We start from the raw sequence: 57671 nt of genomic DNA, 5'->3' as shown, positions 1-57671 counted from the left end.
TATAAAAGCTTTCCGGATAATGAATTTGAGTATCGGCATATTGCACAGCTGACAAGTGAACTGGAGCAGCAAGGGCTGGGTTACTCGGCTGTGCGTTTACGCGTTCTCGAACAGCAATCTTCCCATACGCGAAACAAAGTGAATATCGTCAAATTGGCGGATTTGAACGAACTTGCTGCTTCATTCGGCAAAGATTCTATCCGGTTATCGCAAGGGCACGCCTTATTCCTGCCTTCCAGTTCTTCCGCTGCGGAGATGTTGCAGAATAAATCGGTACGAACGAAACTATCGGATAGTAATGTAACATTAGAGGTAGAAGGGGTCTATCCGTATAAGTTGTTCCCGCCGAATGCGATTGGCCTCAATACGATCGTTCTGAATCATTTGGATTTCGATCGGGTGGAAGAACAGATATCCGCCGATTCATTGGCGTTTACGTATTATGCGTTCAATATAGAGGATTGGCAGAAGACGAAGGACATCGGGTTATCGATCAATGCGCAAGTGCTGGCCGGTCTCATGCTGGACGATCGACAGCCGGTTCGCTTTGAATTCGAGAACCCGGGACTGAATTATTCTCATATCCGCATGACGTTCTCGTTGTTGTTGTTTATCGGCTTGTTGCTGGCGGGCGTGTTTTTCCTGGCGTCGGGCAGTTTTATTTATTTCAGGCTCTACACGTCGCTCAATCATGATCGAAGGCAATATGCTGTGCTGCAACGGATTGGGATGACGGATCGGGAGTTTAAGAAAATCGTCAATCGCCAATTAATCCCGCAGTTCTTCTTCCCATGGGGCGTGTCATTCATCCACAGCGCGTTCGCGTTCCTGTCGCTGCAGGTGATTTGGGATGCGCTCGCTGAAATTTCAATTGTCAAAGAACTGACACTCGTGTTACTGGGCTTTGCGGTCATGCAAGTGTTCTATTTCTACCTGATCCGCTGGCGGTATATTTCGCATATTAAGGCACCTACTTCTTGAAGTGGGTGCTTTTTTAGAGTCGAAATTTAAAATACAGCCAGTAAGCGGTCCAGGATTTCCGCTCCAGACGGTACGCTTTCCGGGGGGCGTGGCCTTGAGCCTCCTCGTTCGCTGCGCTTCCTGCGGGGTCTCAAGGCGCACGCTAATCCCCCAGGAAAAGCCGTCACGAAGAACGGCTTTTGCGACTAAAAGCGAAGCGTTAGGAGCACATTTTTGCCTTTCGACCGTCTTCCACTCCAATCCTTAGTTAGCGTGTTAGAGGCACATAGCAAGCTCATTGTAGTCTTTTTATAATCTAAGAAGTGCTCCCGCAGTCAGAGTATAAAACTGGCATTTTTCATTGACCTAGTTAAAGGGCGAAAGTGATTTTAACATCAACAAGCCCACGAGCAATGCCCCATGCCATTAAGCTTTTGAAATTTGATGGCTCTTGTAAGGAATCATCGCTTTGTCACTTATAAATTACGATGGACAAGCCACTATAATTCCTATAAAAAAGTAGGGATTGGAGCGGCGGGTGGCGACTCCTGCGGGATTAGCGCGACAGGTGAGACCCTGGACTGAGCGAAGCGAAGGAAGCGGCTCACCGCGCGCCCCGCGGAAAGCGTCCACCCAGAGCGCAAATCCCCGGGCTACATGCTCGGTACCTTTTATCTTTAGTAGGTACTTTTTGAATTGCACAATAAATCCAACACTCAGTGACAAAATCTATAAAACTTTCAGTAAACGGTTGCGGATTAATTATTCTATCGATATAATGAATGAAATACTGAATGGTTACTCATTCATTTATTAGGGAGATGAAAGTATGAATTTAGTTTCAAGCGTTCACCAGACAGCCCAGACAAAACCCGACAAAGTTGCTTATCGTTTTATGGAGAAAGACACTACATATGCAGAATTTGATCTATCCGTATCGATGTTTGCCTCTGCATTGAAAGAGCTAGGAGTCAATAAAGGAGATAAAGTTGCGTTTTTATTAGGCAATACACCGCATTATTTAATCTCCCTTTATGCCACGATGCGTCTCGGTGCAACAGCCGTGCCGATCAATCCACTCTATACGCCGGACGAAATTTCATTCATTTTGGAAAACAGCGATGCGAAAGCTGTCATTGCGATCGACCAGTTGCTGCCGCTTGTGGAAGTCGCGAGCCATTCATTCCCAACGATTGAAAACTATATTATTTGTGAATTGAGCCCCGACACGCCTGAAAAAATGGCGGGACTTGCGGACTCTGTGAAAACAAAAGTACATGCGTTCATGGCATTGATGAAACAATCGCAACCGCTCTCAGAAATGGTGAAGGTTGATGAGGGTGAAAGCGCTATCATACTCTATACATCCGGTACAACAGGACATCCGAAAGGTGCGATGCTGACACATAAGAATATTTATTCCAACGCGCGTGATGTCGGGAACTATTTGGACTTCTCTGAAGATGATCGAATTGTTGCGACGTTGCCGTTATTCCATGTGTTTGCTTTGACGGTTGTGGCGAACGCACCATTGCTTAAAGGAGCAACCATTTTGCTGGAGCCGCGCTTTAGTCCAAGCGAAATCTTTTCATTGATCCGCAAACAGAAAGCGACCGTTTTTGCAGGTGTGCCAACGATGTATAACTTCCTTTATCAGTATCCTGACGGTAAAACAGAAGACTTTGAAACGGTCCGACTTGCTATTTCGGGAGGCTCTTCATTGCCAGTTTCCCTGCTGCATGATTTTGAAGAGAAATTCCAGGTCAGAGTCTCTGAAGGCTACGGATTATCGGAGGCATCACCTGTCACATGTTTCAATCCACTAGATAGGGAGCGGGTACCCGGTTCAATTGGTACGACGATTATGAATGTGGAAAACAAGGTCGTCAATGAGCTAGGCGAAGAAGTGGCAGACAATGAAGTGGGCGAGTTGATCGTCCGCGGACCGAATGTCATGAAAGGTTATTATAAGTTGCCGGAGGAAACAGCTGCAGTACTGCGTGACGGCTGGCTCTATACGGGCGACCTTGCACGGCGCGATGAAAACGGTTACTTTTATATCGTTGACCGCAAGAAAGATATGATTATCGTCGGTGGATTCAATGTGTATCCGCGTGAAGTGGAAGAAGTGTTGTTCAGCCACCGCGATATTATCGAAGCCGCTGTAGTCGGCGTGCCGGATGTCAATTTAGGTGAAGAAGTTCAGGCGTATGTGGTGCTGAAGGAAGAATCGAAGGCGACGGAACAAACGATTCTGGATTTCTGTGCGAAGCGCCTGGCGAAGTATAAAGTACCGAAACATATCGAGTTCCTTGATGAATTGCCGAAAAATACGACGGGAAAAATCTTGCGTCGTTCTTTGAAAGATCAAGTGAGAAACTGAATTGTCAACTGCGAAAGGACCTTCCTGCTTATGGGAAGGTTTTTTTGTTGCGTGGATCGTCTTCTATAGAATGAATGGTTGCCAAAGTTCGCGTAAACTTGTTATGGTTTAATGAAACGACAACAAAATAGGAGGGATTGGGTGGAAAAACGGCCAGTAGGAATCAATGATTTATTCGAAACGAAGTCAGTGACGAATCCAGTACTGTCACCGAACGATGAGGAAGCAGTCGTCGTTGTGACGGAAATGAATAAAGAGGATAATGAATACTATTCAACGATTCACCATATCGATTTGGGGACGCAGGACGTGACCCAATGGACGTTTGGCAAGCAAAAAGTGAGTATGCCGAAATGGTCTGCGGACGGTAAGATGCTTGCGTTTTTGTCAAATCGTACGGAGAAAAACCAGCTGTATGTCCTGCAGACTGCCGGCGGAGAAGCGAGACAGCTGACGGAGTGCAAAAATGGCGTGGATTCATTTGAATGGGCACCTTCCGGACAGAAGATTTGGTTTAGCGGCCGTGTGAAAACGGGCGAGACATTTGCTTCGAAAGAGGAAGCGAAGAAAGAGTTTCCGCAGCCTGTGCGCGTTACGAAAATGAAATATAAAGCGGACGGAGCAGGCATTTTACAGCAAGACGAGTTTGCGCAGATCGGTTGTATAGATCTTGCGACGTGCAGCATGACGAATTTTACTTCAGAGCCGTGTAATCATTCATTAGAAGCGGTGTCAAATGACGGTAAGCAGCTGGTCATTGGTGTGAAGAGAATGGAAAACGATGATCAGGACTTCAGCTTGCCTTTGATTCTCGTTGATACGGAAACGAAGGAAGAGACTGTGCTCGTTGATGAACAAGGCTATTTTGGCAACGTCCATTTTTCAAAAGACGACCGCTATATCGCTTATGTCGGAGCAGACTTGACGTTTAAAAACGCAACGCAAGCGGATGTTTTCGTCTATGATCAAGCGAACGGGCTGACGATGAACTTGACAGCGGGGATCGACGCGCCAGTCGGTGATGACAGTATTTCGGATCATTTACAGCAAGCCGCTGCGCCGGGAGTGGTCTGGACAGAAGACGAACAGCTCTACTTCCAGCTGTCCGTCATGGGCGACGTGCGATTGTATGCGGCCACGCTGGACGGGGCGATTTATCCCGCGACAGGCGAAGAAGAACATGTCTATGGATATGACGTTTCGTCGAATGGAGAATTCGCACTTCTAACGGTCAGTACAGCGACTAATCCTGGAGAGCTGTATCATCAGTCCATAGCAACAGGAGAGCGGACTGCACTCACTACATTCAATGAAAATTGGTTGAAAAAAGTACAGCCTGTTGCGCCACGAGCTGTTCAGTATATGAGTGGCGCCACGGAAGTGCATGGATGGCTGCTAAAACCGGCAGACTATGAAGAAGGTAAACAGTATCCGCTGATCGTCGAAATCCATGGCGGACCACATGCGATGTACGGTAATACGTATTTTCATGAGCTTCAGATTCTTGCTGCTAACGGCTACGGTGTATTATATGTCAATCCTCGAGGTAGCCATGGCTATAGTCAGGTGTTTGTCGACGGAGTGCGAGGAGACTATGGCGTAGGTGATTACGAGGATATCATGGCAGGTCTCGACGAAGTCTTAGCGCAAGAATCTTGGATTGATTCGGATCGGCTGGGTGTTACGGGTGGAAGCTATGGCGGGTTCATGACGAACTGGATTGTTGGTCATACGAATCGCTTCAAAGCAGCCGTAACACAACGCTCGATCAGCAACTGGATCAGCTTTTTCGGTGTCTCGGATATCGGTTATTATTTCAGTGACTGGCAGTTGAATGCGGATATGCGAGATGCGGATACATTATGGAAGCACTCGCCGTTGAAATACGCCAAGCAGATTGACACGCCGTTATTGATTTTGCATTCGGAAAATGATTTCCGTTGTCCGATCGAGCAAGCGGAGCAATTGTTCATCACGTTGAAGGATTTAGGGAAAGTGGCGGAATTCGTTCGTTTCCCGCAGTCGGATCATAATTTATCGAGAACCGGCAAGCCGAATTTACGCGTTGCGAGGCTAAAAGAAATTATTGGCTGGTTCGAACGCTATCTATGAGGTAAGATTAGATAGTAAAAAACCTGTCGAAATTACACTATACATCGCGAAAAGTGTATACGTATAATTGGGATGAATATGTAAATACAGGAAAAATATTTGAGAAGAGGTTCTGCATGATGGTAGAGGAATTGTTGTACAGAATAGAGAAGGATTTCATCGGAGAAAAGAAAGTGCCACAAGATGCTTATTATGGCATTCAGACACTGAGAGCAGCAGAGAATTTCCCAATCACTGGCTACCGGGTCAACCGCGATTTGATTCGTGCGATCGCGATCGTCAAGAAGTCTGCTGCACAAGCGAACCGCGACATCGGCCAATTGGATGAAGAGCTTGCAAAAGCAATTATTCAAGCGTCGGACGAAGTCATGAACGGCGCATTGCGCGATCAGTTTTTGGTCGATCCGATCCAAGGCGGCGCGGGTACATCCGTCAATATGAATGCCAATGAAGTCATAGCCAACCGAGCGCTTGAAATCCTTGGTCATGATAAAGGTTCATATGATGTAATCAGCCCGAACTCCCATGTCAATATGGCGCAATCGACAAATGATGCGTTCCCGACAGCGATCCATATTGCGACACTTGTCAAAGTCGATAAATTGCTCGAGGTCATGGAGGCGCTTCATAAAACATTCCTGAAAAAATCGATCGAGTTCCAATCCGTTCTGAAAATGGGACGCACGCACTTGCAAGATGCTGTACCGATTCGTCTTGGTCAAGAATTCGAAGCATACGCGATGGTGCTGCGCCGTGATATCGAACGCGTCCGTGTCTCTCGTGTCTATTTGTATGAAATCAATATGGGTGCAACAGCTGTCGGAACAGGTTTGAACGCCGATCCACTCTATATCGAAAAAGTAGCAAACTATCTATCAGAAAACAGCGGCTTCGAATTAAAGTCCTCCACGCATTTAGTGGACGCAACTCAAAATACAGATTCATATGTACAAGTCTCCGCAGCGTTGCGCGGCACCATGTTGAATATGTCCAAAATCTGTAACGACTTGCGTTTGATGGCGTCAGGCCCACGCACAGGCTTGTCTGAAATTTCATTGCCTGCAAGACAGCCGGGCTCTTCGATCATGCCAGGAAAAGTGAACCCAGTCATGGCAGAAGTCATGAACCAAGTCGCGTTCCAAGTTGCCGGCAACGACATGACGATCGCGCTCGCTTCAGAAGCGGGACAATTCGAATTAAACGTTATGGAACCAGTTCTAGTGTTCAACTTATTGCAGTCACTGAAGATCATGACAAACGTCTTCGAAGTGTTCCGTGATTACTGTTTAGACGGCATCACAGCAAACGTCGAGCATTTGGAAGAATACGTGGAGAAGAGTATCGGCGTCATCACAGCGATCAATCCACACGTCGGCTATGAAGTAGCGTCACAGATTGCGAAAGAAGCGCTGCTGTCGAACAAATCGATCCGTGAGCTCTGCATTGAGAAGAAAGTACTGACAGAAGAGGAACTAGACCTGATCCTGCACCCGTTCGAAATGACGAAGCCTGGAATTTCAGGTAAAGATTTACTTAAGAACAAGATTGTTTTGTCGAAGTAAGTAGTGAGTGGTGGTTTAGCTTTTACGGAAGAGTGAGTGTTCTTTGCAGGAGTATGGGTCGGGTATCCGGGGATTTGCGCTTCAGGCGGGACGCTTTCCTGGGGGCGTGGCTTGAGCCTCCTCGTTCGCTTCGCTTCTGCGGGGTCTCAAGGCGCACGCTGATCCCCAAGGAGTCGCCCGCCTTACGCTCCAATCCCTACAAGGCGAGCTGAAGCACTTAGTAAATACTTTGAAATTATAAGGTGTTTGCTGTACCAGTGGAAGGTTCTTCAGCTTAAGAGCTAGAGAGACTAACGCTTAATAAATAAGCGTTAGTGTAGTGAATGCAATTGTTTTTTATCGAATTTAGTTGATTGTAGTGGAGGGCGGCGACTCCTGTGGGATTAGCGTGACAGGTGAGACCCTGGACTGAGCGAAGCGAAGGAAGCGGCTCACCGCACGCCCCACGGAAAGCGTCCGCCCGCAACGGAAATCAACGGTGCCTAGGACAAAATGTAGCCCGTATCCACTCAACGCAAGCAGAACACTAACTCCCTGTGCAGGTTGAAAAGGGGTATCAGAAAATGAAAGTGCAGAACGTTATGGAGATTGTCGTCAAAGATGTTATTGAGAAATACAAAAAAGAGCTAAACATGTCATGCACATGCGATCATTGCATGAACGACGTGTTGGCGATGACGTTGAATAATCTATCGCCTCAATACATCGTCGACGAAGCAAACAGCGCCTACATACGAGCCATTCATCAAGCCGATCGCCAAGGCGCCACCGCCATCTTGACAAAAGTGGCCTGGGCCGCAGGAGTTGTGGCAGAGAACCCACGCTGTGAAAACGTAAAAAACCCTTCCAACGAATAAAAGTTGGAAGGGTTTTTGCATTCACTTCAGAAGCGATAGAACATCCTGCAAATTACTATTCACAGTCTTGATCAGCAACTGATCGCCCTTTTGCCGAATATCCTGCTGGACGAAATTCATCATTTCCCCCGCCATATCGGTATCCGCCAGCAACGAAAGCGATTTGGTCAGATTGCCTTCGAACACGAGAGCATTTGTCAAATGGTGCTCGATCGATTCCATCTCAGAGCCGACTTTCGTTAAATGACCGCCGACAACGCCGATTGCTTTATCAATCTTCGAAATCAATTCCTCCGCGTCTTTCTGTGTCGCGATGGAAGCACCGTCAAGACCGAGTTTGTCCGTGCTGACGTTAATATTACCAATCGTCAATTGCTGTCCTGGATTCGCACCAACCTGTAAAATCAGCGCCTTATCTTCTCCAAGGATCTTCTTCGTATTGAACTCCAGTTTACCTGCAGTGTCATTAATGGACTCCATGATCTGGTCCAGTTCCAAAGAGCTTGCTTCTCGATCCTGGTCGGTCAATGTGCCGTTTGCCGCAGCAACTGCCATTTCACGCGCTCGCTGAAGCAAGTTGTTGACGTTATTCAGTCCTTCATTGGAAGATTCGAGAACGGAAAGTCCGTCTTGCATATTGCGCTGCGCCTGGGAGAGTCCCCGGATTTGAGCACGCATCGTTTCGGAAATGGCCAGGCCGGAAGCATTTTGACTTCCTTTTGCCACCTTCGATCCGCTGCCGAGCTTCAACAGCGTCTTTTCAATATCCGTCGCATTCCTTTGCGCACGATTCGTTGAAAACGCAATATGTTCTTGGCTGTGTATTCGCATCCTTTCACCTACTTTGATTATTCATTTGTGCATCAGATTTTATATCGGCCGATTTCATTCAAAATCAAACGAAACAGACGATAATAAAAGAAAAACATTTGGAGTGAGCGGCATGTACATAAAACGTGCGATCGAAGTCTATCAAACGACAGCGAGCACGACGACCCCGACGATTGACTCCATTATTCAACTGCTAAATGAAATGAGCAGTTTGCTTTCAGAAACACAAGCCACTACAGAACGAGTAGCGAATCCTGACGTAACCGAACCGCTGAAAAAGCTTCAGTATGTGCTGTTCGAGCTGATGGGTGTGGTGGATCACCGAAGTGAAGAGGGCAAGCGGCTAGTGCTGCAGTATGTTGTGATCAATCAAAGTCTCTTGACTGTGCAATTACATAAATACTACGAATTGCTGCCGGAGATCCGGGAACAGATCGATCAGCTGGCGGAAGCGTGGAGTGAAGCGCGCCAAAACCAACGGCGTGAGCGATTTACGACGAATAGTTTGTAAATGAAGAAAGGCCATCTTAAAAGTCAGTGAAAAAGACTTTCTAAGATGGCTTTTTTCGTTTATTAAACTTTTTTTGAATAGCTGGCAACTGACTGTAGTCGTCGCCGCACCAATCTGCCTGCGCACCGAACCAAACAAGACCCCCACCGCGCCAAATTATCGGTGCACCGAACCAATCCCCGCTACCACCGCACCAAACTCTCATCGAACCGCGCCAAACGAAGTAAACGCAGCACCAAAAACAACTGACCATCTCTTTTTGATCATCAGCGCCCTTTAAACACAGGCTTCCGCTTTTCAGCAAATGCAGTCAACGCCTCAACCCGATCTTCCGTCGGCAACGTCATTTCATACGCCTTCCGCTCGATCGCAAGCCCCGTCTGCAAATCTGCGTTCATCCCTTGCTTGATGGCAAACTTCGCCTGCTGAATTGCAATCGGTCCATTTACGAGCAATGAAGCCACGAACGCTTCGGTGGTTTCCGCCAATTGATCGGCAGGCGCTTTTTGCGTCAAGATTCCATAGTCTAGTGCTTCATCCGCAGTCAATCGCTTCGCTGTCAAAATCAACTCGAGCGCTTTCGCTTCACCTATCAACCTAGGCAATCGCTGAGTACCGCCAGCGCCCGGGATAATCGCAAGTCCAGTCTCCGTCAGTCCCATGACCGCTTCATCCGCCGCAATCCGGAAGTCGCACGCCAAAGCAAGCTCCATCCCACCGCCAAACGCAAAGCCATTGATGACCGCAATCGTCGGCTGCGGCAGCTGGTCAATCATCGTAAAGACATCACCAATTTTATTCAGATTCCGTCGCACTTGAGCTTCCGTCAACAGTTTCCGCTCTTTTAAATCAGCCCCCACACTAAAAGCCCGATCCCCGCTGCCTGTGAAGACGACCGCACGAATGTCTGAATCAATCCGAATTGCCTCCACCACTTGTCCGAGTTCCATCAGAAGATTAAAGTTGAACGCATTCATCGCCTCTGGTCGATTTAGCGTCACATAAGCCACCGAGTTCCTTTGCTCGTAACGAATTTCATGCATCATGAAAACCCCTTTCAGTTTGGATAGTCTACTTACAAGATAGCATGAGTGGAAGGTTGTTGTCAGAAGATTGAAGAAAATCGAGGTGAGAAATTGTGAGCGGTCCGGGGATTTGCACTCTGGGTGGACGCGTTCCGCGGGGCGCGCGGTGAGTCTCCTCGTTCGCTGCGCTCCTGCGGGGTCTCACCTGTCGCGCTAATCCCGCAGGAGTCGCCACCCGCCGCTCCAATCCCTACCTCGAGAAGGTAAGAATAAAGTGTAGTTCATCGTAATTTTTAAGTGACAATGTATTGTTCTCCTATAATAGTTCAAAAGCTAAATGGCATGGAGCATTACCTGTGGTCTTGTTGATGCTAAATTCACTTAACGCTCTTAAACTAGTCAATGAATGATGCCAGTTTTGTACTCTGACTATGTGAGCACTTCTTAGACCTGAAAAATTACAATGAGCTCGCTATGTGTCTATCCACGCCCTCCGGAAAGCGCCCCGTCTGGAGCGTAAATCCCGGACCGCCCACAAAGTTAATCTCTTATATAGGCTTCAACTTCACAGATGCCATCTTAAACAATTTCAGGTAGAATAGGGGACAGGAGTTGATCATGTTGAAAACAGCGATTGTGACAGATAGTACGGCGTATTTGCCGGATGACATAAAAGAAGAACTTGGAATACACACCATCCCCTTAATGGTGACGATCGATGGGAAATCGTTTGCGGAAGACGTCGACCTGACGACAGAAGCATTCTATGAACTGGTACGCGGAAAAGGTCCGCTTCCCAAAACATCCCAACCTGCAATTGGAGACTTTGAAACGCTCTACACACAACTGGCGAAAGACTATGACGCCGTCATTTCAATTCATCTATCCAGTGGCATCAGCGGCACATATATGGGAGCGATGCAAGCAGGTGAAATTGTAGAAGATATTGAAGTCTTGCCGTTTGATTCGGAAATATCCGCGTATCCCCAAGGTTTTTACGCGGTGCGGGCAGCCCAACTGGCGAATGAAGGTGTCGAACCACGTGCGATTTTGGAAGAACTTCATGAAATGAAGAAAACGCTAAAAGCGTATTTCATGGTGGACGACCTATCCCATCTGCAACGTGGCGGCCGATTATCCGGCGCCCAGGCGATTGTCGGTGGACTTCTGCAAGTCAAACCTCTTCTGCATTTCGAAGATAAGGTCATCGTGCCATTCGAGAAAATCCGTACGACGAAAAAAGCGATGAAGCGAATCGCGGATTTATTGGCGGAAGATGCGAAAGATCAGTTGCTTGACGCAGCGATCATTCATGCAAACCGCTATGAACAAGCAGAGGAATGGAAAGAAATTTTAGAGAAAAAACATCCGAACGTCGATTTCACGATCAGCCATTTTGGTCCGGTCATCGGCACCCATCTCGGAGAAGGGGCGATGGGACTCGGCTGGGTGAAGCGGCGCGGAACATAAAGGAGGATTTCTTCTATAGCAAATTACGATGAGCTACAAAAGTTCCTGGCAGGCCGCATTTGGCTGCGCCACGTCATGCCATTTTCACCCGAATCGATTGCCGAATTAATTGGACAAGGAGCAATTCAAACTATGGCAGGCGTTACAGCCAAAATGACTTGGCACGGTACACACTTTATGTGCCGCCGTTGCCTCAATGAAGACCAATCAAAGTTTACGAGTTTCCAATGTGCGCAGTGTGAAACGACTTGTGCTTACTGCCGCAACTGCTTAAAAATGGGACGCGTCTCCCGGTGTTCGGAATTGCTCATTTGGACTGGACAAGCTCCGATATATCCAACAGAGCATCGAATGAACTGGCAGGGAAACTTGACGCCAGCCCAGCAAAAGGCAACAAACGAGTTACTGGACAGTACGAAACAAAGTATCTCCCATCTACTTTATGCAGTCTGTGGTTCTGGTAAGACGGAAATGCTTTTTAAGCCTATTCACCACTTGCTGAATGAAGGCAAACGCGTTTGTCTTGCGGCGCCGCGAGTGGACGTCATCCTCGAACTGCTGCCGCGACTGAAAATCGCATTTCCGGACACCGTCATTGAAGCACTTTATGGCGGGGCAGAAGTGGAGCGCTTTGATGCACAGTTAATTCTTGCGACAACCCATCAGCTGTACCGATTCCAAGAAGCGTTTGACGCGGTCTTCGTTGACGAAGCAGATGCATTTCCTTATACTGCCGACGAAACACTGCAACAAGCAGTGCGAAAAGCAGCAAAGGCAAACGCACCGATTCATTTCGTCACTGCCACACCTTCAGCACAATTGCTTGCCATGAATAAAAAAAACGGCAATATTTCCATCCTCGCGAGGCGCTATCATGGCAAACCATTGCCTGAGCCGCGCAATGAAACATTATGGAATTATGAAAAACAGATAAAGAAGAAACGCATCCCCAAAAAACTGCTGAATTGGACGAAAGAACGCCTGGATAAACAACAGCCGTTTCTCATCTTCTTTCATCAAATTGAATTAATGGAACTTGCGGAGCCGCTTTTTCAGCAACTCGACGACAGGATATGTGCTGTCCACGCGGAGCATGCGGATCGAAAAGAACGCGTACAATTGTTAAGGAAAAAAGAAGTACCCGGCCTTTTGACCACAACCATACTTGAACGCGGCATTACGATTCCGAACGTGCAAGTGGCGGTCATCGGCGCGGAACAGAAGATTTTCAATAAAGGGGCACTCATCCAAATCGGCGGCCGAGTCGGGCGTTCCGTTCCGAATACATCCGGCGATTTTGTGCTGTTTCATCAAGGCATCACGAACGCAATGGACGAAGCAAAGCAGGAAATCCGCAAGCTTAACAAACAAGGAGATCCCTTGCTATGAACAGCTGCCTATTATGCGAAAAGCCGCTCGACGACCAGCCGACGTGGCAACAATTTCTTGGTATCGAAAAGCAAACCTCAACCTGTCCAGTGTGTTTAGCGAAATTCGAACGGATCGACAGTATCACAAAAAACGATCAGTTGGGCTCTATTTATTCGCTCTATGCATACAATGAGCAAGCGCGCGAATACCTGCACCAATTCAAATTTCTGCAAGATATCGCACTGGCGTATGTATTTGCGAGTGACCTGCGAAGCGTGTTGATTGATCCGAAAAAAATTATTGTGCCGATTCCGATGCACCCGGCGAGTAAAAAGAGGCGAACTTTCGCGCAAGTCGATGCGTTGCTCGAAGCTGCTGGCATTCCATTTCAAGAACTTTTGCAAAAAACGACTGAGTCGGTGATGGGCGAAAAAACACGGAGTGAACGTCTGGCGATAATTGAACTATTCACCGCGTCAGCCGATATAATAAGTAATGAGAAGATCTATGTGCTCGTTGATGATATTTATACGACCGGTACCACTATGCACCACGCTGCGCATACGTTAAAGCAAGCGGGAGCTGAACGAGTGGAAGCGGTGACATTATTCAGAGCTACAGGAAAGAAGTGATGAGACATGGCAGAACTGAGGAATTGTCCGACATGCGGAGATTTTTTCAATTACACGGGTGTCCGGGATGTGTGTGCGAAGTGTGCAATGAATGAAGAGAAAATGTATGAAACGGTCTATCGGTTCTTACGCAAACGCGAAAACCGAGCGGCGAACATCGACCGGATCGTCGAAGCTACAGGCGTGACCGAAAGCTTACTGCATCGCTGGGTGCGCAAAGGAAGACTTCAGCCCGCATTGTTTCCGAATCTAGGCTATCCATGCGACAAATGCGGCTCGTTGACGACGACCGGTAAACTTTGCGTAAAATGCACTGACGAGATTAAACGCGAATTGAATACGATCGAAGCAGCAGAAGAACTGCGTGAAGCGATGAAAGAGCAAGACCGAGCGACGTATTACTCGCAAAAAGACAGCAAGTGACGAAAAAACGAGCAGTTCGTACTGTTCGTTTTTTCATCCCAAAGCCTCTAAACGTTTAAGGAATTCTGCCGAAGTAAAGAGTAGGACCTATCTGAAGGCTTAAAACGAAAGGAGCGAGAACTATGAAAATTGAAAGATTCAACACCCCAGCGGTCAATCCATACCGCAATCAGCAAATGAAAGTGGATCAAGCGAAACAGTCGAATCAATTGAAGACCGACAAACTGGAAATTTCATCGGAAGCAAAAAAGCTATCTACGGCAACACCTATTGAAACGGAACGTCAGCAACGCGTGCAACAGTTGAAAGCACAAGTGCAATCCGGCGACTATCAAGTGGATGCAAAAGAACTCGCTTCCAGCATGCTGTCTTATTACAATAAGCTGTAACAGAAAGTAGGGAACCACATGTCCATTGAACCGATCTTAACGACGCTCAATCACCTGGAAAAACTGCATACGAGCCTGCTCCGTCTGTCCAACGACAAGACCGCACTGCTGAAAAGCGGAGACATCAACGGGATTGACCAGCTGTTGAAGGAGGAGCAAGCCCATTTGGCGGCTATTGTGCAAATGGACCAACAGCGCGTGAACGCCGTGAAGCAGTATTTGACTGAACAAGGAAGTCCAGTCCCTGCCGAACCGACGATGACGCAACTGATCGAACTAGTGAACGAACCGGACAAAAAACCGTTAGCAGAGGCGAAGGACCGTCTCCTGCATGCGATTCATGAGTTGAAACAGCAAAACGAACTCAACCAACAAATGACCTACCAATCCCTTCAATTTGTGAATCTATCGCTGGACATGGTCCGTCCACGTCCGGAAACCGCCAACTATTCGAAAAACGAAGTACAAGGGCAGTCGCCAGGAGCCAAACCAAAACTCTCCTCATTCGACTCCCAAGCCTAAGGAGGACACAACATGCGATCAACATTCATGGGATTAGAAACAAGCAAACGCGGATTGTACACACAACAATCCGCTCTTTATACGACAGGACATAATATTAGTAATGCGAATACGCTGGGTTATTCGAGACAGCGTGTGAACATGCAGGCTACTTCCGGTTTTCCGGGAGTGGGGATGAATGCAGGGACGATGCCTGGGTTTTTAGGGACAGGTGTGGAGGCTGGGTCTATCCAAAGAATCAGAGATGGGTTTGTAGATAAGCAGTTTCGGGATGAGTCGAATAAACTCGGTTATTGGGAATCACAGACAAAGGCGATCGCGCAGATGGAGGATGTGCTGGCGGAGCCTTCTAAATATGGCTTGCAACAGTCATTAAGTGACTTTTGGCAATCATTGCAGACGCTTGCAGCGAATCCGGAGAATGGTGGAGCTAGGGCAGTAGTAGTGGAGCGTGGGGTGGCAGTTGCTGATTCTTTTAACTATATTCATAAATCGTTGGAAGAAATTCAAACAAACCTTGGGAAAGAGATTGGTGTATCTACGAAAGACATCAATTCCATTCTCACACAAATCGGTGAATTGAACCGTCAAATTGCAGAAGTTGAACCAAACGGATATTTGCCGAATGATTTATATGATGCCCGTGATGGATTACTTGATCAGCTATCAACATATTTGCCGATTGAAGTCAGTTATGAGAAGACTGGCGGACGTGCACCTGCGATAGCTGAGGGAACAGTGACTGTAAAGATCAAGACAGATGGTGACCCGATTACGGTAGTACAGAAAAAAGATGTCGCAAAGATATCTGTAGACGATGCCGACACAGAAGGAAACCCTACTGGTGCGATAACCGGTTTCACATTTACGGGGAATGGTCTAGCTACAGGTGGAGATCTAGATGTAAATGAAATGCAAGACGCAGGCTCTCTGAAATCATTGGTGAATTCATTTGGATACGTAGACGGCGATGTGAAAGGCTTATATCCAGATATGCTTGCAAAGTTAGATAAAATGGCAGATGCCTTTATGAAAGAATTTAATGCAGTACACAGTGGTGGTGAGCCGCTTCCTACACCTGACGGTCAACCTGCAAAACCTAAGGTGAATAATTTCTTTGAAGGAACAGGAGCAGCTGGAATTAAAGTAGTCGAAGCAATCCAAAAAGATCCTAGCAGAGTCAATGCTTCAGGTGCAGCGGGTGAAGTAGGGAATGCAGAGAATGCAAAGAAATTAGGGGATGTATTGTTTAAACCCTTAGGTGATTTGGGTGGCTCTAGCGTACAAACCTATTATTCAGGTGTAATCGGTGAACTCGGCGTAGAGGGACAACAAGCAGTCAAAATGACCCAAAACTCCATGACACTACTAGGCGCAGTATCTAACCGACGTGACTCGGTCAGCTCCGTCTCACTCGACGAAGAAATGACCGACATGATCCGTTTCCAACAGGCATACAATGCATCGGCCCGCATGGTCACCGTCATGGATGAAACACTTGATAAAATCATCAACGGCATGGGCGTTGTCGGTAGATAATAAGGAGGAATCATAGCAATGCGTGTTACACAATCAATGCTTTCCAATAATATGCTGCGTAACTTATCAACCAGCTATAATAAAATGGGCAAACTGCAAGAACAATTGAACACTGGTAAAAAAGTTAGCCGTCCATCCGATGATCCGGTTGTTGTTATGAAAAGTCTTGGTTATGGAATGACGGTAGACAAGGTGGCGCAGTATCAGAAGAACTTAGGAGAGGTCAATAACTGGCTGGATAGTTCGGATGATGCGTTGGATGGAGTAGGACAAGTATTACATCGCGCAAAAGAGCTAGCGACGAATGCTGCAAATACTGGAGCTATGACGCCAGAAGACCGAGATAAGATTAAAATTGAACTTGAACAAATGCAAAAACAGCTACAAGACTTGGCCAATACAAAAGTTGGAGACAAATACATTTTTAGCGGTACGATGACAGATAAACCATTATTCAATGGCACGGATTATGAAACTGGAGATGCGTATCAAAAAAATGTGGAGATTGAAGTTTTTGATGGTGTTAATTTAAGAGTCAATACAGTTGCAGGTGAAATGTTTAAAGAGATTGATGATTTGTTTGAACAGATTAAAACAGAAGGTGAAAACTTTGATTTCGGCGGAGCACTTACTTCAATTGAAGGGCAATTGGATAAAGTCCTAACAAACCGAGCTGACATCGGTGCCCGCTCTAATCGTGCTGAACTCATGGACAACCGTCTTCAAATGCAAGAAGGTGCAGCAAAAAAACAACGCTCTGAAAATGAAGACATCGATTATGAAGTAGTCATCACAGAACTCATTACATCCGAATCAATCCATCGCGCGGCACTATCCGTAGGCGCGCGGATCATCCAACCGTCACTAGTTGACTTCTTACGCTAATATCAGGAGACAGACACAGCAAAGAAGTGTCTGTCTCTTTTCTCTACATACGAATGGAGGTCACCCACAATGAACATCCCACAGTTACAAATCCAAACAACACCAGCTAAGCTAGGGCTGCAAATCGATAAACCGATACAGGAAATTGAACAACCTAAAGCGACACAAAATATCGAACAACCAGCCGCCATCCTAGAAATGTCTACGACGCGTCCGCGGCTATCATTGGATTCAACTGAAAACCGAGCGGATATCGATTTGAAAAGCACGCTAAGACGCAGTGCGGAAAATGCTCAATATGGTATGCAAAAAGCTTTGGAAGGAGCAGGAAGGCGCGCACAAGAAGGCCAGCAACTAATGAAAATCGAAAACGGGGCCAGCCTAGCGGACGTCATCAAACAAAGCACCGACCGACCACAAGCCGACATCAACGTCCGCTTTGTTGGTGACCGGACAAAACTACAAATGAGCTTCTCACCCGGCTCACTGGACACCAATGTAAGAACCCAAAAGCCGATAGTAGATGCACAAATAAACCGTCCGATCCATAACTACACCCAAGGAAAAGTATCCCGTGTAATGGAACAATACAACTCCATCGACATCGACTGGAAAGTCTAAAACTAGTATCCAAACAATGATAAAAGGAGCAACCAACATGCAAATCCAAACGAAATTCCACGGCTCTGTCCATATAGAACCCACCGAAACCTGGCACTTCCCAAAAGGTCTGCCAGGATTCGAAGAAGAAACCAAATTCGCCCTATTACCAATAGAAGGAAACACAGCATTCCAAGTACTCCAATCAACAAAAAATACAAATACAGCCTTCATCGTAGCCAATCCATACACCATAGTCGACAACTACTCATTCGAAATCGACGAACCGACTATTGACTTACTAGAAATTACAAAACCAGAAGACATCATGGTACTAGGCATCCTATCCATGAAACAACCATTTGAACAATCAACCATAAACCTTCAAGCACCATTAATTTTCCAACTGCACAACAAAACAGCAAAACAAATGATCCTGAACGATACCCATTTCGAAGTCAGACACTCAATCGGCAAAGGAGGAAATTAACATGCTCGTCCTTTCACGCAAGACAAACGACACCATTAAAATCTCAGACAACATCGAAATCCGCATTCTTGAAATAAAGGGTGACACAGTACGTATCGGGATTGAAGCACCAAAGTCAGTCGACATCCTACGTGGAGAGCTAGTCCAATCCATCACTGAAACCAACAGCGAAGCCATCACCCTGGACGCCAACCTGTTTACCACCCTACTCAAAAAAGACTAACCACCAACCAACAGCCCACCAGGCTTCCGTCACAATTCACCGTAATTCGTGAATTGTGACGGCACTTGGCATCCCGGCATCACAAGAATCCCCCACGTCTATCAACCAACCGCCATAACTCCTACACATTTAAAAACAATCGAAAAAAATTTCATAAACTACTAAACACTTCACCCGGCCATCCGATATTAGTAGTGTAAGCGGGAGAAAGAGTTCGGCCGGCTCCAGACACCGCCACAAAAACCCGGGTCACATGGACGTGAACCCAACAAACACTCAAGGAGGAAATTAAAATGATTATCAATCACAACATTGCAGCACTTAATACACACCGTCAACTAGGTTCAAACAACACGGCAGCTTCTAAAAACTTGGAGAAACTATCTTCTGGTTTGAAGATCAACCGTGCTGGAGATGATGCAGCTGGTCTAGCTATTTCTGAAAAAATGCGTGGTCAAATCCGCGGTTTGGACATGGCTCAAAAGAACTCACAAGATGCGATTTCTTTGATTCAAACAGCCGAAGGTGCTTTGAACGAAACACATGATATTCTTCAACGTATGCGTGAATTAGCAGTTCAGTCTTCGAACGATACAAATACAGATGGAGATAGAGGCGAGTTGCAAAAAGAGCTCAAGCAATTAACAGACGAAGTTGATCGTATTGCTAACACAACACAGTTTAACACTAAAACTTTAATGTCAGGAGGCCTATCAGGTACGGATAAAGGTCTGAAGTTCCAGGTTGGAGCTAATTCTGGACAAACTGTTTCCTTAGAGTTTGCTAACATGAAAGCTTCTGGTATTGGAGTCTCAGGTTTATCAATTGAAAAGCAATCAGGTGCAGAGAAGGCTATTACTAAGATTCAATCCGGCATTGACAAAGTTTCCGCAGAGCGTTCTAAGCTAGGTGCAATGCAAAACCGTTTAGAACACACAATTAACAACCTAGGAACTTCTTCCGAAAACTTAACAGCTGCAGAATCACGTATTAGAGACGTCGATATGGCGAAAGAGATGATGGACTTCACAAAGAACAACATCTTAACTCAAGCAGCACAAGCAATGTTGGCTCAAGCACAACAGTCATCTCAAGGAGTTTTACAACTTCTTCGATAATGTTGTACGGGCGTCTTATCTGGCAACGGATAAGATCATCACTGGGTGAATTGCTGGAACCTCCTGAGAGCTCTTCTTCCACAGCGGAACTGGAAACGGTAAACGCGACGGCCTGAAAAAGAAGAGATTGGACAATCAGCAGCGAAGCCCCTGTCGGGAAACCGTGGGGAACGTTCAACGACTAGGATATACCGTCTAAGGCAGCCGCTATGACGATGAAATCCGTAGGGTGTTACCAACTGTAACATTCGAAGTGCCCAGCCCCTTGTAGTATGAGGGTGAAGATATAGTCTATTCCATGATCGAAAGACATGGCGGCAAAGCAAGCCAACCAACAACCACAAGGCGTACTTCAATTGCTACGTTAATTTGGTTAAAAAGACACGATCTGATAACTCGGATCGTGTCTTTTGAAATTTATGGCAAGGAGGATTATAAATGAATGTTGAAAAGCAAATTTTAGTGGGACAGTTTAAACAATGGAATTACTCCGTCCACACAAAATATATAACTCCACGACGTTGCAGGCTAGATTTGAAATATATATTGAGTATTGAAGAGTTAGCGAGAGAAATAACTATAACAGCTGTAGATTCTGAAATAACAGAGGGGAAAGTGGAATCATTAATCAACAATTTAAATAATATTCTAGAGCTTGGCAATTGGATGATTGCCACTGAATTTGCTAGAAAAGTTATAAACAAAATTGATGTTTATTCCGTCGGCTCTACAAAATCAGATGTGATTTTGTAGCTTTGATTTACCAACAGATAACTAAAACTAGGTATTAACCTAGTTTCGTGTTATAATCTCCTGGACAGTAGGACGTGGACGTTTTTTTCATAGAGATTTAGAAGAGGTCGCTTTAGGTGGTAAAAAGGTGTTGGAGCATGAATCTTTAGCACCTATTCTCCCTTTATAAACATCTTTTTCGTCTTAGTTCCTTCAGTTTATACACAACCGACCAATAAGACCTGCCTAATTCATCTGCAATCATCTGGTCGGCAACTTTTGTATTCTTCAAGATAATCATTCGCTCGATTTCCTCCTTGGTATAAGCCTTAAATCTTCCAGATGAACTGATGACAATCTTTATAACCTTCCTGTATTTCACGTGTAATGACTCTGTCTTCAATGTTATATTTTCTTCCAAGTTGGTCTTGTATCTCATGCAGTCTATTTCTTTCACATACGAAGCAATCACATTAAACAAATACTGTACATCCTGTTCCTTATTCAGCTTTAATAGATATTGGTGGCCGTCCGGATGGCCTGACAATACATAGTTGGTCCCAAATGTTTTATTCACATGATCTGCAAGCAACTGACAAGCTGCCGTCATCCAGATAAAGTGCTGCCAAAAATACAGGGTGTGTACAGCGAGTGAGAAACGCTTGGTCCAGTGTCTTACGTCCGCTTGGGTATAGAATTTCACGCAGCTGTGATAATTTCCACTCACGATATCCCCGCTGGCCTTCTCCGAAATGTTCTTGATAATAACAGTTAACACTCCGAGCTGCCCCTATGCTTATATAACCGTCGCCGAGCAGGCTGCCGAACAGAAGCTGCTCCTGATAGTGCGACGGTTCGAATGGTGAGATGCTGTTTTCAAACCATTTAGATCTGTCAGTTAAAAGCTGCCGTTTCAATCCTTCCTTATATAAATCATATTTCTTGATGTGATGTTTTTTACCAGAGTACGAACTTGGCTGATAGTGAGATTGACAGCGTCAGCTATAATTTTGTAGGAGTAGTGGGAAAATGCTGTTTGATATAGGAAATGGTTTCATCACTTGGCATAGTGAGATCCTCCTTCTCAGATTAAAGTAAACCACATATAGGAACGTATGTTTTTTATCATAGCATTAGCATGGCAATTGACGTAATGATATCTATATCTTGCTGAATCAGTTATTCCAACAATACCATCTTCAAAGCTCTTCCTTCAAAATACTGATTTTCCGCCGATATATACTATATAAATATGTTACACTTTACATAAAACTATCAACTGGAGGCGTTCTCCGTGGAACTGATTTTTCAACAGCAGACGACCACTCTCGACAATGCAACTGCTGAAAATATTATTGAACAAATTAACAACTTATTGGCGAAAGATTATTATTTAAGTCATTTTATCGCAGACGGGGCAGAAGTCTATGAAGATCATGAAAACTATCTGAATGAACATGCTGAGAAAATTGAAAAGCTAGAAATTATTGCGAAGACAGTTAAGGAATTTGTAAATGATCTGCTTCTTTCTGCTGAAGAATATACACAGCGCGCAATCCCGGAACTGGCGCCGTTAGCAGAAGCTTTCTATGATAATCCACAACCTGAAACATGGACGACTCTTGATCAGCTGCTTGGCGGACTTCAATGGATCAATGAAATGCTGATGACCATCGGAAAAAGCATGGCGGTACCGTCGAATTGGCAAGGATATATTACTATTTCCAACAAATTGCAGGAAGATATTTTGAGTTTGGCCGAAGCTATAGAGAATGAAGATAATGTATTGATCGGGGATATCATTCAATATGAATTGTTGCCGAACTTTGAGGGATTAGAAAAAGAAATACAGTTGACTATGGACAATGAGGGTTTGCGCCATGATCTTAATTGATAATCGCAATGTGCTGCGTTTTAAAGACCGGGAACTATTGCAGCGTCTTTCTAAGTGGGATGACCAGCCGGCGAGCGGGACGGTGTTCTCTGAACCGGCAAGAACTGGGGCACTTACAATAAAAGTACTGCATGACGGTAAGCCTCTCTACTTGCAAAGTAAATACGACCCGCAGAAAGAAGCGCAGCGATTTGCCGGGAAATTTGATGGGGAAGTCATTAAACATGTACTCTTTGCGGGCATAGGCACCGGCGCGCATATCGAAGCGTTCATGGAAAAGCACCCTAATGCGAAGTTTTCTATTTATGAACCAAACGAAGAATTACTGCATATGTATTTATCGAACTTTCGTCTTGACGAACTGCCCATTCGGCAGTTAGAAAAGATTTTCACTGGAACTAAAGAAGAAACAGTAATGTTTGAGGTCCAGCAACTTCTGGCGGCATCTAATAATGTCCTAAAGATTATTACACTGCCTGTCTATGAAAAGATTTATGGAGAACAAATTCAAATCATCTTCCAAAAAGCCCTTGAATCAGTGAAAGACAGACACAGCGTTCTTGCAACTAATGTCGCTTTTCAAAAGCGATGGACCATTAACTCCATAAAGAACTTCCCTACTGTTTTACAAACGCCGAATATCTTGCGTGACATTAATCGGAGCGCTTTTGAAGGGAAGCCTGCAATCATTGTTGCTGCCGGGCCTTCGTTGAATGAAGAGTTTGAGAATCTGAGGTATATTAAGGAACATGGTTTAGCTTATATCTTTTCAGTTGGTTCTGCGATTAATGCGTTGATTGAGCAGGGGATTTATCCGGATGTGGCTTGTACGTATGACCCATCTGAGAGAAATCAGAAAGTATTTGAAAAATTAAAAGAAAAGAATATACCTGAAATACCTTTGATTTTCGGCAGTTCCGTGGGATTTGAAACATTAGAGAATTATCCAGGAAGCATGTTCCATATGATCACCAGTCAAGATTCAGTTTCACCTAAACTATTAGATACAGCTCAATCTATTGATATTGTTTTCGACGCTCCATCTATTGCAGTAGTAACATTGCAATTATTAGCCAAGCTAGGTGCAAACCCTGTTATTTTAGCGGGACAAAACTTAGGTTATCTTCAAAATCACCGGTATGCAAAAGGCATTCGCTATGATTTTGTGGAAAATGAACTTAACGAGGAAGAGCAGGAAAAATCTTTAAAAATTAAAGATGTGGAAGGAAATGAAATTGAGTCAAGTGACGACTTTAACCGTATGCGCAGTCAGCTTGAAATGTATATCGCATCTAATCCTTCTGTAAAAGTTATTAATACAACTAAGAAAGGCGCACATATAGAGGGCGCTGAGTATATGGTTCTAAAAGAGGTTATTGAAACATTTTTTTCTGAAAAGCAGGTTATAGATTTTTTTAGTTCAGTTACCAATTGTTATGACGTAACATTCATAAAAAAACGTTCCGCACTTTTAGCTGATATGGCTAGTTCAATTCGAAAAGAAATACAAATTCTTTTAAATGAACTTGAACAAATTCAACTTGCAAAAGAGCAAAGACGTTTTCGTAACATAGAAAAGCAATTTGCGGCTTTTGACCAACTATTCAACCGCCTGAAACAAAACGAATATTATCAGGGTTTCCTAGAACCGCTTGTGCGGGTGCAAAATGAAGAACTTTCTTTAAAAGTCAAAGATATACGTTATGAAGAAAATGTTGAGAAAAAAGCTAATACAGTTGTCAATTCTTTCGGCCGCTACTTGCACGAAGTGGCTATTCATCATGATTTTGTTCTGCCGTATTTTGAAGAGATGAAGTCTGAGATCGACTCTATGAATGGAGAAGATACTATATGAAAAATAAAGTATTAGTCACTGGAGCTGATGGTTTCATCGGCTCTCATTTAACAGAAGAATTAATTCGAAGTGGATATGATGTCAGAGCTTTTGTTTATTATAATTCTTTCAACTCATGGGGATGGCTAGATACCTTGTCTTCAGAGGTAAAGAAGGAATTAGACGTATTTACAGGTGATATCCGTGATCCGTATGGTGTCAAAGAAGCAATGAAGGACTGCACACATGTGTTGAATCTAGCAGCACTCATAGCGATTCCTTACTCCTATCATTCGCCTGATACATACGTAGATACGAATATCAAAGGAACGCTTAATGTAGTGCAGGCAGCCCGTGAGTTGGGAATGGAGAAAGTTGTGCACACTTCTACAAGTGAAGTTTATGGAACAGCACAATATGTACCGATAGATGAAAATCATCCATTACAGGGACAGTCTCCTTATTCAGCTACGAAGATTGCAGCAGATCAAATGGCCTTGTCTTTCAATAAGTCGTTCGATCTCCCGGTTGCTGTTATTCGTCCGTTCAATACATACGGACCGCGACAGTCAGCTAGAGCCGTCATTCCGACAATTATCGGACAGCTCGCAGCAGGACAGACAAGCATCAAATTAGGTGCTGTCAGTCCAACACGTGATTTCAATTATGTAAAAGATACAGTGAATGGATTTATTTCTGTTATGAATAGCAGCCGTTCCGTTGGAGAAGTTATTAATATCGGTTCCAACTATGAAGTTTCTATCGGAGAGACTGCTGAAATCATTGCAGAGTTAATGAATGTTGATTTGCACATCGAAACAGATGAACAACGGCTGCGTCCAAGTAAAAGTGAAGTGGAACGGCTGTGGGCGGATAATCGTAAAGCTAAAGAATTACTTGGGTGGGAACCTATCTACGGTGGCAAAGAGGGCTTCAGACTAGGCTTGAAGGAAACGATTGATTGGTTTACTAATCCTCAAAATTTAGCCACTTACAAAACGGATGTGTATAACATATGAATGATCAATGGATTGAATTTGCCGATCAAATTAAGAGAATGTACGGTAAAAATATTGTTCCGTTGCATGAACCAACTTTTGATGAAACAGAAATCAAGTATGTAACCGATTGTGTTCAATCAGGATGGGTATCTTCCGTCGGAAGCTATGTTGATCGTTTTGAACGAGATCTTGCCGAGTATACTGGCGTGAAGAGGGCGGTTGCTGTTGTAAACGGGACTTCAGCTCTGCATATCTCCTTGAAGATAGCAGGGGTACAGGCTAATGAAGAGGTATTCATGCCGTCTTTAACTTTCATTGCGACCGCCAATGCAGTCAGTTACCTGCAGGCTATACCTCATTTTGTAGATGTTAATGAAAGTACTCTTGGGTTGGATCCTCAAAAGTTGGAGGAGCATATTAAAGATATCGGAGAAATAAAAAATCGGCAACTATTTAATAAGCAAACAGGGCGACTCATTCGTGCAGTCGTTCCTATGCATACATTCGGCCATCCTGTTGATTTGGATCTTTTACTTGAAGTATGTGAAAAATACCATCTTGTTTTGGTGGAAGATGCGGCAGAATCTTTAGGTTCCTATTATAAAGGGAAACATACAGGCGGATTTGGTCTTGCATCCGCATTAAGTTTTAATGGAAATAAAATCATCACGACTGGCGGAGGCGGAGCGATTCTTACGAATGACGACCAGTTGGCTGACTATGCAAAGCATCTGACAACTACGGCAAAAGTACCGCATAAATGGGAATATGTTCACGATGAAATTGGTTACAACCATCGGATGCCAAATATAAATGCTGCATTGGGTTGCGCACAATTAGAAAAAATTGAGGGGTTTATCCAGTCTAAAAGAGATTTGGTCAATGAGTATCAAAGACTGACCAAAGATATGCTAGGAGTTAAGTTATTTACCGAGTGCGACTATGCTAAAAGTAATTACTGGTTGCAGGCACTTTTTATTGATCCTGAACAATATAAGTTAGATGAAATTCTTGCGCAGCTCAACGGTGAAGACGTAATAGCTAGACCGATTTGGACTCCTTTGCATCTATTACCAATATATGAAACAAGTCCGAAAAGCAATTTGGATATTACTGTTTCAATTAAGAGGAATTTAATAAACGTTCCATCTAATCCTTTACGAAAGGGTGTATGAGTGTGAATAGGAAAAAAGTTTGTGTGGTTACTGGTACACGAGCGGAGTATGGTTTGCTATATTGGCTTATGAAAGAAATTCAAGATGATCATGAATTAGATATGCAGTTGATTGTAACAGGTATGCATCTATCTCCAGAGTTTGGATTGACTTACGAACAGATTGAAGAAGATGGTTTTGTAGTTAATGAAAAGATAGAAATGCTCCTATCGTCTGACACGTCTGTAGGCGTGATCAAGTCAATTGGCTTGGCCACAATTGGTTTTGCTGAAGCTCTTGAACGTCTGCAACCTGATATGGTAATGGTATTGGGAGACCGATTTGAAATATTGTCGGCAGCTCAGTCGGCACTTATACATAATATACCGATAATCCATTTACATGGAGGAGAACTGACCTATGGTGCTTACGATGATGCCATCCGTCATTCTGTTACAAAAATGGCAACTTGGCATTTTGTCAGCACAGAAATACATAGGAAACGCGTAATTCAAATGGGGGAAAACCCGGATCGCGTTTGGAATGTTGGTGCGTTGGGAATAGAAGGTATATTAAAAGCTTCATTATTGGATAAGGTTGAATTGTATAAAGAGCTTTCTATCTCTAGTACAAAGCCATTCTTTCTAATAACATTTCACCCTGAGACGAATGGATGTATAAACGGCATAACACCGCTTTTAAATGTCTTAAATAATTTTAATGAGTTTAACTTGCTGTTCACTAAATCAAATGCAGATAATGGCGGGAGAAAGATTAATAAGTTAATCGAGGATTTTATTGCAGAAAGAAGCAATGCCTATCTATTCGATTCTTTAGGTCAATTAAAATACTTGAGCGCTGCCAAGCATGCTGCTGCAGTGATTGGTAATTCATCTAGCGGACTAATCGAAGTTCCATACTTGAATACCCCCACTGTGAACTGTGGTGAACGTCAGTCGGGAAGAGAACGTCCTTCCTCAGTTATTCAGGCTGAACTGAATGAGGAGTCAATTTACAGGGCTATACAAGAAGCGATTAATTACTCAGGATCTTATGAAACAATATTTGGAGATGGACAAGTCTCCGAGAAAATCGTAAGCGAAATTAAAAGTTTTCCGAAAGAACCTATCCGAAAGGAGTTCTTTGACTTATGAATGATCAGATATATATCATCGCCGAAGCAGGCGTCAATCATAATGGATCTATACTATTGGCCAAACAATTAATAGACACCGCTAAACACGCGGGCGCAAATGCAGTGAAATTCCAGACGTATAAAACTGAAAACTTGGTCACGAAGGAAGCGCAGCAGGCTGATTATCAAGTGGATAATATCGGAGAGAAAACATCGCAGTTTGAAATGTTGAAAAGTTTGGAGCTTACTTACGATGAATTCAGGGAATTGAAAGAGTACTGTGATCAGAAGTCCATTACATTCTTATCGACACCTTTTGATTTTGAGAGTGTCGATTTTTTGCTTGATGAGATGGACATGCAACAAGTGAAAATTCCATCTGGTGAATTAACAAACAGCCCTTTATTGCATTATATAGCAACGAAGCGGCGTTCGATCATTCTATCAACAGGCATGGCCACGTTGAGCCAAATTCATGAAGCTTTGTCATTCATCGCATACGGCCTTGCTTTGCCAAATCATAATGTTGAAGTAGAAGCAGTCAAAGAATTTTATTCGACAGAATCGGCAAAAGAAGTATTAAAGAAGTATGTAACGGTTTTACATTGCACAACTGTCTATCCGGCGCCGCCTGAATCGGTGAATTTGCGTGCTATGAATCAAATGCGTAAAGAATTACATTTGCCAATTGGTTTTTCGGATCATACGACAGGGATCTCCATACCTATAGCGGCCGTATCTATAGGAGCAGTAGTTATTGAAAAACATTTTACACTTGATCGAAAACTGCCCGGACCTGACCATGCAGCTTCGCTGGAACCGAGTGAATTAGGCAAAATGGTTAGTGAAATTCGACGTGTTGAAAAAGCAATGGGCAACGGCATGAAGGAACCTTCTTCTATTGAGTTGGCAAATCAGCATGCAGTTCGGAAAAGCTTAGTTGCCACTACTACTATTACTGAAGGTGAGCTATTCACTCATTCAAATATTACAATTAAGCGCCCTGGCAATGGGATGTCGCCAAACAGCTATTGGTTGTTACTAGGACGACCGGCTAATAAATCATATGAAAAGGATGATTTGTTGGATGAATAAGCCGGTGATTATCTTAGGAGATGGCGGACATGCGTCTGTCTTGGCTGAAATCCTTCTTTTAGAACAAAGAAATGTTTTGGGCTATACTTCTCCCGAGCCAAATAAAGTCTTTTTCAGTCTGAATTACTTAGGAGCGGATGAGGCAATCCGAGCATTCGATCCAAGTGAAGTTGAGCTGGTATTGGGGTTAGGATCAGTTAACTTGCCATATGTAAGATCGACTATATTTCAACACTTTAAAATGCTAGGATACACATTTGTTACTGTAATTCATCCATCTGCCATAATTGCCCCTTCTGCTAAAGTCGAAGAGGGGTGTCAAATTATGGCTGGATCTATCATGCAGACGAATAGTGTGATAGAAGAAAATGTAATTCTAAATACAGGTACAAAGGTAGACCATGATTGTTCAATAGGCTGTCACTCTCACATCGCTCCAGGCGTCACGATTTCAGGAGGCGTACAAATTGGTGACACTACCCACATAGGTACAGGAGCAACAATTATACAAGGGATCAAGATCGGAAGCCATGTGTTGATAGGTGCAGGCTCAGTCGTGATAAATGATATAGCAGACGGCAAGACCGTGTATGGAGTGCCGGCAAAGGAGGCGAAGCAATGAGTACCTGGAAAGATGTATTGCTAACACCCGACACATCTATCATTCAAGCAATGAAATTGATTGACGAGACGACCATGCAATTTGCAGCAGTCGTCGAGGTGAACGGCAGGTTATTAGGAACTGTGACGGATGGAGATATCCGGAGGGGGATTCTGAAAGGGCTTGCTTTAGACTCGTCTATTGATGAAGTGATGAATCAATCCCCACATGTTGTGCAACAAGGTAAGCATCCGTCGGCATATAGGAGATATATGAAACAATATGGGATTAAACAGCTGCCAGTAGTAGATGAAAAGGGAAATTTACTGCGGATTATATTCTCTGATGAATTAAAAAGATCTTTAAGGAAAGACAATAAAGTTGTTTTGATGGCAGGTGGTCTCGGAACACGGCTCCGTCCGTTAACAGAGTCTATCCCAAAACCTATGCTAAACGTGGGAAATAAGCCAATACTTGAAACGATAATAGAAGGCTTCAAAAATTATGGATTTGAGCAATTCATTTTAACTGTGAATTATAAAAAAGAAATCGTAAAAGATTATTTTCAGGACGGTTCACATCTTGGTGTGAATATAGGATATATCGAAGAAGATAAACGTCTTGGGACAGCTGGGGCTTTGTCTCTTTTAGCTGAAATACCGGATCAACCGATTTTCGTTATGAATGGGGATTTATTGACAAAGATTAATTTTGAACAACTCTTGGATTTTCATTTGGAAGCCGAATCTAAGGCTACAATGTGTGTTAGAGAGTATGAATATCAAATACCATATGGCGTAATTGAGACAGAAAACGACAGATTGTTATCTATTGTGGAAAAACCTGTTCATAAAAGTTTTGTGAACGCAGGTGTTTATGTATTGAACTCGGAAGCACTAGAGTACATACCACGCGATGCATTTTTTGACATGCCACAATTATTTGGAAGTCTTATGAGAGAGCGGCAAAACGTTTGTGCATTTCCATTGAGGGAATATTGGCTAGATATCGGACGAATGGCAGATTTTGAGAAAGCTAATGGGGATTATGGAGAGATATTCTATGATTAATGACAAAAAAGTGCTGGCAGTCATCACTGCAAGAGGGGGTTCAAAAGGTGTCCCTGGGAAGAATATAAAAAATTTGGCGGAGAAGCCCTTAATTGCATGGACAATTGAAGAAGCGCAAAGATCACAATATATTGACCGATTGATACTTTCCTCTGAAGATAGAGAAATCATAGAAACTGCGAAAAAATACGGTTGTGACGTGCCATTTGTCAGACCAGATGAACTAGCACAAGACACAACTCGTGGTATTGAACCCATCTTGCATGCATTACAAGAAGTGGAAGGCTATGATTATGTTGTATTATTGCAGCCTACTTCTCCGTTACGAATAGCTGAAGACATTGATCGAACCATTGAAATTATGATAGAAGAATCTGCCCCGGCATGCGTAAGCGTAACAGAAACACAAGAGTCACCATATTGGATGTATAGGATAGAAGACAATCAACAGTTGCAACCTCTTCTATCTCAGTCAGATTTATCGAAGCGAAGACAAGATTTACCTTCAGTTTTTGTACTGAATGGCGCGGTTTATGTAGCTGAGGTTGAATGGCTAAAAAATACGAAATCCTTTTTAACAGATTTAACCGTTGCTTATAAGATGCCTAAAGAACGTTCTTATGATATTGATACTGAGATGGATTTTAAAGCTTGTGAGTGGATGTTGGGTTGACTTGTTTAACGTAGGATATTTACAGGAGAGAAAAGGGTAAGAATGAAAATATAGTAATTTAAACACTAATGTCGCATTAAAATAAAATCTTACATTACTTAGTTCAGAATAACTTTGAAATAATCTTTTCCATAAAAAAGTCCTTTATAATAGGATGGAAGTAGTAATCCATACAAATCCAAAATAAAGGGCAATCTTTTGGATAAGATTACACGAAAAACTGCATTTGAGTAATGACTATAATCAATTTCCAATGAATTATTTACGGAACAGTTCCAACTCCATTGTCTTGTCTACTATACTAAGGAGTTGCATATGGCTTCGTTTATGAACTTATTCTTCTATGCACAGCTTCATGAAACGGAAACGTCAGTGACAGCGTATTTTACTAAGAACAACAGGAAGCTACGAACTTTGATTCCAACAGCTTCTCGCAGCCCGGCAGGAGATTGCGCCAGGTACTGACGGAATTCTTTCAGGTCATTTTTCTCGACTTGGTCGCACAGATTTATGATGCTACCGATTCCCAGACGCGACGCAAGCGAATGACTCCACTGAAAATTATCGATTCCAGTACATTGCCTTTGAATTTGATTAACCACCTACGGGCGACGTTTCGAAAACCAAGTTCGGTAATCAAGCTTCCCCTGCGACTTGTGCTCTTTGGAAAGGGCTGGTGCCTTCCTGACCAGGCGGTTTTGACAAGCGCCAAGGATCATTGATCGCGGTCAGCTAGAAGTGCTAGTCGGCGATAAGGAATGCATGTATGTGCTCGACCGCAGTGGTCCGTTCACTCGAGCACTTCGAACTGCGGGAAGACACTGTCGTGTTGTCCGATGAAATGGTTGTCATCGGCACGTCCCGCAATAGGTCGGAGAATCTGTTCCATATATTGAAAGTGTTAGGTTCCATAGGCAATTAACTGAACCTGGTCACGACCGATTTGATTTGTCTGCAGATGAAATCGCGGAACTATATAAGTCTCGTTGGGCCATTGAACTGTTCTTCTAACGGATGAAACAATATTTGAACAGCAAAAAATTCTTCGCACAAAACCAGCAAGGCATGCACAATCAAGTGTATATTGCGATGATTGTATATTGCCCGAAAGTCCTTGCCCAGCTGCGGACTGGAAGTAAGCGAACGTTCTTGCAGATCATCTGCTATTTGAAAGCTTCTTTATGGAAGCCCGCATATATCTGGCTTCGAAAAATCGAAGGAACAAGCATGCCATAACGTGGGCGATCAGTTTCTGTCACAGTAGACAAAAGTTATAGTGGGAAAATGGATCTATACTGTCTCTGATCTGGTGTCTTCATTTTTTACTTGAAAGCCAAAAAGAGAGGTCGGAATATTTTAAACCTATTTATGCGACATTAGTGTAATTTAAAATTACTCATAGAATAACGGAGTGCAGTGCTAATATTACTGTTTGTCAAACAACTCTTGCTCGTATTGATTTGATAACACTAATCTGTTGCTTCTGTGCTCTCTGTCTAGATAATATAATATTTTATTCTATGTCTAATAAATTTGAATTCTAGGAAGTTTCTTCTTATCGTTCGACTATTTACTCCAATTTATTGGTTGAAGAAAAGGGCAAGGAATTAGTGACGTTTAAAAGGAGACTATGATGGCAGGAAATCAAAGTATAACAATACCTGCGCATCCTAATATATATAATGGTTCAACAGGCCGGGATCTTCGAATTGATTTTTCAATTCCAAATTCAGGAATGTCAGATGAAACAGGAATATTAATTTTGGTTCCTGGTTTCGGTGCCCATATTGAATCAAAGGTATATAAAAAAATGCGTGATGTATTTGCAGATAAATATAACCTTGTAACAGTACAATGTTCATTTTTCGGAGATGAATTTATGCAAGGGGCAGACAACTTTAATCTAAAAAACGGAATGGTGGAAGTGGAGAGGCATCTGAATGTCGATGGGTTAGAAGCGCTTCAGAGAAATCCATCTGATTTATTGAATTTACTTTCAACGAAATCTCTGAGGCTTCCAGTAATGGCAAAGCTTGTTGAAACAAATGATAATTTTAATGATATGGGATTTATGCAGGCTATTGACATTGTGACAGCGCTAGAGACGATTAAAACCATTTTAAAGGAAAATGGATTGCCTTTTAATGAAAGAAAAGTTATTGGTTATGGACATTCTCATGGGGCACACCTATTACATTTAAGTAACCGATTGGCCCCACACTTATTTTCATACATCGTCGACAATTCGGCTTGGATTGAGCCGGTCTACTTATCGGCTAATCGATGTTTATATCAGCAATATGGCTCCATGCTTCTTCAAATTGAATTTGATTATCTTGCAAAAGAGGTTGTTACAGACAAAAAAGCACTAAGTCTCAATACGCTTTACGATAACTTTAATAATCATGCTAAGATGATTGTTTTTCAAGGAACAAATGACAGTTTAATCGATTACCGGTTAAAAGAAAAAGTTGTTTCGAAAATAGAAAACTCCATATTTGTGTTAGTTGATGTAAAAGATATAGATAATCAAATATTCAAATCTAATATGCATGGCTTGGATGCCGATTTCCTCAATATGTTTGAATGGGCTCTTGAAAAAATGGGTGATTATGAAAATGAGCAAACGATGAAGAGAATCGATGAAATCCAACTTTCCAATACAAAGATTACTGTGAATTATAATCATGGGTTACCGGTGTTTGTGCTAGAACTGTGAGGTAAAATGAAAGCATGGACAATTATGAGTGAAGTTGCGATTTTAATGCTAACAGTTATTATCATTTCATAAGCTCAAGCTCTCGATGTTCCCTAAATTTAGACACTGTTGTGAGCAACGTGAGCAATCAACTCAATACTCCGACACAAAGAAGGATATATTCAATCCGTAGGCTTGTCTGCCGCTGATTCATAAGAATGGAAACGGAAAGGACATTTTGGCATGATTCAAAAACTTAATTGTGGGCATTGGTGCGTATTTCGCGAGTAAGGCGGCAGCAGAAGTGCTGGTGAAGACGGTCGCTGCGGAAGAGAAGGGACACAATGTATACATAAAGCTATTCGATCCAATCCATCCCGTATCAGAAAAGATTCCGGACGACGGCATGCCGCGATGATTACGAGAACATATGCAATACACAACTATAGTTGCGGAATCCCGTATCCGCCGTGGATTATGTCTTAGCTGCCTAAGCAACAACAGACACAGTCGTCCTGACTGGTGACGGTCAGAGAGTACGGCCGGGTGAATTGCTGGAAACCCCTGAAACTTTTCTTGCCACAACGTAACTGGAAACGGTAAGCGTGACGGCTCAAAAAAAGAAGAGATTGGGCAATCAGCAGCCAAGCTCCTGTCTCGAAAGAGTGGAGAAGGTTCAACGACTAGGATAGACCATCTAAGGCGCAAGCTACGATGATGAAATCCATAGGAGACGCAGGACTGAGTAACTTGCCGATCCGAAGTGCCCGGCCCCTACCCGAAAGTGGAGGGTGAAGATATAGTCTAGTCATTAGTGAAAGCTAATGTTCGCACGATGGCGAAAGAGATGATGGACTTTACGAAGAACAACATCTTAACTCAAGCAGCACAAGCAATGTTGGCTCAAGCACACAGTCACCGCAAGGAGTATTACAACTTCTTCGATAATGTTGTACGGGCGTCTAACCGGGTAACTGGTTAGAGCATCACTGGGTGAATTGCTGGAACCTCCTGAGAGCTCTTCTGCCACAGCGGAACTGGAAACGGTAAACGCGACGGCTTGAAAAAGAAGAGATTGGACAATCAGCAGCGAAGCCCCTGTCGGGAAACCGTGGGGAACGTTCAACGACTAGGATATACCGTTTAAGGCAACCGCTACGACGATGAAATCCGTAGGGTGTTACGAGTCGTAACATTCGAAGTGCCCAGCCCCTTGTAGTATAAGGGTGAAGATATAGTCTGACCTCGTTTAGAAATAACGGGACAAGTCGCAAGCAAACCAGCAGCCTCAAGGCGTTCTTCAGTTGTTACGTTAATATTAAAGACCCTAGATTTTCTAGGGTCTTTTTTACCTTTTAAGCCCCGAATGAGAATTTACTCCGATATAAGTTATCAAGTAAAGCAAAAAAACTGACTGTAAATGAAACTGCTTTGAATTGACCTAATTGCGGAAAACTTCATGTATTTAATAGAGAGCCAAATAGCGATATTCCAAATTAGAAAGATAAATACATTTACTATATATTTTATGTTGGAGGTAACTAACTATGGTTCGAGAAAATAAAAGGAAGATCGGACAATTTATCAAAAAAGAAAAGAAAATTACATCTACATTGGGGATAATTGATGTAAAAGAAAAAATTGGCGAGGGCGGGAATGCCATTGTATATAACGCCCAGTTCGGAAAGAGTCAGGTGGCATTAAAAGTTTTAGCAGAGGAAAATGGCTCCTCAAAGTACAATAGATTAATTACTGAATTTAGAGAAATCGTTCAGCTAGCAGAAACAAGAGCTGTCGTACCAATTTATTACTTCGGGCATTTGGAGATTGATGGTACACAGTTTCCATACATTTTAATGAAAAAATACCCTCGTACTTTAAAAAAATGGAAAGAAGGAAAAGAGTTTTCGACCTTTAGTGAGATAAATGGAACTTTCGAAAAGCTTCTAAATGCCATATCTGTTATTCATAAGAATAACATCGTTCATAGAGATTTGAAACCTGAGAATATATTGATTGGTGATAATGATGAAATAGTTTTAGCTGACTTTGGAATTTCCTGGTTTGACCCTGAGTTTTACGAAAGATTTGTACATACAAGGAAAAGTGATAGGATGGCAAACTACGATTTTTCAGCGCCTGAACAATTTGAAAAAGATAGTCAACCCCACCCAACGATGGATATATTCGCGTTAGGTCAAATTATTACATGGTTAATAACTGGTGGGGTAGCAAGAGGTAGTAGGACACCCTTAACTGCAGTTGATAAGTCTTTTGTGGTTATTGAATCAGTAATTAACAAAATGCTCAGTCGTTCACCTGTAGACCGACCGCAATCCATTGAAGAGGTGCGGAATATAGTGAGCAAGATTTTACAAGAAGTAAAAGAAGAATCTAACGCGCAAAAAGAGATAAACAGAGTTATCGGGGAATTAAGGGAATTCAATGACGTTTTATTATTTTGTTTCCCTGGAAAAAGGGGATTTATTGAAACAAATAACCCGAAAAAAATAAATAATATAATGACACGGATAAACAACTTAATAGGAGAAGTGGATTTATGGTGGACTCAGGGCTTTAGCAATAGCTCCATTAACAGAAGAATTTACAAAATTTACGAAGATACATGGGTTATGGATAGTATGGAAATGAAAATTGAAAAAGTATGGGCATTGAAAAACTCCTATTCCCTTGATCACCAATTTTTACTCATTAAGACGAAGCCTATGCCTCATTTTGGAATTTACGCAGAAGTAGGGGGTGTGCAATGGGAAGAGGCTGCATGGTATAAGGATAGATATATAACGAGGGAAGAGTATGATGATGGCGTTGCCGATATAGATGGGGAAAGTGTTTTGCTAGACTGAGATGAGCAAATCCGTATTAGGAATATGGAATCGGAATATTATTTTATAGCTACTCAGTCTCATCCTATACTTTTATCGAAAAACGACGTAGTCGTTGAAGAAGTTTATAAGAAGTTGTTAAGCTTCGGTACATTAGACGATGAGGACATAATTAAAATTAAACGATTGCACAGGCATAGCATTTCAATAATGATGAATTAGTATACTTGGTTTGGGGTGCCTATTACACAATTCAGACACTAGTCTGAATTGCATACATAACCTATCTACCTCTATACAGAAATGATGAATTTCACCCCGACAATGGGATGTCAGGTATAGCCACAATTCGCAAAAGGCGTGCGTATGTTGGCTATAAATTACGTACCAGATTCCCACAAAATTTGGACACTGATCTGGATTATATTCATTTCATACTCTAAAACAATAATCAACCAGTTGGCTTACAGTCACTCCGGTTTGTAAATCAGGTACCTGGTCCCCAACCAATTCAAACACAATACTAGTTTGTATACATGGTGGAAAGTACCAGACCCCCCCACAATTGTTGAATTAGAAGTTGCAAAGGCATCAGATGGCAATTCGTACTTTAATGAATCATTTGGATGGTTTGCGCTTTCTAATCGGGAGTAGAAATTGTAGTTCTTTTTTCATGATTTGTCCTATTCACTCTTCCTATTTCATATTGTTTATAAAATAGAGGAAATGAGGAGAGTAAATTGGATAAGGTCAAGAGTAATTCGGATTTACTATTTTCTACTGTCGGATTAGTGGTCATCCTATTTTTGTTGATAGCTGCTGATAAATTACTTGGACCAATTAAAGACAGACTAGATCATGAAATTGCAGGTGAAAAATTCAATAATTTTTTTCAGGCTTTAGGAAACATTATAAAAGCGGCTTTTGTCAAACCCGTTATAGCAGTAGATCATACGTATAATCAATTTACCAATTTGTTTGCACCAATGCTGTTAGTAATACTAGCATTTATCATCGCAGTTACTGTCTGTATCGTTTTGTGTAAGTCCCTGTTGCAAAAAGAGGATGCGTTCCTCAATAAGATCATTGTTGGTATCTGGATTGTGATATTCCTTGGGCTGATTTATTTTATTGCTCGCGTTGGTTGGTATCTCATCGCCCTTAATTTCAAAGTTATGCTAGTCTCCGCCTTGGCAATTCTTATTGTCGGGTCAATCTTTACTGTCGGGGTAAAAGGAAGAAAAACTAACGCTTTATCCTAGTTGCTGGATAAAAGCAAAACCCCGCACAATTATAAAATCCCTTCACGTCGCAGTCTCCTCAACTTATAAACAACCGACCAATAAGACCTGCCTAATTCATCTGCAATCACCTGGTCGGCAATATTTGCTTTCTTCAAAACAACCATCCGCTCGATCTCTTCCTGCGTATATGCCTTAAATCTTTCAGATGAACTAACGACAATTTTTACATCCTTCCCGAATTTCTCCTGTAATGACTCTGTTTTCAATGAAATGTTTTCCTTCAAGTCGTTCTTATATCTCATACAGTCAATTTCTTTCACATATGGACCAATCGTATACAGTAAATGTCGTACTTCCTGTTCCTTGTTCAGCTTCAATAGACTTTGATGGCCGTCCGGATGACCTGACAATACAAAGCTAGTTCCGAACGTTTTATTCAGATGATCCGCCAGCAACTGATTCTCTTGCCGTGTGAAATTCAGTGTATACAGCATAATACTCGGCATGCAGTAAACGGTCCGGTTGCGTTCATTATACCGGAATGAAACCGTCAGGCTGCCGTCATCCATATAGAGCGCAGCTAGAAAAACGGGGTGGATACAACGGGCAAGAAATGCCTCATCCAGTGTCTTGTGACTGCCCGGATATAGGGCATGACGTAATTGCTTAAAATACGGATGGCTCGCTGAACGTAGATAATTGCCGTTAATGTTAAATGGCAGGCCGCTTAGCTGTGCTAGTTTCCATTCACGATACTCACGCTGATCTTCTCCGAAATGCTCCTGATAATGACAGTTTACGCTCCTGGCCGCGCCTGTACTGATATAGCCGTCACCGAGCAGACTGCCGAGTAGAAGTTGTTCCTGATAGTGCGAAGGCTTAAAAGGGGATAGGCTACTCTCAAACCATCTGCGCCTGTCAGTGACAAGTTGCCGTTTCAATTCTTCTTTATATAATTCACATTTCTTGATATTATGCTTTTTTGCCAAGGTACGAACTTGGCTGATGGTAAGATTAACAGCTTCCGCTACAACTTCTGTTGGGGTAGTAGGAAAATGTTGTCTGATATAAGTAATAGTTTGATCATTCGGCATAGCGAAAATCCTCCCTTTTTAGATTAGAAGAATATCCCTGGAAAAGAACGTTTGTTTTCATTATAGCATGCTCCTGCTGAGTGCCGATATATTATTTGTGTACTTTAGTGGAAAATGCTAGGTCTCCACACAATTATTTTGAAAACCCTTTGTTGGGCGTGAGTGGTAAAAAGTCTTTTAGTTATGTATAGCAGTATTCCGACCAGCAAAATTTTCAATTCGGTGAATGGATTGAAACCTCGGTTTCCGATTTCCTTGCTTCGTTATACAGCCATCCCCCAGCAACTTCCCGCAAATCCGGTGATATAATTGCTTGCTGACCTCCATTAAACTCAACAGCTTATAGGAAAGCTTGTTCTATTATCCTATGTTTGCCGGCTTAACCCGACTTGGAACATCAGGCAGACTATCTAGCTTGTTTCCAGTAGATAATCTACCTGATTAGCCGATATAAACAGTACTACTTAATGAAAAAGGAGACGACGGTTATGTATGAAAACTCCAAAGAGGAACTCGAACTGCTTAAACAGCAACTGGAGCGAGTTAAGCAGCAAGATCGGGTCCTTGCAGAGATTGAGATGCGGTTGAATAAGATGAAGAAGATGAAGAAGATGAAGAAGATTGTAGAGTACGCGGCGGGTTATCAGCTGTCAGGGGAAGAGAGTGAACTGTTGAATAAGCAGCTGCGTGAACATCAGGCGGCGATTCAGTCGCTGGAGAATTATTTGGCGTAATTTTGGTGGGAAGTCCTAGGTCTCCACACAATTAATCAAAAGAACCATCCTTTGCTGTTGTAAGCGAAGGATGGTTCACGAAAAAATAAGCGCAGTTCATCTAAATTAAGCTATTCCTCATTCATTGTAATCGTCTTAAATCACGAAGATCCGTCTCTTGCTCAAGCGATCGCATTGCCAACGATTCCAAAATCTTATCTTGGCGTTCCTGTCCCCGTTTCAAAGAAGCAAGCTCGCCATGTAGTTTATGAACATCCAGTGTGCGTGCTTCCACGTGGGCATCCTTTTCATCCTGCCGGTCGAAGATAGCCTTTGTGAGTTGCGTATTCTCTGATAGCTGTGACTTGATAGAAGTTAGCTCGTCTGCTATTTGTTCCAGCAACGTTATTTCCATAACCTCTCATCCTTTCTTAAGCATAATACTTTTCCTGTTAACTTCCAATTTGACGATTGAATTTATAGTTAAGTTGAGTTAGATCTAGAAACTTATAATAACACGCATTGCGTGAATTTCAACGGCGTGTCAAGAAAATCCACGTTACATAAAGGGTTATGCGAATGATCTCTGGATTTTTGAATACTGTATGCGATTTCATTCAAATACAGTTTTGAATTCTGTTTAAATTTTGTAGAGACCTGGTGCCACAATTAAAAAACGTGGTTTCAAGACTCCGGTGAACATGTGTATCCCATAATCCATACAGGACAGTTAAGTTGCCAGTATTAGTGAGATACACCTGTGCAAGATACAACCAAGAAACTAATCTGACTTATATATACATCCCGCACACTAAAACAATAATCTCCAACTTGCTTGTGATTGCTCAGAAACGAGCCAACAGAAATCCTCAATATTATCCCTTAAAGATAATTTGAAACTTTGCAAAAGTGTGGTATTATTGAAGTGCTTATAACAATGGTTATAAGGTCACTTGTTTCAACGAATCGATCTTCTGGCTTGTAAACAGACAAGGATAACCAGCTGAGCGACAGGAAGTTGAAATAGTTGCCAACGATTCCAATTCCTTGAGGTGAAGGTCACAAACGACTCTGAGCACAATCATGGACAGGCAGCTCCAATCTCCTGAGGTAATTATAACAAGTATCTTGATTAGTTTAGATAGCAGTGTCCCGTGGTAAACGACGGCCTAGGCCGCGGCAGACTATGGCCTTCACTGGTAGCTTTCAATTGATAATTGACAGCTGGTAGTGGGTGTGCTGAGCAGGTAGCATTCAAGAACTGCATTGATACCTGCTTTGCTCTATTAAAAGGAGTGACGCACCTTGATATACAAAAAAGAAAAACACGGTTATAAAGCAAAGAAATATATACACTTTGATGATAAAAGAAAATTTAACGGTAAAACAGAAAGTTATGTAAGCAATCACAAGAAAATTCAAACACATAACTTTTACCCGTTGATCCGATATATTAGCAAGACCGAAAAATATGTTTTTGATGAATCGCGTCCTGACAGTCGTCCCATTAAGACTAAAAAAAGGATGATTATGTATGCGAGTCATTTAGATAATTTTATTTATAAGTATTATGGAGATAAGTTAAATGATGCCTATAATAATTGGGTTCGGAAAAGATCTATAGATGAAACCTCGATTGCTTATCGTTCTAAAAAAGGGGAAAAAGGAAAAAGTAATATCGACCATGCTGCTGCTGTCATTAACAAAATAAAGAGTTTCGGGTCATGTTACATAATGATAGGAGATTTTAAAGGTTACTTTGATCAAATAAAGCACAGGAATTTAAAAGACAAAGTACTTAAAGTTATGGAAATCAAAGGAGATCAGCTACCGAGGGATTGGTATAAAGTATTTCGTTCAGTCACTAAATACTCTTACTATAACCAAAAGCTTCTTCATAAATATGTAGGATCGCCCAAAGAGCTAAAACAACAAAAAAAACATAAATATTTTTTAACTTCAAAAGACTTTCGTGGTTTCAGAACCATTTATAAGCCTACTACTAATGAGGAGAAATATGGAATTCCACAAGGTACAGCTATTAGTGCTGTTTTGTCTAATGTTTATGCCATTGATTTTGATGAACAGGTAAATCAATTGGTGCGTAAATATGGAGGGATCTATAGGAGATACTCTGATGATTTTATAGTAGTAATACCTGAAAACGGCGGTATTGAAGTAACAGAATTTAAGTCCATACAGGATGACATATATTCTTTAGTAAAATTAAATGGAATGTATATTGAAAAAAATAAGACAAAGTCTTTCATCTATAATAGGAATTGTATTGAGGACTTTTTCACTTCCTCCCCGACACGGATGGATTATTTAGGCTTTGTCTTTGATGGGGAAACTGTAGAAATGCGTGCGAAAAGCCCTTCAAAATTTTACCGTCATGCAAAGAGATTAATTGCAAAAGCGAAAAACACTATGGAAAAGCAAGGCCTAAACAAGTTACCCTATAGAAAGCAAATTTATAGGTTGTACACTGACTTAGGGATAGATAGAAGACCCTACGGGAACTTTATAACATACGCTACAAGATCGCAAGAAATTTTTGATGAAATTTCTCCACAGACTGATAATTTGATGTTGAAACAAGTAACCCACAGGAGAGAAAAGATAAATAAAATGCTAGGTTATACAGTAAGTCACACTAAGTAAACGCATATTATTCTGTACGAATTACTGTCTACAAATTAATATTGACGAAGTTTTTAGTGCAGGGTGTTTGCTAGACAATTCAGACGCTACTCTATTTTGGCAATCTGTACAACAAATGTATGCCTTCCTGAAGCGGACAACATAACAATAAAACTATCCTTTGTCGTCGTAAGTAAATGCTGGGTTACAAAAAAACGTAGTTAGGGATAAGTACTAGGTCACTGCATAACTCAGACACTACACTGAATCGTATACATTTCACACTCTAAAACAATAATTAACCAGCTGGCTCACCGTTAATCCGATTTGTTGCCGTATACTACCGGTTTTTTTACACTGGAAATCTTGAATTCTAATTTGATACGCGCTCATTTCTGACACTACATAACATTTTTTGTGAATAGCTGAAACAATGGCGCGTGACACACAATTATACCTTCATGGCAAATAAGTGTAACCAACTTGTTTAGTTTTTCATTAATCTCCGCAGTCGGCTCTAAGAGAGAAATCATTGAGGGTAAGTAGATTTAAAAACTGTTCACGGAACTGTCGAACCTTTCCTTACAACAAGATACTAATCTACTTGGTGCGTATCTGCCACGGTCCCCACAAATCCAGATCAATTATCGAAAAGGATAGCCCTCTGCTCTAAAAATTAGAAGCAGCAGGGCTATTTGTGCAGCGTGCTGAAAAGGTACGTATTTTTTTATATTATACGCTTGCCTAAAATCTTGTTTTTTTACTGTATACCCGTATAATGATGATAATAAAACGTCGTTCCTTAATGGGGAACTTGGGAGGTTGTTAGTAAATGAGAGAAGTAGGAACTGTACAATCAGTTGACCGGGCATTACTGATCCTGGAAAAACTTAAAGAAGCTCCAAAAGGTCTCGGTGTTACTGAGTTATCGACGGAGTTAAAAGTATCGAAGAGTACAGCGCACCGGTTATTAATGTCATTGCTCAAGAAAGGATTCGTGCGACAGGATCCCGAAAATCAGAAATATATACTTGGCCTGAAGCTGATCGAATTCGGCCAGACTGTTACAGATCATCTGGATATCCGTAACATAGCATCCGGGCATCTCCGACAGCTGGCTGAAAAAGTAGGAGAGACAGCCCATCTAGTGATTAGAGAACGGTCAGAAATTGTGTATATTGATAAAATTGAAAGCTCTGCAACAATCCGGATGTTTTCTAATATCGGAAAACGTGCCCCTATGCACTGTACAGGAGTTGGCAAAGCCATTCTTGCATTCTTGCCTCACCAGGAAATCGTTACGATTGTGGAGGAAAAAGGATTAGAGGGGTTCACACCGAAGACGATCATCGAGCTTGACGCACTGCTCGATCATTTGGAGATGATCCGGAACAGAGGCTACTCGATAGATGATGAAGAACATGAGCTGGGTATCAAATGCGCAGCTGCTCCCATTTTGAACTACAAAGGTGAGGTGATTGCCGGCATAAGTGTAGCAGGCCCGATTATGAGGGTAAGCGAGGAAAAGCTTGAAGAAATGGCGGCAGAAGTACTCAAAACATCAAAAGCAATTTCTATGGATTTAGGGGGAGTTATTTAGAAAATATTAATTTTGAATTGACTTTGTTTTTAGTTTAGCTATATAATTGTATAAAGTAATTAAGTGAAACGTCGTTCCTTATTGAGGAACGACTAAAAAATAATCATTTAATGAAACGGTGTTCCTTATTAAGGAATAGAGAGGGAGCGTTAGAATGAATTCGATTCTAGAGAGAATAGCTAATGAAAAGATTGTAGCCATCATCCGCAGTCAATCGTCTGAGAAATTAGCAGAAACTGTCGGCAGCCTTTATAAAGGAGGAATCCGGACCGTTGAAATCACAATGAACACCCCTGGCGCCCTGAAAAGCATAGAGGATATGAAAGCGCTTTACCCTGACTTGATCATCGGGGCTGGCACTGTCCTGGATTCAGAAGCAGCTGTACTGGCAATAAATGCAGGAGCCAGTTTTCTATTGGCTCCTACGCTTTCATCAAAAGCGATTGAAGCATCAAACCGGTATGATGTTCCATTGATTCCTGGTGTTTTTACACCTACCGAGGCTCTGACTGCGTATGAATATGGAGCCAAAATGGTTAAAATATTCCCTATTCGAAATTTAGGGCCGGGTTTTCTGAAAGATCTTAAGGGACCACTGCCATTTGTCCAAACAATGGCTGTAGGTGGGATTTCTCTTGATAATGCCAAAAGCTATTTAGAGGCTGGTGCATCATCTTTGGGAATCGGCAGCTCACTTGTGGATGACAAATTGGTTCAGACAGGCAACTTTGAAGAAATTCAGCGGCGAGCATCACAATTTGTAGAGGTGGCACGCCAAGTATAGACAGCGAGATGAATACAGAAAAGCGGTGATGAAATGTTTACCATCCTTATTGACTCGGGAACAACCAATTCACGAATCAGACTGATCGAAAGCAGTAAGAACTTGATAACAGATATTGAAAAAGTTCGCATCGGTGTCAGGAATACAGCGATTGAGGGAACGAATGAAGGACTGAAAAATCATTTACATAACGGTATTGCAAATTTACTGGAAAGAAATAATTTATCTGCAGCTAATATCGAGTATATAGTAGCTTCAGGGATGATTACCTCTAAACTAGGAATTCTTGAGGTGCCTCATCTGACTGCGCCTGTTACTGCAGAAGATTTTGCAAAGAATTCTCAAGTCGCGATATTAGACGAATTTTTTAATATTCCCTGTATTTTTGTACCGGGTATGAGCAACTATGCAGCAAATGTGGCTGATCAGGTTGATCAAATTAATCAATTTGATGTAATGCGGGGAGAAGAAGTTGAATCTCTAGGTTTATTAAAGCAATTGGAATTAGAAGGGAGAGGGATTTTGGTATTGCCGGGCTCCCATACAAAGTTTGTGATGGTGGATCGAAATCGTACACTGTCTTCCTGCCTATCTACATTGGCTGGTGAAACACTGATGGCCATTCAAAAAGAAACTATATTATCTGATTCGGTGAGCTCAAAACTGGTTCAATCAGTCGATGAAAGTATGTTGCTTAAAGGGTTCAGAGCGGCGGAAACGCATGGTCTTACCCGAAGCTTTTATCATGTTAGACTGCTGGAGCTTTTCACAGATGTAACGGATAACGAAAGAGCCAACTATTATGCGGGTGCAGTAATCCATGAGGATCTGAAATCTCTTCTGAGTAGTGTTCATGATAGTAAAGATATTGAGTGGGTTGTAGTTGGCGGATCTAATCCTTTACGAAGCTTATTTACTATTCTGCTGAAGCATTTGGGTCCAAAATGGAATGTAATTGAGGCAAGTGATTTGCAGGTTGAATACTCTCTTGTATTGGGCGCACAGGAAGTTGCTGAAAGAATTGATCAGAATTTATTCAAAAATTGTAAAAAACATATATAATTAGGGAGGTAATTGTATGAAGAAGAGTATGAAGTGTATCGGATTGTTTATTGTGTCAGTATTGATGCTGGCAATCGCAGGATGTGGAAATGACAAATCGGAAAATGCAAGTGACAGTGCCGGCTCAGGTGACAAAACAGACTTCCCGTCGAAAGCCATCACGATGATTTCACCTACATCAGCCGGCGGTGGAACAGACGCGACTGCAAGAGCGTTGGCGGCAGATGTTGAAAAGCACTTGGGACAGTCTATTGGCGTAGTTAATAAGCCGGGTGGCAGTGGTTCTGTCGGAATGACTGAAGGCGCTAATGCGAAACCGGACGGCTATACAGTAACTATGGTTATTGCAGAATTAACAATGCTTGAACATATGGGCGTTTCCACGTTGAATCAGGACCAGATGAAAGCGGTTGCTATGATCAACTTGGATCCAGCGGCACTTACAGTTCCTGCAGATGCACCGTATGATACATTGGAAGAATTTATTGATTATGCTAAAGAGCATCCTGGTGAACTTCAGGTCGGTAATGCGGGAACGGGCTCTATCTGGCATGTGGCTGCTGAAAGTTTAGCTAAGAATGCAGACATTGAATTAAACCACGTACCATTTGAAGGAGCTGCACCTGCTGTAACAGCTTTGGTCGGTGGACATGTGGACGCAGTCACAGTCAGTCCGGCAGAAGTAAAAACTCAGCTGGATGCCGGTAACTTGAAGACCCTTGCAATAATGTCTGATAAGAGATCAGATATTATTCCTGACGTACCGACATTTACAGAAGCAGGCCTTGAAAGTGAAACAATTGCCACTTGGAGAGGGATCACAGTACCAAACGACACACCGGATGAAATTGTCACAATTCTGCAGGATGCTTTCTTGAAGGCAGCGGATGAAGAGGGCTTCAAAAAATTCATGAGCAGTAATGGATTGGGAATTGAATTGAAGAAAGCAGATGAATTTAATGCGTTCATGGATGAAAACTACGATTATTACAAAGAGATGTTTGCAGAGTTGGGCTTAGGCAATAAATAAAGATTGGGACTTCCCAATCTTTGTTTTTTCACTATTTAATAGAAGTGAGGTGTGTGGCTATGAAGGTTCCGCATATAACGAGTGGGATTATTTCTATCTGTTTAGGCGGGTTGTTTTACTATTTGACTCTGGACTTTCCTAAATTAAACACTGCGGATACGGGGGCGGCATTTTTGCCCAGAATATACTGCGGTTTGTTGATTCTTTTTGGGATTATACTATTAATTCAGGGGATACGGGATCATTCGAAAAATGAAGAAAGTTCTCAAACAGTTAGATACGCATTGATCTCGATGGTCATTGTGCTGGCTTATATTTTGGTCATTCCCTATATCGGTTTTTATGTATCCACAGCTTTAACGATCTTCAGTTTGTTGTTTTTTTCTAAAGTCCGTAAGGCTGTTACGTTGGTGAGTGTTCCGTTAGGGGCCGTTTTGTTTGTCTTTCTTGTATTTGAAAAACTATTGAAAGTTTCGATTCCCATGGGATCTTTATTCTTATAAAAAGGCGGTGATTAAATGAGTTTATTAATGGAAGGTATAGTTAATATTCTTCACTGGGATGTTCTTCTTTTCCTGACTTTTGGTACTTTATTAGGGATTATCATTGGATCCCTGCCCGGTCTAACTTCGACTATGGGGGTCGCGCTGATGCTGCCTTTGACTTTCGGAATGGATGCGGTGACCGGGATTTTATTACTGATCGGGGTCTATTTTGGTTCAGTGTACGGAGGCTCACTGACCGCTATTTTAATCAATACACCGGGTACCCCCGCTTCTGCAGCTACTGTAATCGACGGGTACCCGCTTACTCAGAAGGGAAAAGCACAGAAGGCGCTAACAGTATCAACACTGTCTTGTGCAATTGGTGGTCTTGTCAGTGTAATTGTACTCATTTTAGTTGCACCGCAATTAGCTAATTTCGCATTAAAGTTTAGCGCGCCTGAGTCTTTCGCTTTGGCGCTATTTGGCTTGTCGATTGTATCCAGCATCGCCGGAGATTCACTTGTGAAAGGATTAATGGCCGGAACATTGGGACTGCTGATCGCCTCAATCGGATTGGACCCAATCGGAGGCTTTCCACGTTTTACATTTGGAATGTCGGAATTGTCTTCCGGTATTAATTTTATTCCTATTATGATCGGACTGTTTGCGGCTTCTGAAGCTTTTAAATCAATGGAAGACATATTCACTGAAAATAAAGTGAAAGTGACTATTGATAAAGTGAAATTAAAGTGGCTGGAGTTTAAAGGATTGATTGGTACCATTCTCCGTTCCGCAGGTATTGGGACTTTTACAGGCATGGTTCCGGGAGCTGGAGCGGATATTGCAGCTTTCGTCGCCTATAATGAAGCGAAACGATTTGCCAAAAATAAAGAGGAGTTCGGCAAAGGTGATCTGCGTGGGGTAGCAGCGCCAGAGGCAGCGGGAAACAGTGTAACTGGAGGAGCTATGATCCCGTTATTGACTTTGGGGATTCCCGGAGATGCGGTTACAGCAGTTTTATTGGGAGCGTTAATGGTGCAGGGGTTGCAGCCCGGTCCAATGTTATTTGAATCGAATGGGCCAATCGTTTATACGTTATTTGTGGGAATGCTGTTGGCGAATGTACTGTTATTGGTCTTTGGTCTGCTTGGAATTCGTTTGTTCACAAAAGTGCTGTTAATTCCACAAACAATACTCACGCCGCTGATCCTTATGTTATGTGTGGTAGGTGCCTATTCATTAGGAAATAATTACTTCGATATAGTTGTAATGTTTATCGCTGGTGTAGTAGGTTACTTTTTTAAACGGTTTAAAATTCCAGCTTCACCCGTCATTTTAGGGTTGATCTTAGGACCGATGTTGGAAAGCAATTTCCGAAGAGCTTTGGTTATGTCGCAAGGGGACTTGAGTATTTTCTATACAAGACCTATTACGGTCGTTCTATTAGTGATTGCGGTTATTACTCTGTTCACACCGTTATTTTCGAAAAAATTATTTAAAAAATCATAAGGAGGAGTATAGATGAAAATTACAAACTTTGAATTGTTTCAGGTGCCTCCCAGATGGCTGTTTCTCAAAATAGAAACAGATGAAGGATTGGTAGGCTGGGGAGAGCCTGTCGTGGAAGGGAGGGCCCATACTGTAAAAGCTTGTGTAGAGGAATTGATGGAATATTTAATAGGGAAAGACCCGATGAATATAGAGGATCATTGGAATAAGCTGTACCGGTCAGGATTTTACAGGGGTGGTCCTATTCTAATGAGTGCACTATCAGGAATTGATCAGGCGCTGTGGGACATTAAAGGGAAGTTTTTCAATGCGCCTGTTCATCAATTAATGGGTGGCGCTTGCAGAGATTCTATTAAAGTATATTCATGGATTGGAGGAGACCGTCCTTCTGATGTAGGAGTGGCAGCCAAGTCTATAGCTGATGCGGGTTTTACTGCCTTGAAAATGAATGGGACGGAAGAATTGCAGTATATTGACTCGTTTGAAAAAGTGGATCAAGTACTGGAAAGAGTAGCCGCTGTAAGGGATGCTGTAGGGGAATATATAGGAATAGGCATTGATTTCCACGGCCGTGTACATAAGCCGATGGCAAAAATACTGGCTAAGGAATTGGAGCAATTCAGACCTATGTTCATTGAAGAACCCGTACTTACCGAGAATATGGAAGCTCTTAAGGAAATCGCTCAACATACCGCAATTCCGATTGCAATGGGCGAAAGAATGTATTCTAGATGGGATTTTAAAAATATATTAAACGATGGCTATGTAGACATTATCCAGCCCGATTTGTCGCATGCCGGTGGAATCACGGAAGTAAAGAAAATTGCCGGTATGGCTGAAGCATATGATGTGGCTCTTGCCCCTCATTGTCCGCTTGGTCCGATTGCTCTAGCTGCCTGCCTACAAGTGGATGCAACTTCTCATAATGCGGTCATACAGGAACAAAGCTTGGGAATTCATTATAATAAAGGCAGCGATTTATTAGACTATATTACTGATAAATCTGTTTTTGACTATAAGGAAGGCTATGTCGCAATCCCTAAAGCTCCCGGTCTGGGCATTGAAATCGATGAAGATTATGTGAGACGGCAAGCCAAGATAGGACATAATTGGAAAAGTCCTGTGTGGAGACATAAGGATGGTAGTATAGCAGAGTGGTAACAGTTGAATAGGAGGGAAGTTCTGTATGAAGCCCAAAGTATTTATTGCTAAGCCCATACCTCAAGAGGTGGAAGATTATATAGCACAACACTGTGAGTATAAAATCTGGAACAAGGAAGAAGCGATTCCAAAAAGTGAATTGCTGAAGGAAGTAGCTGAAGTAGAAGGACTGATGACTCCAAAAGGGGTAATCACGAAGGAGTTCTTAACATATGCCCCTCACTTGAAGGTTGTGAGCAATATTGCAGTGGGATACGATGCGTTTGATACGGAGGCGATGAGAGAAAGACGGGTCATTGGCACACATACTCCCTACGTGCTAGATGACTCGGTCGCTGATTTGGTATTTGGACTGCTGCTTTCCGCGGGAAGAAGAATTGTAGAATTCGACCGCTATGTCAAAGAGGGTAAATGGGAAAAGCCGTTGGATAGCCGGGAGTTTTACGGGAAGGATATTCATCACGCGACAATAGGTATTATTGGATTGGGCCGTATCGGGGAAAAAATTATGAAACGGGCAAGTGCCGGTTTCGATATGAAAGTTCTTTATCATAATAGGTCACGGAAAATAGAATTGGAAAACCAATACGGCGTATTATATAGAGACATAGATGATTTGTTAAGGGAGTCTGATTATGTGGTCGTTATGCTGCCTCTTAATGAATCTACAACTCATATTATAGGCAAAGGGCAGTTTGAGCTCATGAAAAATGATGCGGTCTTCATTAATTGTTCGAGAGGAAAAGTGGTCGATGAACAGGCTTTGATTTCTGCTTTGCAGAATAATGAAATCCGTGCTGCCGGGCTCGATGTATTTGAAATAGAACCTATAGAAAAAGATAACCCTCTGTTGAAGATGAATAATGTTATTACATTGCCTCATATAGGTTCCTGCACCAACAACACCCGATTCGATATGGCTATGACAGCTGCAGAAAACATGGTGGCAGCCCTTACGAATCAAACTCCTCCAAATGTTGTGAAGGAACTACAAGACTTAGTAAAATGAAGTTAAATCGAGGCTTTAGTGGTGTCATCTTTCTGACGCCATTGAAGCTTTTATTAAAAAGTTACTAGGTTCCCGCACAACTAATCCTCAATTCTGAATTTCAAACATCATTGGGAAGTGTAACTGTCATATAATTCAGACTTACATAAATTTCACTCTCTAAAACAATAATCCACTAGCTGGCTTCCCGTTAACCCAGTTTGTTGCCGTATACTAGCTAGTTTTTCGCGCTGGACATCTTGAATTCTAATTTGATAAGCACTCATTTCTGACACTACAGCACAATATATTGTAATTAGCTTAAACAATGAAGCGTTACAAACAATTTTACCCTCATGACAAATAAGTGTATCCAACTTGTTTAGTTTTTCATTCATCTCCACAGTCGACTTTAAAAGGGAAATCGTTGATGGTAAGTAGATAGTCGTTCGTTTCGAAACCGTTTTTCGTTCACAACTTTTAGATGTTCATCATCCTGATACCAGCAAGACAATGCCTCCTCGTTTAAATAGTGATTTAGGAATTGAAAAGGCACTTCCTTCTTGCCGGCAGGTTACCACGTTTGATATAGCTCGGTAATTACTTCATGCGCCTTTGATTGTAATGTGTAGCATTCCGAGAAATTTGTTTGAGACGTGGATCTACAACTCATTTATAAACAGGGGAGTGAGCGGTAAAAAATCTTTTAGTTATGAATAGCAGTATTCTGCCTAGTCAAAATCTTCAATTCGGTGAATGAATTGAAACCTCGATTTTCGATACCTTTGCTTCGTTATACAGCCATCCCCCAGCAACTTCCCGCAAATCCGATGATATAATTGTTTGCTAACCTCCATTAAATTCACCAGTTAATGGGGATGTTCGTTCTATTATCTTATGTTTGACGGCTTAATCCTACTTGGATCATCAGGCAGATTATCTAGCTTGTTTCCAGTAGATAATCTGCCTGATCAGCCGATATAAAAAGTACTACTTAACTTAAAGGAAGACGACATCTATGTATGAAAACTCCGTAGAGGAACTCGAACTGCTTAAACAGCAACTGGAGCGGGTTAAGCAGCAAGATCGTATCCTTGCAGAGATCGAGCGCAAGTTGCATGGGATGAAAGAGATTGCTCAGTACGCCGCAGAGCATCGATTGTTAGCTGATGAGCAAGAGAGGTTGGATAAGCAAATGCAAGAACATCAGAATGCGATTATGTCGTTGGAGAACTATCTGTCTTAAATAATAGTAGTTGTTCAATTTTACTAATCCGCAATCCCTTACTGATTTATTGCAGATGACAGCACAAAAGAATTAATTCACTGTAATTAATCAAAAGGCATTTGAGTAGATTGCTTAGGTCTACAAGAATGCACATGAAGTGAATTTGGAAAAATAAAGAAGCGTAGGGTCCAATAGGAAGTGTGCTGGTTTGAATGCCACCTTCCACTTGTTTGTCGTTGTTTAATGTTTATATTTGGTACGCGTATTTATTCAAAGGTATGACATTCAATCTGAAAGTCACATGGATATTGAATCTTTCGATAAACAATATATGGAACAGGTGTGATATAGTGGGGACAAAAAGTTCCTTTTCTGAAAAAAAGAAACGCATGCGCGAGTGGCATGAGTTTCTTTCACGAGATACGCTAACGCGTGTTCAAATGACACGAGTTATACGCATACATATTATTATGTTACTAATCTTAACAAGTATACATACAGTCTGTCAAGAAAGTGGTGGGTTTTGTGAATGGAACTAAAAGTACAGAGATCATTATTTGCTTCGATGAAAGCGGTAAACAGAAACAAGATCCCATTCAATTAATGGGGGCAGTTAGTATTCCTTCAATTGTTTACAATCATCCTAACCACGCTGACATTCATGCGCTAAATGATAAGTACAAATTTCATTGGACAAGTTATGGAGGCTACTCTAAGGATCGGGAGGGAATAGAGTTACTATTTGAGCTGCTAGAACCTTTAGTCCCTTACATACAAATAAACATTATACATTATTCAAGAAATAAGCTAGATAGCCAAGCAGGATTGTTCACATCAGCTTACTCCTCAAAACAGAAAATCCTAAGTGATATGATTTACACAAAGTTGCCTGAAAGAATTTTTTATGGTTTGTTGAGAGGATATGGTGAACAAAATCAGCTGCATGCAAAAATATTTATCGAGGATGCGACCGAGTATCGCTCCAAACATCTCGATGTGCATGTGAAAGATACTCTGAACATACACTCACTTTATCGAGGAGAGTATTTTGTCATAACTGAATGCCATTATCGTTCGAAGGGAAAAGAAATTGGAGTAGAGTTAATTGATTTGCTATTAGGCATGGTCGGTCTCATATTAGATAATCCGGTTGCTCCGGGGACCAAGAAAAAGGCTAAGATTGCCTTGGTGCTGAAATTATTAAAGAATGATAAATTACAACCTTTAATAAATCGCTTAAGATTATTTCAGTTGAATCATTCTAACCAGTTGGTAGAAGTTGATTTCAATTATAGTATTAAATTGTTCATCAATCGAAATTTTAATGACTACCTTAAAATATAAAAATTGTGTAATGGTGATGTAGAGGGCGGCTCTTCTAATATACGAAAGTAGAAGGTGGAAGTCTAGAACGATTTTGGAGTGTTCTTGTATTATCCGATCGGTTGCCAGAGTAATGTGAATGTTGAATGACTTAACTCATTAAGTGCTAATTTCCTTATTTGAGCAGAAATTGATTGCTCAAATAAAAGACATTCTGCATGGTCAAAATCAAAGTGCAGCCGAGGTGGAGATTCAAATACTCAAAAGCAATTTTAAAACCTTTCCAAACTTAAAGATTATGCGAGCTATACGAATAAGTCGCTACTGTTGCATAAGCATAGAAATGGTTTTAACTTGCCTAGACACCACAAAACTAAAACAGGCCCCGTGGATGAATAAGCAAACGCGCCTATCGAAATAGTCATGTCTGTTTTGCGCACAGACAAGCATGAGAAATGGAACGGAAAAAGTAAAACCGCTGTCGAAACGCCCCTCATATATGGTAAACTAATATGCTTACCATATACGATAAGAAATTGAGGAATAGATATGTCAAACAACACCATGAAAAAAGGAAGTCACCTTTCGTTTTTACCGCTCATTGTTTTTGTAATTCTTTTCATCGGCTCAGGTATCGTTACAAAAGATTTTTCTATCATGCCGCTGAACGTTGCCATTCTCATTGCGGCAGCACTTGCGCTTGTGATGAATCGAAAGGAGTCTTTCGGCACCAAAGTTGATATTTTCATGAAGAGCGCAGGGCATCCAAATATCCTTTTAATGGCGGTCATCTTTCTTTTGGCTGGTGCTTTTGCAGGTGTCGCCAAGGGAATGGGTGCTGTTGAATCAACGGTCAATCTTGGGTTGTCGATGTTGCCAGCGAATTTACTCATGGTCGGTTTGTTTATTATTGGCTGCTTCATCTCTATTTCGATGGGGACTTCGATGGGAACGATTGTCGCGTTGGCACCGATCGGAGTGGGTATTGCCAGTCAGACGGATATTCCGGTGGCGCTTGCCATGGCGACTGTTATTGGTGGCGCGATGTTTGGGGATAACTTGTCCATGATTTCGGATACAACGATTGCAGCGGTCCGGACGCAGCATACGAAAATGAAAGATAAGTTTAAAGTGAATTTTTTTATTGTCCTGCCGGGTGCGATCTTGACGATGATTCTTCTTGGCTTCTTAACGCACGGCAATACAGCTGATCTAACAGGTAACCACCCGTACCAATTCGTAAAAATTTCGCCATATCTGGCTGTTTTAGTCGGTGCTTTGGCTGGCACACATGTGTTAATCGTGTTAGCAGGCGGGATTATTATTGCTGGTGTGATTGGTTTGATGGACGGCTCCTACAACTTGCAAAGCTATCTGAAGGCAATCGCTGACGGTGTTGTCGCGATGGAGGATTTGGCGATGGTATCGATTTTAATTGGCGGCATCGTTGGGATTATTCAGCATAACGGTGGTATTGATTATTTATTGCGCATGATTACGAGTAAGATTCAAACGAAAAAGGGTGCCGAATTTGGTATTGCGGGTTTAGTGAGTGCAGCGGATATTGCGACCGCGAATAACACAATCGCCATTATTATAACTGGACCGGTCGTGAAGCATATTGCGGATGAATATGAGATCGATCCCCGCAAGTCGGCCAGTTTGCTCGACACGTTCTCTAGCGTTTGGCAAGGTGTTTTGCCCTATGGTGTACAAATGCTTGCTGCTTCGGGGCTCGCTGCCATTTCACCGGTGAGCATTATCATGTATTCATTTTATCCAGTATTGATGGGAATTTGTTGTGTAATCGCGATTTTGGTTGGTTTTCCGAGGTTTAAAGGGGCGGAGAAAAAGGAGTAAGGAGTACGATTTTTATCTCAATCCAAAAAGAAGTTGTCCAAGAAGTCATATGTGGGGACCTGGTACCTCGAACAAACCCAAAAAAGCGAACAGCTATGTAAGCCGTTCGCTCAATTCTTATCCCCAAATCTCTTTGGAAATATCCACAATGAATTTCAACTTCGCCCATTGTTCTTCTTCGGTTAAAATATTGCCATGATGAGTGGAAGCAAAGCCACATTGAGGGCTGATGCATAATTGCTCCAATGGGACATAGTTTGTTGCTTCTTCCACACGTGCTTTAATATTCTCCTTACTTTCCAAATCACCGTGTTTTGATGTGAATACACCGAGCACGACTCGGGGACCGCCGTTTGGTATGTATTCCAATGGTTTGAAGTCTCCGGAACGATCATCGTCGTATTCCAGGAAGAATCCGTCCACTTTTTCCTTTGCAAATAAGACAGGGGCGATTTTAGCATAGCTGCCTTCAAAAGCCCAATTAGATCGGTAGTTACCGCGGCAAAGATGAGTCGTTACAATTAAGTCTTCTGGTTTATCTTCCAACACCCCATTGGCTACCCGCAATGCTAAGTCAATTAACTCTTCGCGGGAATGACCGCCGTCGTTAAATGGAATTTCGGGAGCATTGAGACCGGCGATATATACATCATCCAACTGTAAATACCGGCACCCGGCATCATAAAAGGCTTGGATTGCCTCACGGTACGTACTGATAATATCTTTTGCATATTCTTCAATGTCCGGGTAAATGTCCGGGTTGCGGATGCCCGCGTTAAATAATTGGTTGGGGCTCGGAATCGTTTGTTTGGCAATGGCACGGTCCCCGACGATCTCTTTAAATTCGATGAAGTCTTTTATGTGTGGGTGGTCCTGATTGAAGGAGACTTTCCCGATAACCCGTACATCGTATCTTTCCGTTTCTTCCCCTTTGAATGAAAAGCCTTCTTCCGGGATGTAGCCTTCCACTCCGTTTAAATGCTCAAGAAAATCCGTATGCCAAAATCTGCGGCGGAATTCTCCGTCTGTCACTGCTTTCAAACCTACTTCGATTTGCTTATCAACGATATGTTTAATTTCCTCTGTTTCGATTTCATGCAGCGTTTGTGAAGAAATGTTTCCTTCTTGGAAATCCTTTCTTGCCTGATGAATTCTTTCCGGTCGTAATAGACTCCCCACGTGATCCGCTCTAAACGGCGCTTTGACTAATGTCTTTACCATCAATACCCACTCCTTATTTTATAATTTTAATTAAAATGTAGGACCGAAATTAATTTATGTCCTTGGTAATTCCCAAATTCAAAAACCCTCTCCTAATAAATAAGAAGAGGGATAGGTAGACAAATTGGAATTACCTGCTCATCTTATCTTCTAGCATTATGCTACTGGAATTGGCACAGTTCTTATAAAAGTCCGTTGCCGAGGCTTCAAAGGGCCAGTCCCTCTACCTCTCTAGATAAGAAATTTCAAAATATTAAGTTGTTAGAACTCAATATACCATGTAGAAAAGAATTGTCAATAAATAAATGATAGATTGTATCTGAGTATGATTTTGTCGTACCAGTTCATCACACAACTTGAACATTTCCTGAATTACTTACATGGTCTATCTATTTCTCTAAGGAAGAAGCCTCTACGGGATTATCGGTACTAGTCAAATACAAGTTTAAAAAGAATTGATAACGTGTGATATAATTGAGAGAATCACAAAGTGCGACCCTAAGTGCCCATAAATTCCCTAAGAGGTTTGCGCAAAAAAACAGCAAAATCCTCTTTAAATCAGGAATATTAGTTTGCATATCTAGGGAAATACGATTTTAACTGCACTATATAGTATTTAAAGTATTGATGAACACAATATATCGCAGTCATTCTCTGTATAGAGAGTGTGGATTGAAATCCAAGTTAAGTGCTTTTGTTGAAGCAGAAAAGTGAAACATAAAGGCATATCCGGCGGTTTCTATGGAATAAGCGTGAACCATAAAAATACGTACTTTTTAGCCATGGAGTATAAAAGGAAATCTACTTGTTCTGTCAATTCACGACAGACACATAGAACTCACTTGTCATAATCATACCCATCAAAATGTATGTCTTCTCATTAAACCAAATAAGGTAAATTAGGCCTTCCTAATTAGCGTAATAAAACATTTGCCCCAACGGAAATTAGACACTCATGGATTAAAAAGGTATCATTGGATTGTCAACACTAAACTGAACAAAACTTATAAGGTTCCTAATCTGTATTCCAATGGACTTTTATAACCAAGTGTCCCATGAATCCGAATCGTATTGTACCAATTTACGTAAT

52 protein-coding genes, 2 pseudogenes and 1 riboswitch (1 of these 55 running past the window's edge) are annotated in these 57671 nt (G+C 42.1%); of the genes and pseudogenes, 46 read left to right on the top strand and 8 right to left on the bottom strand.

Going from position 1 to position 57671, the window contains the following annotated elements; translation table 11 throughout:
- The 5 genes from H7J92_RS14145 to H7J92_RS14125 form a co-directional block, all read left to right on the top strand.
- Positions 1 to 981 carry the 3' portion of an FtsX-like permease family protein gene (locus tag H7J92_RS14145; RefSeq protein ID WP_040758367.1) on the top strand. Its footprint begins 954 nt before the window's first position, so 981 of the gene's 1935 nt are visible here — the last part of the coding sequence; its start codon lies beyond the left edge, outside the window; its stop codon occupies positions 979 to 981.
- A gap of 808 nt (positions 982 to 1789) precedes the next feature.
- Positions 1790 to 3343 carry a fatty acid--CoA ligase family protein gene (locus tag H7J92_RS14140; protein WP_221837529.1) on the top strand — a complete coding sequence of 518 codons (1554 nt, stop codon included), beginning with the start codon at positions 1790 to 1792 and terminating at the stop codon, positions 3341 to 3343.
- Positions 3344 to 3484: 141 nt separating this feature from the next.
- Positions 3485 to 5455, top strand: coding sequence for a S9 family peptidase (locus H7J92_RS14135; protein WP_221837528.1), 1971 nt, complete (start codon positions 3485 to 3487; stop codon positions 5453 to 5455).
- A 116-nt stretch (positions 5456 to 5571) separates the two neighbouring features.
- Positions 5572 to 7017 carry an aspartate ammonia-lyase gene (gene aspA / locus H7J92_RS14130; RefSeq protein WP_139365954.1) on the top strand — a complete coding sequence of 482 codons (1446 nt, stop codon included), beginning with the start codon at positions 5572 to 5574 and terminating at the stop codon, positions 7015 to 7017.
- A 563-nt stretch (positions 7018 to 7580) separates the two neighbouring features.
- Complete coding sequence (locus tag H7J92_RS14125; protein WP_078817245.1) at positions 7581 to 7874, top strand: late competence development ComFB family protein; 294 nt, start codon at positions 7581 to 7583, stop codon at positions 7872 to 7874.
- Between the two features lie 21 nt (positions 7875 to 7895).
- Here H7J92_RS14125 and H7J92_RS14120 read toward each other — a convergent pair whose 3' ends face one another.
- Positions 7896 to 8705 (bottom strand): flagellin, encoded by an 810-nt coding sequence (locus H7J92_RS14120; protein ID WP_078817246.1) that lies wholly within the window; start codon positions 8703 to 8705, stop codon positions 7896 to 7898.
- Positions 8706 to 8817: 112 nt separating this feature from the next.
- Here H7J92_RS14120 and H7J92_RS14115 point away from each other — a divergent pair, with 112 nt between their 5' ends.
- Positions 8818 to 9216 (top strand): flagellar protein FliS, encoded by a 399-nt coding sequence (locus H7J92_RS14115; RefSeq protein WP_221837527.1) that lies wholly within the window; start codon positions 8818 to 8820, stop codon positions 9214 to 9216.
- A gap of 40 nt (positions 9217 to 9256) precedes the next feature.
- Here H7J92_RS14115 and H7J92_RS14110 read toward each other — a convergent pair whose 3' ends face one another.
- On the bottom strand, positions 9257 to 9421 hold the full coding sequence (locus H7J92_RS14110) for a hypothetical protein (RefSeq protein WP_009765857.1): 165 nt from the start codon (positions 9419 to 9421) through the stop codon (positions 9257 to 9259).
- Between the two features lie 61 nt (positions 9422 to 9482).
- Positions 9483 to 10259, bottom strand: coding sequence for an enoyl-CoA hydratase-related protein (locus H7J92_RS14105; protein WP_221837525.1), 777 nt, complete (start codon positions 10257 to 10259; stop codon positions 9483 to 9485).
- Between the two features lie 603 nt (positions 10260 to 10862).
- Between H7J92_RS14105 and H7J92_RS14100 the strand changes: the two genes are divergently transcribed.
- The 13 genes from H7J92_RS14100 to H7J92_RS14040 all read left to right on the top strand — a co-directional run bounded on the left by H7J92_RS14100 (position 10863) and on the right by H7J92_RS14040 (position 20656).
- A complete protein-coding gene (locus tag H7J92_RS14100) occupies positions 10863 to 11711 on the top strand; it encodes a DegV family protein (RefSeq protein WP_221837549.1) in 849 nt (282 codons plus the stop codon).
- 75 nt (positions 11712 to 11786) lie between these two features.
- Entirely contained in the window at positions 11787 to 13100 is a 1314-nt protein-coding gene (locus H7J92_RS14095) for an ATP-dependent helicase ComFA (protein ID WP_221837523.1), read from the top strand.
- The gene (locus H7J92_RS14090) at positions 13097 to 13714 is read left to right on the top strand and encodes a ComF family protein (protein ID WP_221837520.1); all 618 of its coding nucleotides are present in this window, start codon (positions 13097 to 13099) and stop codon (positions 13712 to 13714) included. Before H7J92_RS14095 ends, H7J92_RS14090 begins: the two co-directional genes overlap by 4 nt.
- 6 nt (positions 13715 to 13720) lie before the next feature.
- Complete coding sequence (locus H7J92_RS14085) at positions 13721 to 14137, top strand: TIGR03826 family flagellar region protein (protein ID WP_221837519.1); 417 nt, start codon at positions 13721 to 13723, stop codon at positions 14135 to 14137.
- 122 nt (positions 14138 to 14259) lie between these two features.
- Complete coding sequence (flgM, locus tag H7J92_RS14080) at positions 14260 to 14526, top strand: flagellar biosynthesis anti-sigma factor FlgM (RefSeq protein WP_040758361.1); 267 nt, start codon at positions 14260 to 14262, stop codon at positions 14524 to 14526.
- An 18-nt stretch (positions 14527 to 14544) separates the two neighbouring features.
- Positions 14545 to 15048, top strand: coding sequence for a flagellar protein FlgN (locus tag H7J92_RS14075; protein ID WP_221837517.1), 504 nt, complete (start codon positions 14545 to 14547; stop codon positions 15046 to 15048).
- 12 nt (positions 15049 to 15060) lie between these two features.
- Positions 15061 to 16587 carry a flagellar hook-associated protein FlgK gene (gene flgK, locus H7J92_RS14070; RefSeq protein WP_078817254.1) on the top strand — a complete coding sequence of 509 codons (1527 nt, stop codon included), beginning with the start codon at positions 15061 to 15063 and terminating at the stop codon, positions 16585 to 16587.
- An 18-nt stretch (positions 16588 to 16605) separates the two neighbouring features.
- Complete coding sequence (gene flgL, locus H7J92_RS14065) at positions 16606 to 17472, top strand: flagellar hook-associated protein FlgL (protein WP_078817255.1); 867 nt, start codon at positions 16606 to 16608, stop codon at positions 17470 to 17472.
- 69 nt (positions 17473 to 17541) lie between these two features.
- Positions 17542 to 18093, top strand: a complete 552-nt coding sequence (locus tag H7J92_RS14060) for a DUF6470 family protein (protein WP_078817256.1) — start codon at positions 17542 to 17544, stop codon at positions 18091 to 18093.
- A 37-nt stretch (positions 18094 to 18130) separates the two neighbouring features.
- Complete coding sequence (gene fliW / locus H7J92_RS14055; RefSeq protein WP_078817257.1) at positions 18131 to 18562, top strand: flagellar assembly protein FliW; 432 nt, start codon at positions 18131 to 18133, stop codon at positions 18560 to 18562.
- Between the two features lies 1 nt (position 18563).
- Complete coding sequence (gene csrA, locus H7J92_RS14050; RefSeq protein ID WP_078817258.1) at positions 18564 to 18785, top strand: carbon storage regulator CsrA; 222 nt, start codon at positions 18564 to 18566, stop codon at positions 18783 to 18785.
- Positions 18786 to 19078: 293 nt separating this feature from the next.
- Positions 19079 to 19903 (top strand): flagellin N-terminal helical domain-containing protein, encoded by an 825-nt coding sequence (locus H7J92_RS14045; RefSeq protein ID WP_078817259.1) that lies wholly within the window; start codon positions 19079 to 19081, stop codon positions 19901 to 19903.
- A gap of 438 nt (positions 19904 to 20341) precedes the next feature.
- Positions 20342 to 20656 (top strand): hypothetical protein, encoded by a 315-nt coding sequence (locus H7J92_RS14040; RefSeq protein WP_078817260.1) that lies wholly within the window; start codon positions 20342 to 20344, stop codon positions 20654 to 20656.
- 163 nt (positions 20657 to 20819) lie between these two features.
- Here H7J92_RS14040 and H7J92_RS14035 read toward each other — a convergent pair whose 3' ends face one another.
- Complete coding sequence (locus H7J92_RS14035; protein ID WP_078817261.1) at positions 20820 to 21413, bottom strand: hypothetical protein; 594 nt, start codon at positions 21411 to 21413, stop codon at positions 20820 to 20822.
- 516 nt (positions 21414 to 21929) lie between these two features.
- Here H7J92_RS14035 and H7J92_RS14030 point away from each other — a divergent pair.
- From H7J92_RS14030 to H7J92_RS13965, 14 genes and pseudogenes are all read left to right on the top strand, one after another.
- Positions 21930 to 22529 (top strand): DUF8042 domain-containing protein, encoded by a 600-nt coding sequence (locus H7J92_RS14030; protein ID WP_078817262.1) that lies wholly within the window; start codon positions 21930 to 21932, stop codon positions 22527 to 22529.
- Entirely contained in the window at positions 22516 to 24384 is a 1869-nt protein-coding gene (locus H7J92_RS14025; protein WP_176132515.1) for a motility associated factor glycosyltransferase family protein, read from the top strand. Before H7J92_RS14030 ends, H7J92_RS14025 begins: the two co-directional genes overlap by 14 nt.
- The gene (locus H7J92_RS14020; RefSeq protein ID WP_078817264.1) at positions 24381 to 25382 is read left to right on the top strand and encodes an NAD-dependent 4,6-dehydratase LegB; all 1002 of its coding nucleotides are present in this window, start codon (positions 24381 to 24383) and stop codon (positions 25380 to 25382) included. Before H7J92_RS14025 ends, H7J92_RS14020 begins: the two co-directional genes overlap by 4 nt.
- Complete coding sequence (locus tag H7J92_RS14015) at positions 25379 to 26539, top strand: LegC family aminotransferase (protein WP_078817265.1); 1161 nt, start codon at positions 25379 to 25381, stop codon at positions 26537 to 26539. The genes H7J92_RS14020 and H7J92_RS14015 overlap by 4 nt, the downstream gene beginning before the upstream one ends.
- Positions 26536 to 27672, top strand: coding sequence for a UDP-N-acetylglucosamine 2-epimerase (gene neuC / locus H7J92_RS14010; protein ID WP_078817266.1), 1137 nt, complete (start codon positions 26536 to 26538; stop codon positions 27670 to 27672). The genes H7J92_RS14015 and neuC overlap by 4 nt, the downstream gene beginning before the upstream one ends.
- Positions 27669 to 28748 carry an N-acetylneuraminate synthase gene (gene neuB / locus H7J92_RS14005; protein WP_078817267.1) on the top strand — a complete coding sequence of 360 codons (1080 nt, stop codon included), beginning with the start codon at positions 27669 to 27671 and terminating at the stop codon, positions 28746 to 28748. The genes neuC and neuB overlap by 4 nt, the downstream gene beginning before the upstream one ends.
- Entirely contained in the window at positions 28741 to 29370 is a 630-nt protein-coding gene (locus tag H7J92_RS14000; protein ID WP_078817268.1) for an acetyltransferase, read from the top strand. The genes neuB and H7J92_RS14000 overlap by 8 nt, the downstream gene beginning before the upstream one ends.
- Positions 29367 to 30419 (top strand): nucleotidyltransferase family protein, encoded by a 1053-nt coding sequence (locus H7J92_RS13995; RefSeq protein WP_078817269.1) that lies wholly within the window; start codon positions 29367 to 29369, stop codon positions 30417 to 30419. Before H7J92_RS14000 ends, H7J92_RS13995 begins: the two co-directional genes overlap by 4 nt.
- Entirely contained in the window at positions 30412 to 31092 is a 681-nt protein-coding gene (locus H7J92_RS13990; protein ID WP_078817270.1) for an acylneuraminate cytidylyltransferase family protein, read from the top strand. Before H7J92_RS13995 ends, H7J92_RS13990 begins: the two co-directional genes overlap by 8 nt.
- 246 nt (positions 31093 to 31338) lie before the next feature.
- Positions 31339 to 32328: pseudogene (locus H7J92_RS13985) on the top strand (transposase).
- 397 nt (positions 32329 to 32725) lie between these two features.
- Positions 32726 to 33811 (top strand): DUF2920 family protein, encoded by a 1086-nt coding sequence (locus tag H7J92_RS13980; RefSeq protein WP_078817271.1) that lies wholly within the window; start codon positions 32726 to 32728, stop codon positions 33809 to 33811.
- A gap of 814 nt (positions 33812 to 34625) precedes the next feature.
- A pseudogene (locus tag H7J92_RS13975) lies at positions 34626 to 34738 on the top strand (flagellin); the annotation flags it as partial.
- Between the two features lie 599 nt (positions 34739 to 35337).
- Entirely contained in the window at positions 35338 to 36657 is a 1320-nt protein-coding gene (locus H7J92_RS13970; protein ID WP_078817272.1) for a serine/threonine-protein kinase, read from the top strand.
- A 719-nt stretch (positions 36658 to 37376) separates the two neighbouring features.
- Positions 37377 to 37898, top strand: a complete 522-nt coding sequence (locus tag H7J92_RS13965) for a hypothetical protein (RefSeq protein ID WP_078817273.1) — start codon at positions 37377 to 37379, stop codon at positions 37896 to 37898.
- 29 nt (positions 37899 to 37927) lie between these two features.
- Here the strand turns inward: H7J92_RS13965 and H7J92_RS13960 are convergent, their stop codons facing one another.
- On the bottom strand, positions 37928 to 38974 hold the full coding sequence (locus H7J92_RS13960; protein WP_078817274.1) for a hypothetical protein: 1047 nt from the start codon (positions 38972 to 38974) through the stop codon (positions 37928 to 37930).
- A gap of 488 nt (positions 38975 to 39462) precedes the next feature.
- On the opposite strand from H7J92_RS13960, the gene H7J92_RS13955 reads away from it, so the two are divergent.
- On the top strand, positions 39463 to 39708 hold the full coding sequence (locus tag H7J92_RS13955; RefSeq protein WP_078817275.1) for a hypothetical protein: 246 nt from the start codon (positions 39463 to 39465) through the stop codon (positions 39706 to 39708).
- Between the two features lie 121 nt (positions 39709 to 39829).
- On the opposite strand, the gene H7J92_RS13950 is transcribed toward H7J92_RS13955, so the two are convergent.
- A complete protein-coding gene (locus H7J92_RS13950; protein WP_078817276.1) occupies positions 39830 to 40102 on the bottom strand; it encodes a hypothetical protein in 273 nt (90 codons plus the stop codon).
- An 890-nt stretch (positions 40103 to 40992) separates the two neighbouring features.
- Here H7J92_RS13950 and H7J92_RS13945 point away from each other — a divergent pair.
- From H7J92_RS13945 to H7J92_RS13890, 12 genes are all read left to right on the top strand, one after another.
- On the top strand, positions 40993 to 42351 hold the full coding sequence (locus tag H7J92_RS13945; RefSeq protein ID WP_078817277.1) for a reverse transcriptase domain-containing protein: 1359 nt from the start codon (positions 40993 to 40995) through the stop codon (positions 42349 to 42351).
- 811 nt (positions 42352 to 43162) lie between these two features.
- The gene (locus tag H7J92_RS13940) at positions 43163 to 43930 is read left to right on the top strand and encodes an IclR family transcriptional regulator (RefSeq protein WP_078817278.1); all 768 of its coding nucleotides are present in this window, start codon (positions 43163 to 43165) and stop codon (positions 43928 to 43930) included.
- Between the two features lie 154 nt (positions 43931 to 44084).
- Positions 44085 to 44714 carry a bifunctional 4-hydroxy-2-oxoglutarate aldolase/2-dehydro-3-deoxy-phosphogluconate aldolase gene (locus tag H7J92_RS13935; RefSeq protein ID WP_078817279.1) on the top strand — a complete coding sequence of 210 codons (630 nt, stop codon included), beginning with the start codon at positions 44085 to 44087 and terminating at the stop codon, positions 44712 to 44714.
- A gap of 33 nt (positions 44715 to 44747) precedes the next feature.
- Entirely contained in the window at positions 44748 to 45776 is a 1029-nt protein-coding gene (locus H7J92_RS13930; protein WP_078817280.1) for a 2-dehydro-3-deoxygalactonokinase, read from the top strand.
- A 16-nt stretch (positions 45777 to 45792) separates the two neighbouring features.
- Positions 45793 to 46806: a tripartite tricarboxylate transporter substrate binding protein gene (locus tag H7J92_RS13925; RefSeq protein WP_078817281.1), complete on the top strand. Its 1014-nt coding sequence runs from the start codon at positions 45793 to 45795 to the stop codon at positions 46804 to 46806.
- 59 nt (positions 46807 to 46865) lie between these two features.
- Positions 46866 to 47309 carry a tripartite tricarboxylate transporter TctB family protein gene (locus H7J92_RS13920; protein WP_246603009.1) on the top strand — a complete coding sequence of 148 codons (444 nt, stop codon included), beginning with the start codon at positions 46866 to 46868 and terminating at the stop codon, positions 47307 to 47309.
- 15 nt (positions 47310 to 47324) lie between these two features.
- Positions 47325 to 48800, top strand: coding sequence for a tripartite tricarboxylate transporter permease (locus tag H7J92_RS13915; RefSeq protein ID WP_221837513.1), 1476 nt, complete (start codon positions 47325 to 47327; stop codon positions 48798 to 48800).
- Positions 48801 to 48812: 12 nt separating this feature from the next.
- Positions 48813 to 49961, top strand: coding sequence for a galactonate dehydratase (gene dgoD / locus H7J92_RS13910; RefSeq protein WP_078817284.1), 1149 nt, complete (start codon positions 48813 to 48815; stop codon positions 49959 to 49961).
- 25 nt (positions 49962 to 49986) lie between these two features.
- Positions 49987 to 50970, top strand: a complete 984-nt coding sequence (locus H7J92_RS13905) for a 2-hydroxyacid dehydrogenase (RefSeq protein WP_078817285.1) — start codon at positions 49987 to 49989, stop codon at positions 50968 to 50970.
- A 997-nt stretch (positions 50971 to 51967) separates the two neighbouring features.
- Positions 51968 to 52195: a hypothetical protein gene (locus H7J92_RS13900; protein ID WP_078817286.1), complete on the top strand. Its 228-nt coding sequence runs from the start codon at positions 51968 to 51970 to the stop codon at positions 52193 to 52195.
- Between the two features lie 507 nt (positions 52196 to 52702).
- Positions 52703 to 53521, top strand: a complete 819-nt coding sequence (locus tag H7J92_RS13895; RefSeq protein WP_078817287.1) for a DUF3800 domain-containing protein — start codon at positions 52703 to 52705, stop codon at positions 53519 to 53521.
- Between the two features lie 528 nt (positions 53522 to 54049).
- The gene (locus H7J92_RS13890) at positions 54050 to 55360 is read left to right on the top strand and encodes a Na+/H+ antiporter NhaC family protein (protein ID WP_139365957.1); all 1311 of its coding nucleotides are present in this window, start codon (positions 54050 to 54052) and stop codon (positions 55358 to 55360) included.
- Between the two features lie 117 nt (positions 55361 to 55477).
- Here the strand turns inward: H7J92_RS13890 and H7J92_RS13885 are convergent, their stop codons facing one another.
- The gene (locus H7J92_RS13885) at positions 55478 to 56581 is read right to left on the bottom strand and encodes a 5-methyltetrahydropteroyltriglutamate--homocysteine S-methyltransferase (RefSeq protein ID WP_078817288.1); all 1104 of its coding nucleotides are present in this window, start codon (positions 56579 to 56581) and stop codon (positions 55478 to 55480) included.
- Between the two features lie 140 nt (positions 56582 to 56721).
- Positions 56722 to 56823, bottom strand: a riboswitch (SAM riboswitch).
- A gap of 762 nt (positions 56824 to 57585) precedes the next feature.
- A partial coding sequence (locus tag H7J92_RS18075; RefSeq protein WP_221837546.1) for an IS3 family transposase occupies positions 57586 to 57671 on the bottom strand: 86 nt, incomplete at its 5' end.

The organism is Sporosarcina aquimarina, assembly GCF_019748715.1.
Classification (GTDB): Bacteria; Bacillota; Bacilli; order Bacillales_A; family Planococcaceae; genus Sporosarcina; species Sporosarcina newyorkensis.
Note: the sequence above shows the minus strand (reverse complement) of the source record. Positions and strands in the feature narration are given on the sequence as shown.

Excerpts from the sequence above, each read along its gene's own strand:
- H7J92_RS14140 (WP_221837529.1), top strand. The coding sequence starts at position 1,790 with ATGAATTTAGTTTCAAGCGTTCACCAGACAGCCCAGACAAAACCCGAC.
- aspA (WP_139365954.1), top strand. The coding sequence starts at position 5,572 with ATGATGGTAGAGGAATTGTTGTACAGAATAGAGAAGGATTTCATCGGA.
- H7J92_RS14125 (WP_078817245.1), top strand. The coding sequence starts at position 7,581 with ATGAAAGTGCAGAACGTTATGGAGATTGTCGTCAAAGATGTTATTGAG.
- H7J92_RS14120 (WP_078817246.1), bottom strand. The coding sequence starts at position 8,705 with ATGCGAATACACAGCCAAGAACATATTGCGTTTTCAACGAATCGTGCG.
- H7J92_RS14115 (WP_221837527.1), top strand. The coding sequence starts at position 8,818 with ATGTACATAAAACGTGCGATCGAAGTCTATCAAACGACAGCGAGCACG.
- H7J92_RS14110 (WP_009765857.1), bottom strand. The coding sequence starts at position 9,421 with ATGAGAGTTTGGTGCGGTGGTAGCGGGGATTGGTTCGGTGCACCGATA.
- H7J92_RS14105 (WP_221837525.1), bottom strand. The coding sequence starts at position 10,259 with ATGCATGAAATTCGTTACGAGCAAAGGAACTCGGTGGCTTATGTGACG.
- H7J92_RS14095 (WP_221837523.1), top strand. The coding sequence starts at position 11,787 with ATGCCATTTTCACCCGAATCGATTGCCGAATTAATTGGACAAGGAGCA.
- H7J92_RS14090 (WP_221837520.1), top strand. The coding sequence starts at position 13,097 with ATGAACAGCTGCCTATTATGCGAAAAGCCGCTCGACGACCAGCCGACG.
- H7J92_RS14085 (WP_221837519.1), top strand. The coding sequence starts at position 13,721 with ATGGCAGAACTGAGGAATTGTCCGACATGCGGAGATTTTTTCAATTAC.
- flgM (WP_040758361.1), top strand. The coding sequence starts at position 14,260 with ATGAAAATTGAAAGATTCAACACCCCAGCGGTCAATCCATACCGCAAT.
- H7J92_RS14075 (WP_221837517.1), top strand. The coding sequence starts at position 14,545 with ATGTCCATTGAACCGATCTTAACGACGCTCAATCACCTGGAAAAACTG.
- flgK (WP_078817254.1), top strand. The coding sequence starts at position 15,061 with ATGCGATCAACATTCATGGGATTAGAAACAAGCAAACGCGGATTGTAC.
- flgL (WP_078817255.1), top strand. The coding sequence starts at position 16,606 with ATGCGTGTTACACAATCAATGCTTTCCAATAATATGCTGCGTAACTTA.
- H7J92_RS14060 (WP_078817256.1), top strand. The coding sequence starts at position 17,542 with ATGAACATCCCACAGTTACAAATCCAAACAACACCAGCTAAGCTAGGG.
- fliW (WP_078817257.1), top strand. The coding sequence starts at position 18,131 with ATGCAAATCCAAACGAAATTCCACGGCTCTGTCCATATAGAACCCACC.
- csrA (WP_078817258.1), top strand. The coding sequence starts at position 18,564 with ATGCTCGTCCTTTCACGCAAGACAAACGACACCATTAAAATCTCAGAC.
- H7J92_RS14045 (WP_078817259.1), top strand. The coding sequence starts at position 19,079 with ATGATTATCAATCACAACATTGCAGCACTTAATACACACCGTCAACTA.
- H7J92_RS14040 (WP_078817260.1), top strand. The coding sequence starts at position 20,342 with ATGAATGTTGAAAAGCAAATTTTAGTGGGACAGTTTAAACAATGGAAT.
- H7J92_RS14025 (WP_176132515.1), top strand. The coding sequence starts at position 22,516 with ATGATCTTAATTGATAATCGCAATGTGCTGCGTTTTAAAGACCGGGAA.
- H7J92_RS14020 (WP_078817264.1), top strand. The coding sequence starts at position 24,381 with ATGAAAAATAAAGTATTAGTCACTGGAGCTGATGGTTTCATCGGCTCT.
- H7J92_RS14015 (WP_078817265.1), top strand. The coding sequence starts at position 25,379 with ATGAATGATCAATGGATTGAATTTGCCGATCAAATTAAGAGAATGTAC.
- neuC (WP_078817266.1), top strand. The coding sequence starts at position 26,536 with ATGAGTGTGAATAGGAAAAAAGTTTGTGTGGTTACTGGTACACGAGCG.
- neuB (WP_078817267.1), top strand. The coding sequence starts at position 27,669 with ATGAATGATCAGATATATATCATCGCCGAAGCAGGCGTCAATCATAAT.
- H7J92_RS14000 (WP_078817268.1), top strand. The coding sequence starts at position 28,741 with ATGAATAAGCCGGTGATTATCTTAGGAGATGGCGGACATGCGTCTGTC.
- H7J92_RS13995 (WP_078817269.1), top strand. The coding sequence starts at position 29,367 with ATGAGTACCTGGAAAGATGTATTGCTAACACCCGACACATCTATCATT.
- H7J92_RS13990 (WP_078817270.1), top strand. The coding sequence starts at position 30,412 with ATGATTAATGACAAAAAAGTGCTGGCAGTCATCACTGCAAGAGGGGGT.
- H7J92_RS13980 (WP_078817271.1), top strand. The coding sequence starts at position 32,726 with ATGGCAGGAAATCAAAGTATAACAATACCTGCGCATCCTAATATATAT.
- H7J92_RS13970 (WP_078817272.1), top strand. The coding sequence starts at position 35,338 with ATGGTTCGAGAAAATAAAAGGAAGATCGGACAATTTATCAAAAAAGAA.
- H7J92_RS13960 (WP_078817274.1), bottom strand. The coding sequence starts at position 38,974 with ATGCCGAATGATCAAACTATTACTTATATCAGACAACATTTTCCTACT.
- H7J92_RS13955 (WP_078817275.1), top strand. The coding sequence starts at position 39,463 with ATGTATGAAAACTCCAAAGAGGAACTCGAACTGCTTAAACAGCAACTG.
- H7J92_RS13950 (WP_078817276.1), bottom strand. The coding sequence starts at position 40,102 with ATGGAAATAACGTTGCTGGAACAAATAGCAGACGAGCTAACTTCTATC.
- H7J92_RS13940 (WP_078817278.1), top strand. The coding sequence starts at position 43,163 with ATGAGAGAAGTAGGAACTGTACAATCAGTTGACCGGGCATTACTGATC.
- H7J92_RS13935 (WP_078817279.1), top strand. The coding sequence starts at position 44,085 with ATGAATTCGATTCTAGAGAGAATAGCTAATGAAAAGATTGTAGCCATC.
- H7J92_RS13930 (WP_078817280.1), top strand. The coding sequence starts at position 44,748 with ATGTTTACCATCCTTATTGACTCGGGAACAACCAATTCACGAATCAGA.
- H7J92_RS13925 (WP_078817281.1), top strand. The coding sequence starts at position 45,793 with ATGAAGAAGAGTATGAAGTGTATCGGATTGTTTATTGTGTCAGTATTG.
- H7J92_RS13920 (WP_246603009.1), top strand. The coding sequence starts at position 46,866 with ATGAAGGTTCCGCATATAACGAGTGGGATTATTTCTATCTGTTTAGGC.
- H7J92_RS13915 (WP_221837513.1), top strand. The coding sequence starts at position 47,325 with ATGAGTTTATTAATGGAAGGTATAGTTAATATTCTTCACTGGGATGTT.
- dgoD (WP_078817284.1), top strand. The coding sequence starts at position 48,813 with ATGAAAATTACAAACTTTGAATTGTTTCAGGTGCCTCCCAGATGGCTG.
- H7J92_RS13905 (WP_078817285.1), top strand. The coding sequence starts at position 49,987 with ATGAAGCCCAAAGTATTTATTGCTAAGCCCATACCTCAAGAGGTGGAA.
- H7J92_RS13900 (WP_078817286.1), top strand. The coding sequence starts at position 51,968 with ATGTATGAAAACTCCGTAGAGGAACTCGAACTGCTTAAACAGCAACTG.
- H7J92_RS13890 (WP_139365957.1), top strand. The coding sequence starts at position 54,050 with ATGTCAAACAACACCATGAAAAAAGGAAGTCACCTTTCGTTTTTACCG.
- H7J92_RS13885 (WP_078817288.1), bottom strand. The coding sequence starts at position 56,581 with ATGGTAAAGACATTAGTCAAAGCGCCGTTTAGAGCGGATCACGTGGGG.